44 protein-coding genes and 1 pseudogene are annotated in these 49,079 nt (G+C 68.8%); 34 read left to right on the forward strand and 11 right to left on the reverse strand.

What is annotated here, in order from left to right; translation table 11 throughout:
* Positions 1–258: 258 nt before the first annotated feature.
* Positions 259–903, reverse strand: coding sequence for a hypothetical protein (locus JHL17_RS17615; protein WP_200194954.1), 645 nt, complete (start codon positions 901–903; stop codon positions 259–261).
* Positions 904–1,038: 135 nt separating this feature from the next.
* Between JHL17_RS17615 and dnaE the strand changes: the two genes are divergently transcribed.
* Genes dnaE through JHL17_RS17630 form a run of 3 tightly spaced genes read left to right on the forward strand, consistent with a single transcriptional unit; the run spans position 1,039 to position 6,367 of the window.
* Positions 1,039–4,530, forward strand: coding sequence for a DNA polymerase III subunit alpha (gene dnaE, locus JHL17_RS17620; RefSeq protein ID WP_200194955.1), 3,492 nt, complete (start codon positions 1,039–1,041; stop codon positions 4,528–4,530).
* Entirely contained in the window at positions 4,527–5,414 is an 888-nt protein-coding gene (locus JHL17_RS17625; protein ID WP_200194956.1) for a hypothetical protein, read from the forward strand. The genes dnaE and JHL17_RS17625 overlap by 4 nt, the downstream gene beginning before the upstream one ends.
* A complete protein-coding gene (locus tag JHL17_RS17630; RefSeq protein WP_247893628.1) occupies positions 5,411–6,367 on the forward strand; it encodes an acetyltransferase domain-containing protein in 957 nt (318 codons plus the stop codon). The genes JHL17_RS17625 and JHL17_RS17630 overlap by 4 nt, the downstream gene beginning before the upstream one ends.
* A 96-nt stretch (positions 6,368–6,463) precedes the next feature.
* Here JHL17_RS17630 and JHL17_RS17635 read toward each other — a convergent pair whose 3' ends face one another.
* Positions 6,464–6,916 carry a MarR family winged helix-turn-helix transcriptional regulator gene (locus JHL17_RS17635; protein ID WP_200194958.1) on the reverse strand — a complete coding sequence of 151 codons (453 nt, stop codon included), beginning with the start codon at positions 6,914–6,916 and terminating at the stop codon, positions 6,464–6,466.
* 485 nt (positions 6,917–7,401) lie between these two features.
* Here JHL17_RS17635 and rimO point away from each other — a divergent pair, with 485 nt between their 5' ends.
* The 7 genes from rimO to JHL17_RS17670 all read left to right on the forward strand — a co-directional run bounded on the left by rimO (position 7,402) and on the right by JHL17_RS17670 (position 14,049).
* A complete protein-coding gene (rimO, locus tag JHL17_RS17640) occupies positions 7,402–8,721 on the forward strand; it encodes a 30S ribosomal protein S12 methylthiotransferase RimO (RefSeq protein WP_200195027.1) in 1,320 nt (439 codons plus the stop codon).
* A gap of 26 nt (positions 8,722–8,747) precedes the next feature.
* Positions 8,748–9,095, forward strand: coding sequence for an HNH endonuclease (locus JHL17_RS17645; RefSeq protein WP_200194959.1), 348 nt, complete (start codon positions 8,748–8,750; stop codon positions 9,093–9,095).
* Positions 9,096–9,163: 68 nt separating this feature from the next.
* Positions 9,164–9,331, forward strand: a complete 168-nt coding sequence (locus JHL17_RS17650) for a hypothetical protein (protein WP_174757095.1) — start codon at positions 9,164–9,166, stop codon at positions 9,329–9,331.
* 126 nt (positions 9,332–9,457) lie between these two features.
* Entirely contained in the window at positions 9,458–9,709 is a 252-nt protein-coding gene (locus JHL17_RS17655; protein WP_200194961.1) for a hypothetical protein, read from the forward strand.
* A gap of 126 nt (positions 9,710–9,835) precedes the next feature.
* Entirely contained in the window at positions 9,836–10,261 is a 426-nt protein-coding gene (locus tag JHL17_RS17660) for an OsmC family protein (RefSeq protein WP_200194963.1), read from the forward strand.
* Positions 10,262–10,507: 246 nt separating this feature from the next.
* The gene (locus JHL17_RS17665) at positions 10,508–11,707 is read left to right on the forward strand and encodes an ABC transporter substrate-binding protein (protein ID WP_211113459.1); all 1,200 of its coding nucleotides are present in this window, start codon (positions 10,508–10,510) and stop codon (positions 11,705–11,707) included.
* Between the two features lie 8 nt (positions 11,708–11,715).
* Positions 11,716–14,049: a hybrid sensor histidine kinase/response regulator gene (locus JHL17_RS17670; RefSeq protein ID WP_200194965.1), complete on the forward strand. Its 2,334-nt coding sequence runs from the start codon at positions 11,716–11,718 to the stop codon at positions 14,047–14,049.
* 128 nt (positions 14,050–14,177) lie between these two features.
* Here JHL17_RS17670 and JHL17_RS17675 read toward each other — a convergent pair whose 3' ends face one another.
* Positions 14,178–14,417, reverse strand: coding sequence for a hypothetical protein (locus JHL17_RS17675; protein WP_211113460.1), 240 nt, complete (start codon positions 14,415–14,417; stop codon positions 14,178–14,180).
* A 278-nt stretch (positions 14,418–14,695) separates the two neighbouring features.
* On the opposite strand from JHL17_RS17675, the gene JHL17_RS17680 reads away from it, so the two are divergent.
* The 12 genes from JHL17_RS17680 (at position 14,696) to paaK (ending at position 27,247) form a co-directional block, all read left to right on the forward strand.
* A complete protein-coding gene (locus JHL17_RS17680) occupies positions 14,696–15,520 on the forward strand; it encodes a Crp/Fnr family transcriptional regulator (RefSeq protein ID WP_200194969.1) in 825 nt (274 codons plus the stop codon).
* Positions 15,521–16,100: 580 nt separating this feature from the next.
* Positions 16,101–17,114 (forward strand): 1,2-phenylacetyl-CoA epoxidase subunit PaaA, encoded by a 1,014-nt coding sequence (gene paaA, locus JHL17_RS17685; protein WP_200194971.1) that lies wholly within the window; start codon positions 16,101–16,103, stop codon positions 17,112–17,114.
* A 27-nt stretch (positions 17,115–17,141) separates the two neighbouring features.
* Positions 17,142–17,429, forward strand: a complete 288-nt coding sequence (gene paaB / locus JHL17_RS17690) for a 1,2-phenylacetyl-CoA epoxidase subunit PaaB (RefSeq protein ID WP_109051597.1) — start codon at positions 17,142–17,144, stop codon at positions 17,427–17,429.
* Positions 17,429–18,193: a 1,2-phenylacetyl-CoA epoxidase subunit PaaC gene (gene paaC / locus JHL17_RS17695; protein ID WP_200194973.1), complete on the forward strand. Its 765-nt coding sequence runs from the start codon at positions 17,429–17,431 to the stop codon at positions 18,191–18,193. The genes paaB and paaC overlap by 1 nt, the downstream gene beginning before the upstream one ends.
* Before the next feature lie 7 nt (positions 18,194–18,200).
* A complete protein-coding gene (gene paaD, locus JHL17_RS17700; RefSeq protein ID WP_200194975.1) occupies positions 18,201–18,722 on the forward strand; it encodes a 1,2-phenylacetyl-CoA epoxidase subunit PaaD in 522 nt (173 codons plus the stop codon).
* A gap of 170 nt (positions 18,723–18,892) precedes the next feature.
* Complete coding sequence (gene paaE, locus JHL17_RS17705) at positions 18,893–19,972, forward strand: 1,2-phenylacetyl-CoA epoxidase subunit PaaE (protein WP_200194977.1); 1,080 nt, start codon at positions 18,893–18,895, stop codon at positions 19,970–19,972.
* 56 nt (positions 19,973–20,028) lie between these two features.
* A complete protein-coding gene (paaN, locus tag JHL17_RS17710; protein WP_200194979.1) occupies positions 20,029–21,708 on the forward strand; it encodes a phenylacetic acid degradation protein PaaN in 1,680 nt (559 codons plus the stop codon).
* Positions 21,705–22,514, forward strand: a complete 810-nt coding sequence (gene paaG, locus JHL17_RS17715; protein ID WP_425599631.1) for a 2-(1,2-epoxy-1,2-dihydrophenyl)acetyl-CoA isomerase PaaG — start codon at positions 21,705–21,707, stop codon at positions 22,512–22,514. Before paaN ends, paaG begins: the two co-directional genes overlap by 4 nt.
* Positions 22,514–24,193 carry a 3-hydroxyacyl-CoA dehydrogenase PaaH gene (gene paaH / locus JHL17_RS17720; protein WP_200194981.1) on the forward strand — a complete coding sequence of 560 codons (1,680 nt, stop codon included), beginning with the start codon at positions 22,514–22,516 and terminating at the stop codon, positions 24,191–24,193. Before paaG ends, paaH begins: the two co-directional genes overlap by 1 nt.
* On the forward strand, positions 24,190–24,648 hold the full coding sequence (gene paaI / locus JHL17_RS17725) for a hydroxyphenylacetyl-CoA thioesterase PaaI (RefSeq protein ID WP_200194983.1): 459 nt from the start codon (positions 24,190–24,192) through the stop codon (positions 24,646–24,648). The genes paaH and paaI overlap by 4 nt, the downstream gene beginning before the upstream one ends.
* Positions 24,641–25,849 (forward strand): 3-oxoadipyl-CoA thiolase, encoded by a 1,209-nt coding sequence (gene pcaF / locus JHL17_RS17730; protein ID WP_200194985.1) that lies wholly within the window; start codon positions 24,641–24,643, stop codon positions 25,847–25,849. Before paaI ends, pcaF begins: the two co-directional genes overlap by 8 nt.
* Positions 25,850–25,924: 75 nt before the next feature.
* Complete coding sequence (paaK, locus tag JHL17_RS17735) at positions 25,925–27,247, forward strand: phenylacetate--CoA ligase PaaK (protein WP_200194987.1); 1,323 nt, start codon at positions 25,925–25,927, stop codon at positions 27,245–27,247.
* A 2-nt stretch (positions 27,248–27,249) separates the two neighbouring features.
* On the opposite strand, the gene JHL17_RS17740 is transcribed toward paaK, so the two are convergent.
* The gene (locus JHL17_RS17740) at positions 27,250–27,912 is read right to left on the reverse strand and encodes a MarC family protein (protein ID WP_200194989.1); all 663 of its coding nucleotides are present in this window, start codon (positions 27,910–27,912) and stop codon (positions 27,250–27,252) included.
* 307 nt (positions 27,913–28,219) lie between these two features.
* Between JHL17_RS17740 and JHL17_RS37100 the strand changes: the two are divergent.
* Positions 28,220–28,363: pseudogene (locus tag JHL17_RS37100) on the forward strand (ABC transporter permease); the annotation flags it as partial.
* A 56-nt stretch (positions 28,364–28,419) separates the two neighbouring features.
* Positions 28,420–29,436 carry an ABC transporter substrate-binding protein gene (locus tag JHL17_RS17745; RefSeq protein WP_200194991.1) on the forward strand — a complete coding sequence of 339 codons (1,017 nt, stop codon included), beginning with the start codon at positions 28,420–28,422 and terminating at the stop codon, positions 29,434–29,436.
* Positions 29,437–29,490: 54 nt separating this feature from the next.
* Here the strand turns inward: JHL17_RS17745 and JHL17_RS17750 are convergent, their stop codons facing one another.
* Genes JHL17_RS17750 through JHL17_RS17765 form a run of 4 tightly spaced genes read right to left on the reverse strand, consistent with a single transcriptional unit; the run spans position 29,491 to position 36,450 of the window.
* On the reverse strand, positions 29,491–30,033 hold the full coding sequence (locus JHL17_RS17750; RefSeq protein WP_200194993.1) for a cyclic nucleotide-binding domain-containing protein: 543 nt from the start codon (positions 30,031–30,033) through the stop codon (positions 29,491–29,493).
* An 18-nt stretch (positions 30,034–30,051) separates the two neighbouring features.
* On the reverse strand, positions 30,052–32,961 hold the full coding sequence (locus JHL17_RS17755; RefSeq protein WP_200194995.1) for an NHLP bacteriocin export ABC transporter permease/ATPase subunit: 2,910 nt from the start codon (positions 32,959–32,961) through the stop codon (positions 30,052–30,054).
* Positions 32,962–32,965: 4 nt separating this feature from the next.
* Positions 32,966–35,158: an NHLP family bacteriocin export ABC transporter peptidase/permease/ATPase subunit gene (locus tag JHL17_RS17760; RefSeq protein ID WP_200194997.1), complete on the reverse strand. Its 2,193-nt coding sequence runs from the start codon at positions 35,156–35,158 to the stop codon at positions 32,966–32,968.
* 11 nt (positions 35,159–35,169) lie between these two features.
* Complete coding sequence (locus JHL17_RS17765) at positions 35,170–36,450, reverse strand: NHLP bacteriocin system secretion protein (RefSeq protein ID WP_200194999.1); 1,281 nt, start codon at positions 36,448–36,450, stop codon at positions 35,170–35,172.
* 307 nt (positions 36,451–36,757) lie between these two features.
* Here JHL17_RS17765 and JHL17_RS17770 point away from each other — a divergent pair, with 307 nt between their 5' ends.
* Positions 36,758–37,516: a GntR family transcriptional regulator gene (locus JHL17_RS17770; RefSeq protein ID WP_200195001.1), complete on the forward strand. Its 759-nt coding sequence runs from the start codon at positions 36,758–36,760 to the stop codon at positions 37,514–37,516.
* A 45-nt stretch (positions 37,517–37,561) separates the two neighbouring features.
* Here the strand turns inward: JHL17_RS17770 and JHL17_RS17775 are convergent, their stop codons facing one another.
* Positions 37,562–38,020, reverse strand: a complete 459-nt coding sequence (locus JHL17_RS17775) for a methylglyoxal synthase (RefSeq protein WP_200195003.1) — start codon at positions 38,018–38,020, stop codon at positions 37,562–37,564.
* Positions 38,021–38,253: 233 nt separating this feature from the next.
* Between JHL17_RS17775 and kduI the strand changes: the two genes are divergently transcribed.
* The 3 genes from kduI to JHL17_RS17790 all read left to right on the forward strand — a co-directional run bounded on the left by kduI (position 38,254) and on the right by JHL17_RS17790 (position 40,324).
* Positions 38,254–39,090 carry a 5-dehydro-4-deoxy-D-glucuronate isomerase gene (gene kduI / locus JHL17_RS17780; protein WP_200195005.1) on the forward strand — a complete coding sequence of 279 codons (837 nt, stop codon included), beginning with the start codon at positions 38,254–38,256 and terminating at the stop codon, positions 39,088–39,090.
* A 43-nt stretch (positions 39,091–39,133) separates the two neighbouring features.
* Entirely contained in the window at positions 39,134–39,892 is a 759-nt protein-coding gene (gene kduD, locus JHL17_RS17785; protein WP_200195007.1) for a 2-dehydro-3-deoxy-D-gluconate 5-dehydrogenase KduD, read from the forward strand.
* A gap of 63 nt (positions 39,893–39,955) precedes the next feature.
* Positions 39,956–40,324 (forward strand): cupin domain-containing protein, encoded by a 369-nt coding sequence (locus JHL17_RS17790; RefSeq protein WP_200195008.1) that lies wholly within the window; start codon positions 39,956–39,958, stop codon positions 40,322–40,324.
* A 12-nt stretch (positions 40,325–40,336) separates the two neighbouring features.
* Here JHL17_RS17790 and JHL17_RS17795 read toward each other — a convergent pair whose 3' ends face one another.
* Positions 40,337–41,119 (reverse strand): GntR family transcriptional regulator, encoded by a 783-nt coding sequence (locus JHL17_RS17795; RefSeq protein WP_200195010.1) that lies wholly within the window; start codon positions 41,117–41,119, stop codon positions 40,337–40,339.
* Positions 41,120–41,443: 324 nt separating this feature from the next.
* Between JHL17_RS17795 and uxaC the strand changes: the two genes are divergently transcribed.
* The 4 genes from uxaC to JHL17_RS17815 all read left to right on the forward strand — a co-directional run bounded on the left by uxaC (position 41,444) and on the right by JHL17_RS17815 (position 46,519).
* Complete coding sequence (gene uxaC / locus JHL17_RS17800; protein WP_200195013.1) at positions 41,444–42,844, forward strand: glucuronate isomerase; 1,401 nt, start codon at positions 41,444–41,446, stop codon at positions 42,842–42,844.
* A 159-nt stretch (positions 42,845–43,003) separates the two neighbouring features.
* Entirely contained in the window at positions 43,004–44,527 is a 1,524-nt protein-coding gene (locus tag JHL17_RS17805) for a UxaA family hydrolase (protein ID WP_200195015.1), read from the forward strand.
* Positions 44,528–44,687: 160 nt separating this feature from the next.
* Positions 44,688–45,554, forward strand: coding sequence for a DMT family transporter (locus tag JHL17_RS17810; protein ID WP_247893629.1), 867 nt, complete (start codon positions 44,688–44,690; stop codon positions 45,552–45,554).
* A 44-nt stretch (positions 45,555–45,598) separates the two neighbouring features.
* The gene (locus JHL17_RS17815; protein WP_200195019.1) at positions 45,599–46,519 is read left to right on the forward strand and encodes a sugar kinase; all 921 of its coding nucleotides are present in this window, start codon (positions 45,599–45,601) and stop codon (positions 46,517–46,519) included.
* Between the two features lie 18 nt (positions 46,520–46,537).
* On the opposite strand, the gene JHL17_RS17820 is transcribed toward JHL17_RS17815, so the two are convergent.
* Entirely contained in the window at positions 46,538–47,089 is a 552-nt protein-coding gene (locus tag JHL17_RS17820; RefSeq protein WP_200195021.1) for a TetR/AcrR family transcriptional regulator, read from the reverse strand.
* Between the two features lie 124 nt (positions 47,090–47,213).
* On the opposite strand from JHL17_RS17820, the gene bdcA reads away from it, so the two are divergent.
* Positions 47,214–47,927, forward strand: coding sequence for an SDR family oxidoreductase (bdcA, locus tag JHL17_RS17825; RefSeq protein WP_200195023.1), 714 nt, complete (start codon positions 47,214–47,216; stop codon positions 47,925–47,927).
* 713 nt (positions 47,928–48,640) lie between these two features.
* Positions 48,641–49,042, forward strand: coding sequence for a hypothetical protein (locus JHL17_RS17830; RefSeq protein WP_200195025.1), 402 nt, complete (start codon positions 48,641–48,643; stop codon positions 49,040–49,042).
* Positions 49,043–49,079: the final 37 nt, after the last annotated feature.

Below are 49,079 nucleotides of genomic sequence, written 5' to 3' on the forward strand. Positions count from 1 at the left end.
CACCGATTACCTCGACGCCATTCTCGCCGTTAAAATCCGTTAACCCGGATTCGGAGCCCTGTAAGGCGCGCAAGCCGCGTGGCTGACCTGCACCCTGCCATCAGGAGTTGGGACCGGAGTCGCCCCGTAGAGGTCTGCCTCCCCAAGAAATCGCCCCCCTGGGATCGTCCTCAAGGATCGCCCTCAGGGATCGCCCTCAGGGATCGCCCTCAGGGATCGCCCTCAGGGATCGCCCTCAGGGATCGNCAGGGATCGCCCTCAGGGATCGGCATGCAGGATCCGGCATTCGTCCGATGCGTTGATCGCCCAGGACGATCCGGACAGCAGCATCGTGCCCATCTCTCCGAGGCCGCTGCTCCGGAAGCTGACCCGGTGGGCGCGGGCGAACACCTCCATCTCTTCCAGGTAGCTCTTGGTCGGCACGGCGACATAGAGGCTGCCGTTCGGCAGCCCGCGGGCACTCAGCGACAGGCGCGGTCCGAGGTCGGGGCTGACCGACAGGTCGTAGCGTTCGCCGGCTTTCACCGTCGCCCCGCTGTCCGACGGGGTGAAACCCGACAGGATGAAGCCCGATTCGTCCGAGGCGGTGCGGAAGGTCAGGCGCGGGACGGCGCTCTGCCCGACCGAAATCCCGCGCTCGGCGAGGCAGAAGCTCTTGCCGCCGGGCGGCGTGTGGATGGTGACGGTCCAGCTCTTGCCGGCGCTGAAGGGCTTGGCCGGTCCGTCCGGCAGCCCGGCCGCCGGCGGCGGCGATGCCGACGGCGGAGGCGGCACGGTTTCGCAGGCGGCGAGCGCCAGCGCCAGCCCGGTCAGCAGGGCCAAAGGCGTCGCCGCCCGAACGGCGCGCCGGCCCATGACGGCCGGCCGCAGTCGGACGACGGGTGCAAGGTGCGGCCGATCCATCGCGGCGTCCTCCCCATCCCTGAAGGTGATGCGGCGACTTCCATACCACGTTCGCAGGGACCCGCGCGACCGTCGCGGGAACCGTCCCGGCTGTGCTAGAACCGGAGGCCCATTTGCAGCAAGCCCCCGGTTGCCATGCCCCACGCCGACTTCATCCACCTGCGCGTCCATTCCGCCTATTCGCTGTCGGAAGGTGCGATCAAGGTGAAGGAGCTGGTCAAGCTCTGCCTCAAGCAGCAGATGCCGGCCGTCGCGGTCACCGACACCGGCAACCTGTTCGGCGCGCTGGAATTCGCGCTGGCGGCGTCCGATGCCGGCGTGCAGCCGATCATCGGCACCGTGCTGGGCATCACCCGCGTCGGCCCGGCCCAGACGAAACCCGGCCTGCCCGGAAAGGCGGCGGCCACCCCCGACCAGCTCGTCCTGCTCTGCCAGAACGAGGAGGGCTACCGCAACCTCGCGGCGCTGGTGTCCAAGGCCTTCCTGGAGTCGGACCCGCTGGCCGGCCCGCAGGTGGCGCTGGACGCGCTGGAGGGCCATTCCGCCGGGCTGATCGCGCTGACCGGCGGCCCCGGCGGCTCGGTCGGCCGTCTGCTGCACGAGGGGCAGAAGGATCTGGCGCTGGAGGTGCTGGACCGGCTGAAGCGGCTGTTCCCCGGCCGCCTCTATGTCGAGCTTCAGCGGCACGAAGGCGGGCGCGGCCATTTCGCCGCGGCGGAGAACGCCATCGAACCGGCGCTGATCGACCTCGCCTATGCCCACGACCTGCCGCTGGTCGCCACCAACGACTGCTATTTCGCCACCGCCGACATGTACGAGGCGCACGACGCGCTGATGTGCATCGCCGAGGGCGCCTATCTCAGCCAGGAGGATCGCCGCCGCCTGACCCCCGACCACCGTTTCAAGTCGGCGGAGGAGATGCGGCTGCTGTTCGCCGACCTGCCGGAAGCGCTGGACAACACGGTGGCCATCGCCCGGCGCTGCTCCTTCCTGCTGAAGCCGATCAAGCCGATCCTGCCGCCGTTTGCCTGCGAGGGCGGCCGCACCGAGGACGACGAACTGCGCGCCCAGTCGCGCGCCGGCCTGGAGATGCGGCTGGAGAAGGTCGTCTTCACGCCCGAGATGACGCCGGAGCAGCGCGAGGAGACCCGCAGAACCTATTTCGAGCGGCTGGAGTTCGAACTGGACGTCATCGTCAAGATGAAGTTCCCCGGCTACTTCCTGATCGTGTCGGACTTCATCAAATGGGCGAAGACTCACGACATCCCCGTCGGTCCGGGCCGCGGCTCGGGCGCCGGCTCCGTCGTCGCCTGGGCGCTGACCATCACCGACCTCGACCCGCTGCGCTTCGGCCTGCTGTTCGAGCGCTTCCTCAACCCGGAACGCGTGTCGATGCCCGACTTCGACATCGACTTCTGCCAGGACCGCCGCGAAGAGGTCATCCGCTACGTCCAGAACAAGTACGGCTACGACCGCGTCGCCCAGATCATCACCTTCGGTAAATTGCAGGCGCGCGCCGTGCTGCGCGACGTCGGCCGCGTCCTGCAGATGCCCTATGGGCAGGTCGACAAGATCTGCAAGATGGTGCCGAACAACCCGGCCAACCCGGTGACGCTGCAGCAGGCACTCGACAGCGAGGAGATGCTGCGGCAGGCCCGCGACGGCGACGACACCGTGCGCCACCTGATCGACATCGCGCTGAAGCTGGAAGGTCTCTACCGCCACGCCTCGACCCACGCCGCCGGCGTGGTGATCTCCGACCGCCCCTTGCAGGAGCTGGTGCCGCTTTACCGCGACCCGCGCTCCGACATGCCGGTCACCCAGTTCAACATGAAATATGTCGAACAGGCCGGCCTGGTGAAGTTCGACTTCCTGGGATTGAAGACGCTGACCGTGCTGAAGACGGCGGTCGACCTGATCGCCGAAAAGCCGGACCTGACCACCGTCCCGCTGGACGACGAGAAGAGCTACCAGCTGCTCAGCCGGGCCGAGGCGACCGGCGTGTTCCAGCTGGAAAGCTCGGGCATGCGCGACGTGCTGCGCCGGCTGAAGCCGAACCGGCTGGAGGACATCATCGCGCTGGTGTCGCTCTACCGGCCCGGCCCGATGGACAACATCCCCAAATACATCCGGGTGAAGAACGGCGAGGAAAAAGCCGACTACATGCATGACAGCCTGGAAGGCATCCTGAAGGAGACCTTCGGGATCATGATCTACCAGGAACAGGTCATGCAGATCGCCCAGGTGCTGTCCGGCTATTCGCTGGGCGGCGCCGATCTTCTGCGCCGCGCCATGGGCAAGAAGATCAAGGAGGAGATGGACAACCAGCGCAAGATCTTCTGCGACGGCGCCGAGGCGCGCGGCGTGAAGGCCGAGCTGGCCAGCATGATCTTCGATCAGGTCATGAAGTTCGCCGGCTACGGCTTCAACAAGTCGCACGCCGCCGCCTATGCCCTGGTCGCCTACCACACCGCCTATCTCAAGGCGAACCACCCGGTGGAGTTCATGGCGGCGTCGATGACGCTCGACCTCGGCAACACCGACAAGCTGAACGTCTTCCGCCAGGAACTCGCCCGGCTGCGCGTCAAGCTGCTGACCCCGGACATCAACAAATCCGACTCCATCTTCGGGGTGGAGCAGCTGGCCGACGGCACCAAGGCGGTGCGCTACGCGCTGGCCGCCGTCAAGGGTGTCGGCCAGCCGGCCATGCGCGCAGTGGTGGAGGAGCGGCGGAAGAACGGCCCGTTCAGGAGCCTGTTCGACTTCGCCCGCCGGCTCGACCTGAAGACCATCAACAAGCGCCAGCTGGAAAACCTCGCCTGCGCCGGCGCCTTCGACGGGCTGAACCCCAACCGCGCCCAGGTCCATGCCGCGCTGGAGACCATCATCCGCTATGCCCAGGCGGAAGCGGCGGAGCGCGACAGCGGCATCGGCAATCTCTTCGGTGGGGGCGGCGGCGGCCTGCCCGAACCCGAGATGCCCAAGGTCAAGGACTGGGAACCGTTGGAGAAGCTGAAGCACGAGTTCGGCGCCATCGGCTTCTACCTGTCGGCCCACCCGCTGGACGCCTATTCCGGCCCGCTCGGCCGCATGAAGGTGGTGCGCTCGGCCGAGTTGCAGACCGCCATCGCGAAGGGTGGCTCGACCCGCTACAAGATGGCCGGCATCGTCGTCTCGAAGAAGGAGAAGACCGCCAAGTCGGGCAACCGCTTCGCCTTCGTCGAGCTGTCCGACGCCACCGGCGGCTATGAGGTGACGCTGTTCTCCGAGGTGCTGGCCGTCAACCGCGACCTGCTGGAGCCCGGCCGGCCGGTGCTGCTGACGGTGGACGCCCAGTTGAACGGCGAGGAGGTCCGGCTGACCTGCCAGGAGATCAAGCCGCTGGAGGAGGCCGTCGCCTCGGTCAGCGCCGGCCTGCGCGTCGTCCTGCGCGACCCCGGCCCGATCGAAACCCTGCGCGCGACGCTCGACCGGTTGTCGCGCGGCAAGAGCCGCATCAACGTCCTGGTGGAGGTCGATCCCCTCAAGGAGATCGAGATCGAGCTTCCCGGCAGCTACACCATCACCGCCCAGAGCCGTTCGGCCCTGAAGGCGGTGCCGGGCGTGGTGGAGGTGGCGGAGTTGTGAGAACGACGGCGGTCCCCAGCTTTGACCGCTTCATCGCCATCGACTGGTCGGGCGCCCGCGGCAAGCGCTACGCCGGCATCGCGGTGGCGGAGTGCACGGCCGGAAACGAAGCGCCGCGGCTGGTGGAGGGTCCCGGCGGCTGGTGGTCGCGGACCGCGGTGTTCGACTGGCTGCGGGCGGAACTGGCGCGCGAGCCGGCGCTGGTCGGCATCGACTGCGCCTACTCCCTCCCCTTCGCGGTGGCGGCGCGCGGCTTTCCCGGCCAGCAGGCCACTGTTTTCAACCTATGGGACGCGGTGGAGGCGGTCTGTGCCGGCGAGCCCGATTTCGGCGGCGGCCCCTTCGCCAGCCACCCGCTGCATGGCGCGGCCTTCTGGCATGGCGGACCGCAGCCTGAATGGTACGAGGACCCGCACCGGGCGACCGAATGGGCCTGCCGTGCCGACGGGCTCGGCCACCCGCAGAGCCCCTACAAGCTGATCGGCTCCAGACAGGTGGGCAAGGGCGCCTTGGCAGGGATGCGGGTCCTGCGTGCCCTGCGCGCCGCCCTGCCCGGCCGGATGGCGGTCTGGCCCTTCGAGGAGCCCGTGCCGGGCGCGGGCGTAATGGTGGAAATCTATCCACGCCTGTTCCTGAAACACACCGGCTTCGGCCAGCGCAAGATCCGCGACGGGATGGAGATGGACGAGGCGCTGTCCCGGCTGGGCTCGCATCCGCTCGAACGGACGGGTATGGTCAGCGACCATGACAGCGACGCGCTGGTGTCGGCCGCCGGCCTGCGCTGGCTCGCCGGGCTTCCGCGGGCCTGGACGCCGCCGGGGCTGGACGACATGGCGCGCCGGCAGGAAGGATGGATTTTCGGGGTGGGGATGACAGGATCATGACCGCGATCGGCATCATGCCGGCACCGGGCCTCGTGCAGGGCAAGCGCCGGCCGGCGATCGACGTCGCGCGTGGCTTGGCGCTGGTCGCGATGGCGGCCTATCACGGCAGCTGGGACGCGACCTATTTCGGGCTTGCCGGCTTCGACCTGCTGGGCGATCCGCTGTGGCTGGCGGCCCGGACGGCGATCCTGTCGAGCTTCCTGCTGCTGGCCGGGATCGGGCTGGTGCTGGCGACCCGCGACGGTCTCGATCCCGCACGGTTCGTGCGCCGTCTGGCGCGGGTGGCCGCCGGGGCCGGGGCGGTGTCGGCGGCGTCCTACATCCTCTTCCCCGACAGTCCGATCTTCTTCGGCGTGCTGCACCATATCGCGGTGGCGAGCGTCGTCGGCCTCGCCTTCGTCCGCCTGCCGGCCGCGCTGACGCTGGCGGCGGCGGCAGCGGCCGTGCTGATCGGGACGACCCAGTCCTTCCCGCTGTTCGACAGCCCGTGGCTGCGCTGGATCGGCCTGACCACGGTGGCGCCGGACTCCAACGATTTCGTGCCGCTTCTGCCCTGGATCGGTGGCGTTCTGGCCGGGATCGGGCTTGGCAGGCTTTGGCCGGGACTGGGCGAGGGCACGGAAATAGCCGGGCCCGCCGGGCGGCTTCTGGCCCTGGCCGGGCGGCACAGCCTTGCCGTCTATCTGCTGCACCAGCCGCTGCTGTTCGGAATCGCCTGGGCCGCGGCACAGCTGATGCCGGTGGATACGCCGGCCGTGCGCGATTTCCAGGCGTCCTGCGTGGCGAGCTGCGAACGTGCCGGGGTGGCTTCCGCGACCTGCACCGCGAATTGCCGGTGCGTGCAGTCGGAACTGGCACGAAATGGTGCGTGGGAGGGGTTCGTCGCCAACCGCCTGAGCGAACGCGAGCAGCGCGGACTGGAAGCCGCGGTTGCGGTCTGCCGCAAGCCTTGACGCCGCAAGCCCTGACGATGACCGGCAGGGGGCGGCAGGCAAGCTCGAACCGCCGATGGTGCGACGGTCGACGTCAGCCCGGCCGGCCGCGGCGCATCAGACCGACTGGCGCTTTTCCAGCAGGCCACGCAACAGGCTGGTCAGCGTCTCGGCCAGCCGGTACTGGTCGTCGCCCGGCAAGGCGGCGATGACGCCGGCGAAATCGTTCAGCGGATCGTGGCGCAACAGTTCCATCGCCTTGGGCGTCGGGTGCAGCTGGGTGACGCGACGGTCTTCCGGAACCGGCACGCGAACCAGCAGTTCCTTGCCCACAAGCACCTCGACCATCTGCGAGGCGGCCCCGCGGGTGGTGGCATGGAAATCGGCGAAGGCCGACACGGTCCGCTGGCTGCTGTTTGCACCGGCGAAATAGCGAAGCGCCGTCCATTGCGACGGCTTCAGCCCGTGGGTGTAGCCGAGGCTTTCGGCGATGTGGGCGATCTGCAGCATCACGTCGGCGATGGCCTGCGGCGAGGCGCCGCCGGTCCGGTCCGAGTCTGCAAAGTCCATTGCGGCTCCGATGGGTCCGGTCCCCGTGGCACCGATGGCCGATCCCATCGGCGTCCGATCCAGTGCCCCGTTGTTCCGCACCGACATCCGGCTCGCAGCAACGCCGCGCACTTTTGCGAAGTCCATTTCTTCCACTCTATAAAGTTTAGTGGCTATACGATGGCCGTATCAAAAGGCAGGCGGCTATCGCGGTAAGGCGGCAGCCACGTCGATCGTGACATCTTTACATATATTAGCGTGATCGAACGGAAAACGGAACCTTCAACACTTCCCCTTTTTGTTGCAAATTGTCGCATTGACTCTCGACCGGAAAAATGACGGGAAGTCGCCGAACTCCAGGCAAACACAGGCGGATTCGGCATATCGGCCATGCTCGTCCGCCCTTTGGCCATGTTTCACTGGCGTAACCTTTGATTCGGGGGTATACGCGCGCGATGACCATATCCCCCGTTCCGAAGTCCGCATCGCCGGCCGCCGCCCAGACCATGGGCGCCCCGAAGGTCGGCATCGTCAGCCTCGGCTGCCCGAAGGCTCTCGTCGATTCAGAGCGCATCCTGACGCGCCTGCGCGCGGAGGGATACGAAATCTCCCCCAGCTACGACGGTGCGGACGTCGTGCTCGTCAACACCTGCGGCTTCCTCGACAGCGCCAAGAAGGAATCGCTGGACGCCATCGGCGAGGCGATCAAGGAAAATGGGCGGGTCATCGTCACCGGCTGCATGGGCGTGGAATCGGACATGATCCGGCAGGTCCACCCCGGCGTGCTGGCCGTCACCGGCCCGCACCAGTACGAGCAGGTGGTCAGCGCGGTGCATGAGGCGGTGCCGCCGACGCACAACCCCTACACCGATCTGGTGCCGCCGGAAGGGCTGCGGCTGACCCCGCGCCACTACGCCTACCTGAAGATTTCCGAAGGCTGCAACAACCGCTGCAGCTTCTGCATCATCCCGTCCCTGCGCGGCGATCTGGTCAGCCGGCCGATCCATTCGGTCCTGCGCGAGGCGGAGAAGCTGGCGGTCGCCGGCGTCAAGGAGTTGCTGGTCATCTCCCAGGACACCAGCGCCTACGGCGTCGACGTGAAGTACAAGACGGAGAAATGGTACGACCGCGAGGTCCGTACCCGCTTCTTCGACCTGTGCAACGAGCTGGCGAACTTCGACCTGTGGGTCCGCCTGCATTACGTCTACCCCTACCCGCATGTCGACGAGGTCATTCCGCTGATGGCGGAAGGCAAGATCCTCCCCTATCTCGACATCCCGTTCCAGCATGCCTCGCCCACCGTGCTGAAGGCGATGCGCCGTCCGGCCGCCCAGGAAAAGCAGCTCGACCGCATCCGCAAATGGCGCGACGAGTGCCCGCATTTGGTGCTGCGTTCCACCTTCATCACCGGCTTTCCCGGCGAGACGGAGGAAGACTTCCAGTTCATGCTGGACTGGCTGAAGGAGGCCCAGCTCGACCGCGTCGGCTGCTTCAAGTACGAGCCGGTGGAGGGCGCGACCGCCAACGACCTGCCCGGCGCCGTCCCGGAAGAGGTCAAGCAGGAGCGCTGGGAGCGCTTCATGGAGACGCAGAAGGCGATCAGCGCCGAGCGGCTCCAGCAGAAGGTCGGTTACACGCTCGGCGTGCTGATCGACGAGGTCGACGAGGACGGCGCCATCGGCCGTTCCTACGCCGACGCGCCGGAGATCGACGGCAACGTCTTCCTGAACGGCGAGACCGGCTTGAAGCCGGGCGACATGGTCGACGTCACCATCGAGCATGCCGACGAGTACGACCTGTGGGGCAGCGTCGAACGCGATCTCTGAACCCTGCCGACAGACTGGAGAGCGCCATGCCCGTAACGCCGGACGACGCCAGACTGATGGACGTCCAGCAGGGCGGGCGCTGCTTCTTCTGCGACGGGCCGGCGGGGGCCAAGGCGACCTTCGACCACCTGATCCCCCGGGCCTATGGCGGGGTCGACGACCCTGCCAACGTCGTGCTGGCGCACCGCCGCTGCAACCAGCGCAAGGGCGACCGGCTGCCGACCCATGAGGAACTCGACCGCTTCTTCGCGTTGCGCCGCTCCAGCCGGCTCGGCGTCTGGCCTCCCCTGCGCGCGTTGCGCGACGAGGACGAGGGGGCGGACGAGGAGGAGCGCTGGATGGCGGTGGCCCAGGCGATCGCGCGGGAGCGGTAAGGAGGCTTGAAACCAATGCCCTCCGATCCCGTTAACCGGGGACACCTTATAATATGGGAGAGTCCCCGATGACCGGCCAGCAGAACAAGCAGCCCCATACCGAGCAGACCGTTCGCCACACCGACGGCGAGCAGAACACCGGCAACCACAAGAAGCCGGACGCTCCCGACGCCAAGGGCGCGGACCGCTTCGGCGGCACCCGCGCCGGCGCCGAGAATGTCGAGCCCAAGAAGTAGGCGATCGGGACAAGGTCTTTTCAGGCTGGCGTCGCATCGCCGGCTTGTGCGAGATCCGGGGACGGCGCCCCGAAGGCTTCACGCCCCGAGGACCGTCCCCACTCCGCATCCGTGACCCGACACCCGATGGCACCTTCGATCTTCAAGCGCTACAAGCTGCATTTCACCCGTCCGCTGCCGGGCCTGCGCCCCGGCCGGCCGGAACGCGACGCGATGGTGGAGCGGGTGCGCCGGCTTGCCAGCGAGAACGGCATGGCCGGCGATCTCCACACCATCGCCCCCAATGCCGGCTTCGGCATCCTGGAGGTCCGCTGCACCGAGCGGCTGGCCCACCGCCTGTCCGACCTGTCCGAAATCGAAACCGTCCAGGAGGCATGACGCCCGCCCCTGCACGAAGGTGGTATGCGGCTGGCCTCGGAGCCGCCCGGCCCTAGGTCAGGCTCGACCGGACCCGCGATGCCTGCGGGCCGGACCGACCACGACCGGAAAAAGGGAGACACCAGCATGGCGATGCGGCAATCGGACGCCGAATGGCAGGGCGACCTCAAATCGGGCAGCGGCAAGATGCGGCTGGGCAGCGGCGCCTTCGAAGGCAGCTATTCCTTCCCGTCGCGCTTCGAGAACGGCCAGGGCACCAACCCGGAAGAGCTGATCGCGGCGGCGCATGCCGGCTGCTTCTCCATGGCGTTGTCGGCCGGGCTCTCCCAAGCCGGCCACGCGCCGACCCGCGTCCACACCACTGCCAAGGTGCATCTGGAGAAGGCGGGCGCCGGTTTCGCCATCACCCGGATCGAGCTCGAGTGCGAAGCGGAGATCCCCGGCATCGACGACGCCACCTTCCAGGAACAGGCGAAGGGCGCCAAGGCCAACTGCCCGGTATCGAAGGCGCTGGCCGGCACCGAGATCAGCCTGACCGCCAAGCTGCTCTGATCGCCGGAACAGGATGCGCCGTCCACAGCCGGGCGGCGCATCGTCCCCGGCCCTGCAGCCGCAAGCGTGCCGGTGACGATAACAAGCTGCGCCGCCAATGGCGACGCCGACACACCGGCCCCCGTCTTCCGCCCCCGCTTCTCGGCCGAAGGGCAGATTGACCCCACCGCTTCCCCCCACCCATAGTGCCGCGTTGCGCGCACGGAGGCCCGTCTTCCGTCCGCCTGTTCAATCGCACGACGGTCAATGTCTTCCGCAGTCCCCCGCCTCCTCCGCCCGATCCTTCTCCTGCTTGCGCTTGCGTGGGTGGTGCCGGCGGCGGCTGCCGGCCAGGAGGGACGGGAACCGGTGGTGCTGGCGCTGGACGGGGAATTCGGGCTGGCCAACAGCACCTCGGCAGAAGCCATCGAACGCGGCATCCTGACCGCCATCGACGACGTCAACCGTCAGGGCGGCGTGCTGGGGGGCCGGCCGCTGACCCTGATCGCGCGCGAACACCGGTCGATCTCCGCCCGCGGCATCAAGAACATCCGGGAACTGGCCACCATCCCCGATCTGGTCGCCGTGTTCGGCGGCCGGTTCAGTCCGGTGGTGATCGAGGAACTGCCGGTCCTGGCCCAGACCCGCACGCTGTTCCTCGCCCCCTGGTCGTCGGCCGACGCCATCATCGACAACGGGATGGAGCCGAACTACATCTTCCGCCTGTCTCTGCGCGACAGTCTGGCGATGCCCTTCCTGCTGAAGCGGGCCGCCGACCGCGGCCTGACCCGCGTCGGGCTCCTGCTGACCAACACCGCCTGGGGCCGGTCCAACCTGGACGCGGCCAACCGCCATCTCGCCGGCCGCAGGGGTCCGGAGCTGGTCGGCACCGCCTGGTACAACTGGCGCGACCGTTCGCTGATCGACAAGTACAGGGCGCTGGCCGACGACGGCGCCCAGGCGATCCTCCTGGTCGCCAACGACGACGAGGCCGCGGTGCTGGTGCGCGAAGTCGCCGCCCTGCCCCCGGCGCAGCGGCTGCCGATCCTCAGCCACTGGGGAGTCACCGGCGGCAATTTCGTCGGTCAGGCCGGACCCGCGCTTCAGGAGGTTGATTTCAGCGTGATCCAGACGGTCAGCCCCTTCCGCATCCCGCCCGAACGGCTGGCCCCGGTGCTGGAGACCGCAGGACGCCTGTTCGGCATCCGCCGGCCGGAAGACATCGTGTCTCCGGTGGGCTTCCTGCACGCCTACGACCTGACCCGCATCCTGGCCCTGGCGATCGAGCATGCCGGCACCACCGACCGCGCCACCGTGCGCGACGCCCTGGAGCAGGTGGGCCCCTATCACGGGGTCACCCGCGATTTCGACCGCCCCTTCGCCCCCGGGCGGCACGAGGCGCTCGGACCGGACGACCTGCTGATGGCCCGCTTCCGCGCCGACGGCGTGCTGGTCCCGGTGGATTGAGAGCACGGATGACCGACCCCACCCGCAACGGCACCATGCCTCCCGCCACCCAGCGGATGCTGACCTCCGGACGGCTCGCCCGCCGATTTGCGCTGGTCTCGCTGATGCTGGGGGCGCTGATCGCCATCCTGATCGGCGCCAGCCTGTATCTGGTGTCGAGCCGCCATCTGGCGCGCCAGCACCACGCCAATGTGGAGGCGAACGCCAGCCTCGCCGCCCGCCAGACCGAAGGGCTGCTGAACACGCTGGTGACCACCGTGCGCGAACTGGCGGACAACAGCATGCTCGCCACCGCGCTGGTCGATTCCGCCGGCAAGGAAAACTACCTGATCCCCTTCCTGGGCAGCTTCAACCACATCGCCAGCGTGCCGGTCGCCCTGGTCTTCACCGACTTCGAAGGGGAACCAATCGCCGACAACGGGCGCCATGCCGACCCGCTGGCCGTCGCGCCCGCCGACATGGCCTGGCTGCGCGCCGCCATCGCCGCCGGCCGCCCCGCCGCCAGGGTGGTGCGGCAGGGCGACACGCAGTTCCTGCTGGCGGCGGAGATGCTGATCTATTCCCGCACCTCCTCGCCGGAAGGAGCGCTGCTCTACAAGGTGCCGCTCGACTTCCTGGTGCTGCACCCGGAAGCGGAGCTTCTGCACGGCAGCGAAGCGCCGCCGCCGGTCGCGCCGGACATGATGGCGGTGACGGTGCCGCTGACCGTGCCCGACCGGCTGGCGGGGTTGGGGCTGCAGCTGCGGCTGGAGGCGCCGGAAACACCGACCACCGTGCGGTTGTCCTGGATGCTGCCCGCCTACGGCCTGGTCGGCATCGCCGCCCTGCTGGCGATCTATATCGGCAGCCGCGCCGTCGGCAGCCACATGACCCGCTCCCTGCGCGAGCTGGAACGTCTGGCCGGCGCCATCGCCACCGACGGCTTCACCGGGCAGCGCGCCCGGGTGCGGGGCAACGACGAGGTGTCGGCGCTGGCGCGGGGATTCAACGCCATGCTGGACCATATCGCCGGGATCCAGCGCGAGCGCGAGATGCGCGCGGCGGAGGAGATCACCATCCAGCGCACCCTGGCCGAACGCGCCGAACAGGCCCGTGCCGAAGCCGAAAGCGCCCGCAACGAGGCAGAGCGCTCGCGCCAGGAGGCGGTGATGGCCTTGATGGTGGCGGAGCGCGCCAACGCCGCCAAGACGCATTTCCTGGCGGCGGCCAGCCACGACCTGCGCCAGCCGGTGCAGTCGCTGGTCCTGCTGACCTCGGCGCTTGCGATCCGGCTGGGCGACCATCCCGCCGCCTCCCTGGTCGGCAGCATCGAGGCGTCGATGGACGCGCTGTGCCGCCTGCTCGACGCCATCCTCGACATTTCGAAGCTGGATGCCGGTACGGTTTCCCCCAATGTCCAGGCGGTGTCGCTCGGCGCCATCTTCGCACGGCTGGAGGGCGAATACCGGCTGCGCGCCGCGGAGAAGGGCGTCGCCTTCCGCAGCGTTCCCACCCACGCGACCCTGAACGCCGATCCGGCGCTGCTGGAGCGGATCATCCGCAATCTGGTCGAAAACGCGCTGCGCTACACCGACCATGGCCGCATCCTGCTGGGTTGCCGCCATGAGCGCGGGTTCCTGCGCATCCAGATCTACGACACCGGCATCGGCATCCCGCCCGAGCATCTGGAGCGGATCTTCCACGAATTCTACCAGGTCTCCAACCCGACCCGCGACCGCGGCAAGGGGCTGGGGCTGGGACTGGCCATCGTCGACCGGCTGGCGCGGCTGCTGGGCTACCGCGTGCATGTCGCCTCCTGGCCGAACAAGGGATCCTGCTTCACGCTGGAGATCCCCACCCCCACCTCGGCGACCGTCAAGGCATTGCCCGCGCCGGCTCCGGCGGAGCAGGCGCCGGAGCCCGGACGCGGCACCGCCCTGGTGATCGACGACGATCCGCTGGTCCGCGAAGGGCTGACCTTGCTGATCGAGGATTTGGGCTGGCGGGTGACGGCGGCCGACAGTGCCGGCCATGCGCTCCGCCTGCTGCGGGACCAGACTCGCCCACCCGACCTGGTCATCGCGGATTATCGGCTGGAGGCGGGCGCCACCGGGCTGGAGGCCATCCATGCGGTCGAAAGCGCCTTGCGGGAACGGGGATTCGCAGTACCGGCCAGCGTCGTTCTGACCGGAGACACCGCGCCGCAACGCATCGCCGACGCCGAGGCCAGCGGCTATCGCATCCTGCACAAGCCGATCGCCGCCAAGGAAGTCGCACAACTTCTGAGCGATTCCCTGCTGGACGGGCCCGCCAGAAAGCGTCAGACCGGCGACCGGCGCAATTCGACCATCTTGCAGGACTGATCACGCCGGTCGGACGGCCCGTTTCCCTTGAAGGCTCCCCCTTGAAATCTCGTGCGCTTGATAGGAAGCGCACGAGCCTTCAAACCTTATGTTCTACGATCGGAATCGCGCTTCAAATCGAGTCCGATCTAACGCTTCTGGCCGGCGACATCCACCTGCAGGACGAGCCGTTCGATGAATCGTACCGCCATGTCCTGCTGCAGATTCGGCGGTTCGAGCATCCCCTGCCGCAGATGCGCCGCAGCCGCGTCCTCAAGCACGCCTCGCGCCTCCTCGACCGTCAGGAGGCCCTTTTCAACCATCGCAATCACCAGCGATTCGCAAATCGAGAGAGCGGCCATCCCTGCCGCCTCTTCCTCCGCCGTCATCACGTCCCCCGTTCGATAAGTCTTTCCGGTTTGCCCGGCCGCCCAGCCGGCAGCACCCTTGCAGAAGCCATCCTGCCGATACGTCCTATTGCATAGGAAACAACAACGGGGTCGGCTGCGCGTCACAGGCCGTTCGAGAAAAATCTCCGACCGATTAACCTATGTTGTGGCCGCCTTTGCTGAAAACCCTAAACGTTCGAGATCACGCGGAACCGGCTTATCTGCGCGTCCGTTTATGAGAGCGCCAATATTATGACAAAGAAGGCAAAGATACGATCATGACTCGCGCACCGGCGAGCCGCGCCCTCGACACCACTCCATTGTGGCTCAAATTGAGCAGCTACCTCGTCCTGTCGGAGGAGGAGAAGATGTACCTTGCCGATTTGGAAAGGACAATCGCTCGTGAGCCGCCACGGACCGATCTTCTCCAACAAGGCGAAAAATACCGGGACGTCCGGATCATCAGGGACGGGTGGGCGATCCGCCACAAGGCTTTGCCGGACGGCCGGCGTCAGGTCGTGAACTTCGTTCTTCCCGGCGACATCATCGGCATGTATTGCACGCTGTTCGAATCTGCCGACCACAGCGTCACCACCTTGACAGCGGTCGAGGTGGCGAGCTTCCCGCCCGAGCGGATCGGCGAGATGTTCCGGTCCTTTCCGCGCCTCGCCGCGGCGCTGGCCTGGTCCGGCGCACGGGAGGAGGCCATGGTCGCCGAACGGCTGCTCAGCCTGGGACGGCGCACCGCGCTGGAACGCACCGCCCACCTGATCGTCGAGCTTCTCCGCCGCCTCAGCGTCGTCAACATGGCGACCGACGGCCATTTCGTTCTGCCGGTGACGCAGGAGATCCTGGCCGATGCGCTGGGGCTGAGCATCGTGCACATCAACCGCACCCTGCGGCGACTGCGCGACAGCGGACTGATCGAGCTGAACGGCCAGCGCATCACCGTTAACGACGTGCGCCAGCTCGCCTCCGTCGGCCAGTTCGACGAGCTGTATCTTCATCTGATCCGCGTGCCCAAGCGCCTGGAACGCGCCTTCGCCGGCCCCCGCCACCAGAACAACAACAAGCGGGAAGACGACGACCGGGCGAAGGCGTAAGGCTTCCGCCACCAGGCCGGCGTGTCGGTGCCGGCTTCTGGAACTCGCGTCCGCCCCGATCCGGACTCGACCGTCATTCCCCCTCGCGACGAACTGCGGCGATCCACCCGGGATCGCACGGGGAATGACCACGGCCTCGCCGTCACCGAAGACGAGGCATGAAAACGATGCTGAAGGATGCAAGGCGGTTCGGCGGCTCCCGTTCGCCTGAACCGGCGCCTTGACGCGGCGGAATTTCGCCGCTCCCCCCACCTGACCGACAGATCAAGGCCGAGCATCGCCGTCGGCCGGGAAACGACGATTCTCCGCCGCCATCGGCCGGCCTGCGCCGCAGCGCACAAAATCCGAAAGATATGCCGATAGTGTATCGGCAAATGAACAGACGCCCGGTCATGCGGCGGCGACGATCCCGGACGTCTTGAGAAAATTTTTCCCAATAGATTGTTATAGAATGATTTTTCCAGCAATCCGCATCCTGGCCCTAAAGCGACACATAAATCATCTTTACAGTCGTTGATCTGTATCATATTTTTCCCTTAGAAAATGTTCGCTGGACGCGCAATCCATTTCGGGGGTGCCGATGTACACGCAAGGTTTGGATGCCAAGACCGAGCAGGGCGCTCAGCCGTCCCCCCGGCTGGTGACGGAGGATGAGGCCCGTCTGCAGGGCCGCTTCCAGGAGCGCGTCGACGCCGAAGAAAAGATCGAGCCGCGCGACTGGATGCCGGAGGGCTACCGCCGCACGCTGGTCCGTCAGATTTCGCAGCACGCCCATTCGGAAATCGTCGGCATGCTGCCGGAAGGGAACTGGGTCACCCGCGCGCCGACCCTGCGCCGCAAGGTGGCCCTGCTCGCCAAGGTGCAGGACGAGGGCGGGCACGGCCTCTACCTCTACAGCGCCGCCGAGACGCTGGGCGTGTCGCGCGACGAGCTGGTCGGCCAGCTGCTGGCGGGCAAGGCCAAATACTCCAGCATCTTCAACTACCCGACCCCGACCTGGGCCGACATCGGCGCCATCGGCTGGCTGGTCGACGGCGCGGCGATCATGAACCAGGTGCCGCTCTGCCGCTGCTCCTACGGCCCCTACGCCCGCGCGATGGTCCGCATCTGCCGCGAGGAGAGCTTCCACCAGCGCCAGGGCTACGAGCTGATGCTGGCGCTGGCCCAGGGCACGCCGGAGCAGAAGCGGATGGCGCAGGACGCGCTGAACCGCTGGTGGTGGCCATCGCTGATGATGTTCGGCCCGTCGGACGAGCAGTCGGCCCACTCGTCCCAGAACATGGCCTGGAAGATCAAGCGCTTCTCCAACGACGAGCTGCGCCAGCGCTTCGTCGACGCCACCGTGCCGCAGGCGGAGTTCCTGGGATTGACCATCCCCGACCCGGAGCTGCGCTTCAACGCCGGGACCGGCCATTACGAGTTCGGCGCCATCGACTGGACCGAGTTCAACGAGATCCTGAAGGGCAACGGCCCCTGTAACCGCGAGCGCATCGAGGCCCGCCGCAAGGCGTGGGACGACGGCGCCTGGGTGCGGGAAGCCGCCGTCGCCCACGCCGCCAAACGCCAGCAGTGCGCCCTGAAGAAGGCCGGCTGACCGAAGAAATCCGAGGGGGACGAGACGATGGATCGTAAGGACTGGCCGCTGTTCGAGATCTTCATCCGGCCGAAGAACGGGCTGTCGCACAAGCATGTCGGCAGCCTGCACGCCGCCGACGCCCGCATGGCGCTGGACAATGCCCGTGACGTCTACACCCGGCGCGGCGAGGGCGTCAGCATCTGGGCGGTCCCCGCCGCCAGCATCGCGGCGTCCGACCCGACGGACAAGGCCAGCCTGTTCGACCCGGCCGACGACAAGGTCTACCGCCACCCGACCTTCTACGACATCCCCGCTGACGTGAAGAACATCTGATGAGCACGGATCTCAAGGAGGCCCTGTTCGCCTTCACGCTGCGGCTGGGCGACACGTCGCTGGTGCTGGGGCACCGGCTGTCGGAATGGTGCGGGCACGCGCCGGAGCTGGAAGAGGACATCGCGCTGACCAACGTCGCGCTCGACCTCGTCGGCCATGCCCGCATGCTGCTGACCTACGCCGGCGAGCTGGAAGGCAAGGGCCGCGACGAGGACCGCCTCGCCTACCGCCGCGACGTTTTCGACTACCGCAACCACCTGCTGGTCGAGCAGCCCAACCGCGATTTCGGCCACACCATCGTCCGCCAGTTCCTGCACGATGCCTGGGCGGTGGAGCTGTACGGGCGGCTCTGCGCGTCGACGGACGAGACGCTCGCCGGCATCGCTGCCAAGGCGGTGAAGGAGGTGCGCTACCATGTCCGCCACAGCGGCGACTGGCTGGTGCGGCTCGGCGACGGCACCGAAATCAGCCATGCCAAGGTCGCCGATGCGCTGGGCCGGCTCTGGCCCTACACCGGCGAGATGTTCGAGCGCGACGAGGCCGAACAGGCGCTGGTCGCCGCCGGCATCCTCCCCGACCCGGCCGAGTTGAAGGCCGCCTGGACCGCCCGCGTCGAAGCGGTGCTGGGAGAGGCCACCCTCGACCGCCCGGCCGACGGCTGGATGCAGAAGGGCGGCCGCCGCGGCGAGCACAGCGAACATCTGGGCTATCTGCTGGCCGAGATGCAGTTCCTGCCGCGCGCCTATCCCGACGCGAACTGGTGAGGCCGTCATGCCGGATGCAGCGGGCTGCTGGGGACCGGAACCGGGTGCCGACGCGGGCGTGAAAGCCGCCTGGGACGCGCTGGCCGGGGTGATGGATCCGGAGATCCCGGTGCTGAGCATCGTCGACCTCGGCATCGTCCGCGCCGTCTCGGCCGATGCGGAAGGCCGGCTGTCGGTGGCGCTGACGCCGACCTATTCCGGCTGCCCGGCGACCGGCGTGATCGTGCTGGAGGCGGAAACCGCGCTGGCCCGCGCGCGCCTCGACGCCCGGGTGTCGGTGGTGATCGCCCCGCCCTGGACCACCGACTGGATCAGCGACACCGGCCGGGAAAAGCTGGCCGAGGTCGGCATCGTCCCGCCGCCGCACTCCGGCAAGCGCGCCCTGACCGCGCCGGACGAGGGGATCGCCTGCCCGCGCTGCGGCTCGGAAGACACCCGCCAGATCAGCCGCTTCGGCTCCACCGCCTGCAAGGCGCTGCACGCCTGCAACGCCTGCCTCGAACCGTTCGACGTGTTCAAATGCCATTGAGTGGAAGCGCCGGCCGCGATGCCCCCACCCTAACCCTCCCCCGCTTCGCAGGGGAGGGAACTCCGCCGCACTCCCGCAAAGCTCCTGGCCCCCTCCCCCGCCCAGCGGGGGAGGGTCGGGGTGGGGGCAATCGCCGCGACCACTCACCCGGCCCGACCGAGGACCACCCCATGACCAGCCCCAGCTTCCACCCGCTGACCATCCGCGAGTGCCGCCGGGAGACCGCGGACACCGTGTCGATCGCCTTCGACGTGCCGGCCGATCTCGCCGACCGCTTCCGCTTCGTCCAGGGCCAGTACCTGACCCTCAAGACCCGCATCGGCGACGAGGAGGTGCGGCGCTCCTACTCCATCTGTTCCGGCATGGACGAGGGCGAACTGCGCGTCGCGGTGAAGCGTGTCGACGGCGGCCTGTTCTCCACCCACGCCAACCAGTCGCTGGCGCCGGGCGCGGTGCTGGAGGTGATGACGCCGATGGGGCGCTTCCACACCCCGATCGACCCGGCGGCAGTCCGCACCTACGTCGCCTTCGCCGCTGGCAGCGGCATCACCCCGGTGATGTCGATCCTGAAGACCGTGCTGGCGCAGGAACCGAAGAGCCGCTTCGTCCTGGTCTACGGCAACCGCACCGTCTCCTCCATCATCTTCCGGGAAGAGCTGGAGGATCTGAAGAACCGCTACATCGGCCGGCTGGTCATCCACCATGTGCTGAGCCGCGAGCCGGAAGAGGCCGGGCTGCTGGGCGGCCGCATCGGCGCCGCCCTGGTGCGGGAACTGTGCGCCGGTCCCTTGAAGGCTGAAGACATCGACGCCGCCTTCCTCTGCGGTCCCCAGCCGATGGTGGAGGAGGTGCGCGACGCGCTGGCCGCCTGCGGCACACCGGCCGCCAACATCCATGTCGAGCTGTTCGGCACCACGACCCCGGCACGCCCGGCCGTGAAGAAGGTGGCCGTCGATACGCCGACCGATGCCGCCACCATCGCCATCCTTCAGGACGGCAAGCGCAAGGAATTCACCCTGCCCTACGACGGCGAGAGCATCCTCGAAGCCGCCCACCGGCATGGCGCCGACCTGCCCTATTCCTGCAAGTCCGGTGTCTGCTGCACCTGCCGCGCCAGGGTGCGCGAAGGCAAGGTCGAGATGGCCGAGAACTACTCCCTGGAACCGTGGGAGGTCGAGGCCGGCTATGTCCTGACCTGCCAGTCGCGCCCGCTGACCGAGCGGGTCGTCATCGACTTCGACGCCGCCTGATTGGACACCGCCCAGCCAACGCCGCCCAGCCAACGAGAACAAGGAAACGCCCCGCCATGACCACCACCCCGCAAGCGCTGTTCGAGACGCACGAGGCGACGCTGCAGAAGGCCGTCGAGGCCTGCCGCAGCCGCGCCTATTGGTCGGCCTTCCCCGAAATGCCGAGCCCGCGTGCCTATGGCGAGACGGCGGCGACCGATGGCGAAGCGGCCTTCGCGGCCTACCGCGACAAGCCCTTCGACCTGGGCCAGCCGGGCGTCAGCGGAACGGCGGGGGGCGAGCGCTCGCCCTTCGGCTTCGACCTCGGCATCACCTATCCGGTGTCGGACATCGAGACGCTGGTGACGGCGGCCAAGACGGCGATGCCGGGCTGGCGCAAGGCGGGGCCGAACGGCCGGGCCGGCGTCTGCCTGGAAATCCTGAAAAGGCTGAATGCGCGGTCCTTCGAGATCGCCAACGCGGTGATGCACACCACCGGTCAGGCCTTCATGATGGCCTTCCAGGCCGGCGCCCCGCACGCCCAGGACCGCGGGCTGGAGGCGGTGGCCTATGGCTGGAAGGCGATGACCGACCAGGCGCCGGCCGCCCGTTGGGAAAAGCCGCAGGGCAAGAACCCGCCGCTGGTGATGGACAAGCGTTTCGAAGTGGTCGGCCGCGGCGTCGGGTTGGTCATCGGCTGCGCCACCTTCCCGACCTGGAACGGCTATCCCGGCCTGTTCGCCAGCCTCGTCACCGGCAATGCGGTGATCGTCAAGCCCGGCCCGACCGCCATCCTGCCGCTCGCCATCACCGTGCGGATCGCGCGCGAGGTGGTGGCGGAGTGCGGGCTCGATCCCAACCTCGTCACGCTGGCCATCGGCGACACCATCGCCAAGGATCTGGCGCTGCGGCCCGAGGTGGCGGTGATCGACTACACCGGCTCCACCGGTTTCGGCGACTGGCTGGAGCAGAACGCCCGCCAGGCCCAGGTCTATACCGAGAAGGCCGGCGTCAACAGCGTGGTGATCGACGGCACCGACGACCCCAAGGGCATGGTGCGCAACCTCGCCTTCACCCTCAGCCTCTATTCCGGCCAGATGTGCACGACGACCCAGGTCATCTTCGTGCCCAAGGACGGCATCCAGGCCGGGCCGGAGCGCATGAGCTTCGATCAGGTCGTCTCGGCGCTGGCCGGCGGCGTCGACAAGTTCCTGTCCGACCCGGACCGCGCGGTCGAGGTGCTGGGCGCCATCCAATCCGACGCCACGCTCGCCCGCATCGACGAAGCCGCCAAGCTCGGCACCGTCGTGCTGCCGTCGCGCGCCATCGCCCATCCGAAATTCCCCAACGCCCGCATCCGCACGCCCCTCATCCTGACCATGGATGCGGCCGACGAGGACAAATACGGCCATGAGTTGTTCGGCCCGATCACCATCATCGTCAAGACCGACGGCACCGCCGACAGCCTGGAGCGCGCCGCCCGCCTGACCCGGACCAAGGGGGCGCTGACCGCCGGCCTCTACAGCACCGATGCGCAGCTGATCGAGCAGGCGACCGACCTGTTCGTCGAGGCCGGCGTCGCCCTGTCGGTCAATTTGACCGGCGGCGTCTTCATCAACCAGTCGGCGGCCTTCAGCGACTTCCACGGCACCGGCGCCAACCCGGCGGCTAACGCCGCGCTGTGCGACCTCGCCTTCGTCGCCAACCGCTTCCGCGTGGTGCAGAGCCGCGTTCCGGTGCTGGAGGCCGCGCAATGAGCGGGACCATGGAGAGTGCCGATAAGACCATCCTCCTCGACATCGCCGACGGCGTCGCCACCATCACGCTGAACCGGCCGGACCGGCTGAACAGCTTCACCGCGGCGATGCATGAGGAGCTGCGCGAGGCCATCGCCGAGGTGCGCGACGACAAATCGGTGCGCTGCCTGCTGTTGACCGGCGCCGGGCGCGGCTTCTGCGCCGGGCAGGATTTGTCCGACCGCGCCGTCGCCCCCGGTGCCCAGGGCCCCGACCTCGGCGTGTCGATCGAGAGCAACTACAACCCGCTGATCCGGTCCTTGCGCAGCCTGGCGATGCCGGTGGTCTGCGCGGTCAACGGCGTCGCCGCCGGGGCGGGCGCCAACATCGCGCTGGCCTGCGACATCGTGCTGGCGGCGCGCTCGGCCAGCTTCATCCAGGCCTTCTGCAAGATCGGGCTGATCCCCGACAGCGGCGGCACCTGGACCCTGCCGCGTCTGGTCGGCCATGCCCGCGCCATGGGCCTCGCCATGCTGGGCGACAAGGTCCCGGCCGAGCAGGCCGAAGCCTGGGGCATGATCTGGAAGGCGGTCGACGACGACAGGCTGATGGCGGAAGCCGGTGCGCTCGCCCGCCACCTCGCCACCCAGCCGACGCGTGGTCTGGCGTTGATCAAGCAGGCGCTCAACGCCTCCTCCGCCAACGACCTCGACACCCAGCTCGACCTGGAGCGCGACCTCCAGCGCGAGGCCGGCCACTCGCACGACTATCGCGAAGGCGTGTCGGCCTTCGTCGAGAAGCGCGCGCCGAAATTCGAGGGGCGGTGATGGCGGCACTCGATCCGTCCGTCACCGTCGCAGTGGTCGGGGCCGGCGCGATGGGCCAGGGCATCGCCCAAGTCGCGGCCCAGGCCGGCCACCCGGTGCTGCTGGTCGACACCCGCCCCGGAGCCGCGCAGGCCGCCGTCGACTCCATCGCCAAAGCCCTGACCGCGCTGGTCGAGAAGGGCAAGCGCACGGCGGCGGAACGCGATGCCACCGTCGGCCGGCTGCGGGCCGTGGACGGCCTGTCCGACCTCGCCCCCGCCGGTCTGGTAGTGGAGGCCATCGTCGAGGATCCCGACGTCAAGCGCCGCCTGTTCGCCGAGCTTGTGGGCATCGTCGGTCCCGACGCCATCCTCGCCACCAACACCTCGTCGCTGTCGGTCACCGCCATCGGTGCCGGGGTGCGGCGGCCGGAACGGCTGGCCGGACTGCATTTCTTCAACCCGGCGCCGCTGATGGCGCTGGTGGAGATCGTCAGCGGGCTGGCCACCGATGCGGCGGTTCTGGACACGCTGTTCGACACGGCCAAGGCCTGGGGCAAGAGCCCGGTGCGCTGCCGCTCCACTCCCGGCTTCATCGTCAACCGCGTCGCCCGCCCCTTCTACGCCGAAGGGCTGCGGCTGGTGCAGGAACAGGCAGCCGATCCCGCCACCATCGATGCGGTGGTGCGCGAGGCCGGCGGCTTCCGCATGGGGCCGTTCGAGCTGATGGACCTGATCGGCCATGACGTGAACTTCGCCGTCACCCGCTCGGTCCACGCCGCCTATTTCGGCGACCCGCGCTTCCAGCCCTCGCTGATCCAGCAGGAACTGGTCGAGGCCGGCCGTCTCGGCCGCAAGACCGGCCTCGGCTTCTACGACCATAGCCCCGGCGCCGCCAAGCCGGTGCCGCGCAACGCCGAGCCGGCCCCCCGACCGCGGCGGGTGGTCGTGCGGGGCGACCTCGGCCCCGCTGCGGCGCTGGTCGGGCTTCTGCGCGAGGCCGGCATCGCGGTGGAAGAAACCGCCGGTCCCGGCCTGCTCGTCGCCGATGGCATTACCCTGGCCCTGACCGACGGTCGCACCGCCACCGCGCGAGCGGCGGAGGACGGCATCGCCCCGCTGGTGCTGGTCGACCTCGCGCTGGACTACGCCAAGGCGACCCGCATCGCGCTGGCCCCCGCCGACGGCACGCCGTCAGAGGCGGTTGCCGTCGCCGCCGGACTGTTCCAGGCGCTGGGCAAGGCGGTGTCGGTGATCGACGACGCCCCCGGTCTGGTGGTGATGCGCACCGTCGCCATGCTCGCCAGCGAGGCGGCCGATGCGGCGATGCAGGGCGTCGCCAGCGCCGCCGACATCGACCTCGCGATGACCAAGGGCGTGAACTACCCGTTGGGTCCGCTAGCCTGGGCCGACCGCATCGGGCTGCCCCATGTGCTGGCCGTGCTCGACGCGCTGGCCCGCACCTACGGCGAGGACCGCTACCGCGCCTCGGCCCTGCTGCGCCGGAGGATCGCCGCATCCCGCATCCCCCATCTCGAAATCCCCTCTCCCCCCCGGGGAGAGGGTCAGGGTGAGGGGGTCGCGCCGCTTGGCTCCGCAAGCGGCAGAAACCCCGGCGCCACCACCGACTTCACGCCGCGCATCCCCCTCACCCCAACCCTCTCCCCGGGGGGGAGAGGGGGTAAGGAGCCGCTCCAATGAGCACCGATCTCCAAGATCCCCAATCCCTCGCCGAAGCGGTCGGCCGCGGCATGTACGAGCGCGACCATTGCGCCCAGGCCCACGGCATCGAACTGCTGGAGATCGCCCCTGGCTATGCGCGCATGGCGATGACCGTGCGCAAGGACATGGTGAACGGCCACGACATCGGCCATGGCGGCATGACTTTCACCCTGGCCGACACCGCCTTCGCCTACGCCTGCAACGCGGCGAACGAGGTGACGGTGGCGGCGGGCTGCTCCATCACCTTCCCGGCTCCGGCCAAGCTGGGCGACCTGCTGACCGCCGAATGCCGCGAGGTGCACAAGCGCGGCCGCTCCGGCGTCTACGACGTCACCGTCACCAACCAGGACGGCACGGTGGTCGGCCTGTTCCGCGGCCAGTCGGCGCGTCTCGCCGGCAGCGTGATCCCCGTTCCCGGAGCCTCCCATGCGTGAAGCCTTCCTCTGCGACGCCGTCCGCACCCCCTTCGGCCGTTACGGCGGCGGGCTGGCCCCGGTGCGCCCGGACGATCTCGCCGCGGTGCCGCTGAAGGCCCTGATGGAACGCAACCCCGGCGTCGAATGGTCCGCCGTCGACGACGTGATCCTCGGCTGCGCCAACCAGGCCGGCGAGGACAACCGCAACGTCGCCCGCATGGCGGCGCTGCTGGCCGGTCTTCCCGAAACCGTGCCGGGCACCACGGTCAACCGCCTCTGCGGCTCCGGGATGGACAGCATCGGCATGGCCGCCCGCGCCATCAAGGCGGGCGAAGCCGAGCTGATCGTCGCCGGCGGCGTCGAAAGCATGACCCGCGCGCCCTTCGTCATGGGCAAGTCCGACAGCGCCTTCTCCCGTCAGGCCGAAATCTTCGACACCACCATCGGCTGGCGCTTCGTCAATCCGTTGATGAAGGCGGCGTTCGGCATCGACAGCATGCCGGAGACGGCGGAGAACGTCGCCGCCGACTACGCCGTCTCCCGCGCCGACCAGGACGCCTTCGCCGTCCGCAGCCAGCAGCGCGCCGGCCGCGCCCAGGAATCAGGGCGTCTGGCCCGCGAGATCGTCCCGGTTTCCATCCCCCGCCGCAAGGGCGAGCCGACGGTGATCGCCGCCGACGAGCATCTGCGCCCCGACACCACGCTGGAGGCACTGGCCAAGCTCTCCACCCCGTTCCGCAAGGACGGCGGCAGCGTCACCGCCGGCAATGCGTCGGGTGTCAACGACGGCGGCGCCGCGATGATCGTGGCGTCGGAGGACGCCGTGAAGCGCTACGGCCTAACCCCGCGAGCCCGCGTCCTCGGCACCGCCGTGGCCGGCGTCCCCCCGCGCGTGATGGGCATCGGCCCGGCGCCGGCGACGCGGAAGCTGCTGGCCCGCCTCGGCCTGACCATTGCCGACGTCGACGTCATCGAGCTGAACGAAGCCTTCGCGGCGCAAGGTCTCGCCGTGCTGCGCATGCTCGGCCTGCCCGACGATGCCGAGCATGTGAACCCCAACGGCGGCGCCATCGCGCTCGGCCACCCGCTGGGCGCCAGCGGCACCCGTCTGGTCGCCAGCGCGGTGATGGAGCTGGAGGATCGCAAGGCGACCCGCGCGCTCTGCACCATGTGCATCGGCGTCGGCCAGGGCATCGCCATGATGGTGGAGCGGGTCTAAACGGATAGGGCCAACGGATAAAGGCAACACTGGCCGCCAAGCGCCGGGGATCAGCACGAAGGGGAGAAGCGCACCATGTCCATCATGACCGACACCGGCGCGAACCAGACCAAGCCCGGCATGGACCGCTACGAGTTCGCCAGCCGCGACGAGATCGTGGGCATGCAGACGGAGCGGCTGGCATGGTCGCTCCGCCATTCATACGCCAACGTCGAGTCCTTCCGTGCCAAGTGCGAGGCGAAGGGCGTCCATCCCGACGACTTCAAGGAGTTGAAGGATCTGGCGCTGTTTCCCTTCACCGTGAAGGACGATCTGCGCAAGGCATATCCCTACGGCATGTTCGCCGTGCCGATGGAGGACATCGTCCGCGTCCACGCCTCCAGCGGCACCACCGGGCGGCCAACGGTGGTCGGCTACACCAAGGGCGACATCGACGTGTGGTCGGAGGTGGTCGCCCGCTCCATCCGGGCGGCCGGCGGCACCCGCAGCGACATCGTGCACATCGCCTATGGCTACGGCCTGTTCACCGGCGGCCTCGGCGCCCATTACGGGGCGGAGCGGCTGGGCTGCGCCGTGGTGCCGATGTCGGGCGGCCAGACCGAGAAACAGGTCCAACTGATCCAGGACTTCAAGCCCACCATCATCATGGTCACGCCGTCCTACATGCTGAACATCGCCGACGAGATGCGCCGCCAGGGCATCGACCCGCGCAGCACGAGCCTGCGCGTCGGCATCTTCGGCGCCGAGCCCTGGACCGGGGCGCTGCGCGAGGAGATCGAGCGCACCTTCAACATCCACGCGGTGGACATCTACGGCCTGTCGGAGGTGATGGGGCCGGGCGTGGCGTCGGAATGCGTCGAGACCAAGGACGGCCCGGTGGTCTGGGAGGACCATTTCTATCCCGAGATCATCGACCCCGAGTCAGGCGAGGTGCTGCCCGACGGCTCCTATGGCGAACTGGTCTTCACCACCCTGACCAAGCAGGGCATGCCGGTCATCCGCTACCGCACCCGCGACCTGACCCGGCTGCTGCCGCCGACGGCGCGCGGCATGCGGCGGATGGACAAGATCACCGGCCGCTCCGACGACATGCTCATCATCCGTGGCGTCAACGTCTTCCCGACCCAGATCGAGGAGCTGATCTGCAAGATCCCCGCTCTCGCCCCGCATTACGAGCTGGTGGTGAGCCGCGACGGCCATATGGACAACCTCGCCGTCCGGGTCGAGATGCACGACGACATCCACCCGTCGGAGTGGGACGGCCATGCCCGGCACCTGCAGCACTCGATCAAGTCGCTGATCGGCATCAGCACCCGCGTCGAGGTCGCCGAGCCCGGCGGCATCGCCCGCTCCATCGGCAAGGCCAAGCGGGTGCAGGACCTGCGCCCGAAAAGCTGAGCTCAGCCCTTCTGCGACAGCAACGGGAAGGCGTCCAGCACACCGGTCAGCAGGATCTGGACGCCGACGCAGAACAGCAGGAAGGCGAACAGCCGGGTCAGCACCCGCACCCGCGTCGGCCCCAGGAAGGCGACGATGCGGTCGGCGGAGCGGTAGGACAGCCAGATCAGCGCGGCGATCGCCAGCGCCGCCCCCGACATGCCGATGAAGAACTCCATCAGCCCGCCGGCCCCGCGCGTCGGCCGGGTGGATCCCAGTGCAATGGCGACCGAGATGGTGCCCGGCCCGGTGGTGAAGGGGATCGTCATCGGGAAGAAGGCCGATTCCGCCAGCCGGTCGTTGTCGCTGGTCGGAGCGGCCTGCTCCTGCTTGCGCGCCTCGTGCCGTTCCGGTGCGGTCAGCAGCGCCCAAGCGCGCTCCGCCACCACGAAGCCGCCGGCGATCCGCAGCGCCGCCATCGACACGCCGAAGAAGTTCAGCACATAGGCGCCGGCCCACAGCGCCGTCAGCATGACGATGGCCGAATAGAGGCTGACCAGCCCGGCCAGCTTCGCCCGGTCGCGCGGACTGCTGTCCGCGGTCACCTGACTGAAGATCAACGCCATCGCCAGAGGATTGACGATGGAGAAGAGCGCCGTGAAGGCGAGCAGGAAGCTGTCGAACATGGCATCCGGTGGTCTGTCGGCGGTCCGAACAGTTAGCTGGGACGGGGCAGGACTGGCAAGGGCGGCGTGAATAGCCACTCTCGGGGCGGGAGAGGGTATGTCCCCCTGCCCGAAAAATCACCAACGGGACAGCGTCGGCCCGAAAATTGTGCGCCTGCCGGTACAGTGCCCCGCCGCCACGCTGTCCATCCCGTCAGTTCCTGTCCCGAAAGACAGGTTTTCCCTCCGCAAGACCAACCTCCTGCCCACCGAGCACCCCATCCTTGCCCCGTCTGGCTCGCTTCTTGCTCCCGTCCTCCCTAATGGACGACGACGCGAGGTTCTGCGGCTTCCCTGCGCCTTGCCCTTTTTGTTGAACGGACTGAAGATCGACTCAACCTTGGCCCTGATCGGGGCCATCGTCGCCGAGCGGCATATCACCGCCTGGCACCCGTCTTTGCGCAAACGCTGACCGCCTTCCAGTCCTTCAAGCCAAAACAAACCCCAGCCAGAAGAGGATCGAACGCGATGAAGACCCTAGCCTCCGCCGTCCTGCTCGCCGCCACCGCGCTCACCGGCCTCGCCGGCTGGGGTGCGCCGGCAGCAGCAGCCGATCCGCTGACGCTCCAGCTGAAATGGGTCACCCAGGCCCAGTTCGCCGGCTATTACGTCGCGGCGGCCAAGGGCTTCTACAAGGACGCCGGGCTGGACGTCACCATCAAGGCCGGTGGCCCCGACATCAACCCGACCCAGATCATCGCCGCCGGCGGTGCCGACGTGATCGTCGACTGGATGCCGTCGGCGCTGGCCAGCCGCGAGAAGGGCGTGCCGCTGGTCAACATCGCCCAGATGTTCCAGAAGTCGGGCATGATGCTGACCTGCCGCAAGGACGCCAACGTCAAGGATCCGAAGGACTTCAAGGGCAAGACGCTGGGCGTCTGGTTCTCCGGCAACGAATATCCCTTCCTGTCCTGGATGAGCAAGCTGGGCTATTCCACCTCCGGTTCCAGCCCGGACGTCAAGGTGCTGAAGCAGGGCTTCAACGTCGATCCGCTCCTGCAGAAACAGGCGGCCTGCATCTCCACCATGACCTACAACGAATATTGGCAGCTGATCGAGGCCGGCATGAAGGCCGACGAGCTGACCGTCTTCAAGTACCAGGACCAGGGCGTCGCCACGCTGGAGGACGGCCTCTACGCCACGGAGAAGGCTCTGTCCGATCCGAAGATCGTCGAGAAGCTGGCGAAGTTCGTGAAGGCCTCGGCTAAGGGCTGGGACTATGCCGCCAAGAATCAGGCCGAGGCGGTGAAGATCGTGCTGGAGAACGACACCACCGGCGCCCAGACCGAAGAGCACCAGACCACCATGATGCAGGAGGTCGCCAAGCTGATCGAGGGCGGTGCCAAGGGTACCGGCTATCTCGACCCGGCCGATTTCGACCGCACCGTCGGCATCCTGATGTCGGGCGCCTCGGCGCCGGTGATCTCCAAGAAGCCGGAAGGCGCCTACAGCCACGCGGTGTTCGACGCGGCGGCGAAGCTGTAAGGGCCAAGCCGTAAGGGATCGGCTTGCGGGAGGGGGCGCTTCGGCGCCCCTCTCCTACCCCCGCGCCGCCATCAACGTCCGCAGCATCCGCTCGAACCGCGCGCCGGCCAGCGAGACCTGGTCGAGCAGCCCCTCGTCCAGTTCGTCCTCCATGATCCGGCCGGCGTCCATCGCCTGGCCCTTGCCGAATTTCAGCCGATCGACCGTTCCGCGCAGGCGGTCGGCCAGGAAGATCGCCAGCGCCTTGTAGAAGCGCCCGGCGAAGCCGCCGTCGCTGCGCAGCCGTGCCTCGATCTCCCGCTTGGCCAGCGCCAGCACGATGCAGCGCCCGTCCGCCGACACGGTGGCCGAGGGCGGCGCCGAGTCGACGAAGGACACCTCGCCGATCACCTCGCCGCTGCCCAGCCGCGCGACGGTGCCGACCCCGGCGACCTCGACGGTGGCATGGCCCTCCAACACGATGTAGAGCGAATCCGAAGCCTCCCCCTGGCGCACCAGCACCTGCCCGCCGGCCAGATCGAGCCGCCGGCCGGCGCGGGCCATCCATTCGACGTCCTCGTCGCTGAGATTGCCCAGGATATACAGAACCTTGCGCATGGCTTTCCCTTCGAGACCCTAAAGCAATTGCCGGCTGGCCAGCGTGCGGAACGGGCCGTCCACCGCCATCAGCTCCTCATAGCGGCCCGCCTGCACCAGCCGTCCGCCCTCCAGCACCAGGATGCGGTCGACGTCGCGGATGGTGCTGAGCCGGTGGGCGATCACCACCCGGGTGACGCTGAGCTTGGCGAGCGAGGCCGTCACCACCGCCTGGGTGCGATTGTCGAGCGCGCTGGTCGCCTCGTCCAGCAGCAGCACGCGCGGGCGGTGGACCAGGGCGCGGGCGATCATCAGCCGCTGGCGCTGGCCGCCCGACAGGGTGCCGCCGCCGTCCATCAGCACGGTGTGCATGCCCATCGGCATCTGTTCGATGTCCTGGTCCAGCCCGACCAGCCGCGCCGCATGCCAGGCGTCGTCCAGGCCGAGCGGCGCGGTGCCGACGATGTTCTGGAACAGGCTGCCCGAGGTGATGCGGCCGTTCTGCAGCACCACGCCGATCTGCCGGCGCACCGCGGCGAGGTCGAGCCGTTCGGCGGCGCGGCCGTCGAAGAACAGCTCGCCCTGCTCCGGCCGCTCGAAGCCCAGCAGCAGGCGCATCACCGTGGATTTGCCGCTGCCCGACGCCCCGACGATGGCGACGAACTCCCCCGGCGCGATCGACAGGCTGAGGTCGTGCAGGACCGGCGGCGCGTCGGGAGCATAGCGGAAGCCGACGCGGCTCAAGGTGATGCCGCCCTGCAACGCGCCCGGCGCATCGCGGCCGGCCGGCACCTCCGGTGCGGTGTCCAGGATCGGACGGGCGCGCTCCAGCAGCGGCAGGACGGTCAGGCTCCTGGTCAGAGCATGCGCCATTTCGGTCAGCGCCGCCAGCAACTGCCCGAAGGCGGTGATGAAGGCCAGGAAGCTGCCGGTGGAGAAGGCGGCCGGCGCCTCCTGCCCCGGCGTCGCCGCCAGGGCCTGGAGCGCCTGCTGCTTGGCATCCGATTCCATCAGCAGCGCCACCGCCAGGAACACCGCGATGGTCGCCAGCGTCGGGAAGGCGGCGTGGAAGGTCTCCAGCGCGTTGCCGTAGCACTGGGCGGCCACCGCGCGGGACTTCTGTGCCGAGAAGCCGCGCGCCCATTCCGCCATCGCCCGCGGCTCCGCCCCGGCGACGCGCAGCTTGCCGATGCCGACGATCAGCTGCAGGACCAGCCCGTCCAGCCGACCCTGGCGGCGGATGTGCTCGCGCTCGTGCCGCAGCTGGCCGTAGGAGAGAGCCCCGGTCACCAGTGCCGACAGCAGCGACAGCCCCGTCGCGACCAGGGCGAGGCGCCAGTCATAGACCGCCAGCAACCCCAGGCTGACCGAACCGAACAGGGCGCCCAGCAGGCCGGTCACCGTGCTGGCGGCCAGGATCTCGCGCACGGTCTGCAATCCCAGCGCCCGGTCGGCGAGGTCGCCGGCGGTGAAGCGGCGGAAGAAGCCGACCGGCAATGCCAGCAGCCGGTCGATGAAGGCCGCCTGCATCACCCCGTCGATCCGGCTTTCCAGCCGCAGTACCGCCATCACCTTGACGAGGTCGAACATCGCCCCGCCGATGGCGGCGGCGGCCAGCCCGGCGATGATGAAGACGAGCTGCCCGGTATCAGCGCGCGGGATGGCGCTGTCGAACAGGAAGCCGGTGGCGATCGGTACCAAGAGCCCCAGCACCGCCGCCGCCAGTCCGCACGCTCCCAGCCGCAGCCCGTCGCCGCCCAGGCCGCGCAGGGGAAAGCGGATCGCCTCCGCCGTATCCAGCGCCCGGGCCGGCAGCGGCCGGTAGAGGTGAAGCGCCTCCGCCGCCATGCCGTCGGCCACGCCCTGCGTCACCCGGTGCCGCCCCGTGGCGTCCAGCAGCTCGAAGCCGGTTGCGGTGGGCAGCAACGCCACGGGCACCCGGCCTTCCTCCAGCCAGCCGAGCATCGCCGCCCCTTCGCTGCGCCACCACCCGTCGCGCAGCACCACCTTGCGCCCGCGCAGCCGGGCCGCGGCCAGCATCGGGGCCAACAGTTCCGCAGCCTGCTTTCCGGCGGCATCGATGCGGGGCGGCGGTTCTTCCAGACCCATATGCGCCATCACGGCAGCCAGGGCGGCGGAAAGCGGGTCCGCCGCGGGAGCCGCGGCGGTTGCGGCGACCGTGGATGCCCGCCCGCCGACGAGGTCGGACAGGCCGCCCAGCGCCTGGGCCAGTGAGTCCCGTGCCGAGTCCCGGCTGCGCGCGGCGCGCCTCGCCTCGCCTTCCGCCTGGGCGACGATACGGGTGCCGATGCGGTCGAGTGCCCGCGCATGAAAGCGGTCGAGAGCCGGCCACAGCGTGCCCGCGTCGGGCCAGACCTCGGTGACCGCCAAAGCGGCACCGCCGGCGGTCTCGATCCAGGCACGGTCGGCCATCGGCAGAGGCGGCTCGCCGGCCCCGGTCGCCGGACCGCCCAGCCATGCCGCCTCGCCCTCCGTCACCGCCAGCCACAGCGGGCGGCGCGGGTCGGCATGGAGCCGGTCGCCGGGGCCGAGCGACCGCTCGCCCGGTTCCGCCACCCGGTCGGGCCAGACCGCCTCGCCGCCGGTCGCGGCATCGGTCAGGCGCAGGAGCCAGGCCTCGGCATGGGGCAGGAAATCCTCCTCCCCGGCCAGCTCCTCCCGCGCCACCCCGCGCAGCCGCGAGCCGATGGACCCGACCGCCACCAGCGTCGAACCGTCGGGCCTGCCCACCCCGAACAGCAGCGCCCCGCTTTCCGCCCGGAACAGGTGGCGGCGCCGGCCGCTGCCCGCCGCGAGGTGGAACAGGTCGACATAGCCGTCCTCGACCCGCCAGCCGAGCCGCGGATCGTCCAGCGTCAGCGGCCGGTGGTTGCCGCCCTCCACCAGGAGGGGCGCCTGCCGGATCGCGGGGCCGTCCAGAACGTCCATCACCTCACCCTGCCGCGATCAGCGAGGCGTACTCGCCGCCGCGCGCCAGAAGATCCTCGTGGCTGCCGCGCTCCACCACCCGGCCCTGGCTCAGCACGATGATCTCGTCGCAGTCGCGGATCGTGCTCAGCCGGTGGGCGATGATGATGCAGGTACAGCCGCGCCGCCGCAGATTGTCGTCGATCAGTTTTTCCGTCGCGACGTCCAGCGCCGCCGTTGCCTCGTCCAGCACCAGGATCGACGGGTTGCCGGACAGAGCACGGGCGATCTCCAGCCGCTGGCGCTGGCCGCCGCTGAAATTCACCCCGCCTTCGGCGACCGGCGCATCGAGCTGGCCCCGGCGACCGGCGACCTCGCCCAGGATGGCGGCATCCTCCAGCGCCTGGGTCAGCGCCGCCTCCGGCACCGTGCGGTCCCACAGGGTCAGGTTGTCGCGCACCGACCCGTCGAACAGGAAGACATCCTGGTCGACATAGGCGATGGAGGCGGCGCGCAGCTCCACCGGAATGTCGGACGGCGCCCGGCCGTCGAAGAGGATTTGCCCCGACCAGGGCTGGACGAGACCGCAGATCAGCCGGCCGACGGTGGATTTCCCGCTGCCCGATCCGCCGACCAGCGCCACCCGCATGCCGGGCGACAGCGACAGCGACAGCCCGTCGATCAGCGGCGGGTCGAGCACGCTGTAGCCGAAGGAGACGTCCACCAGCTCCACCGCCCCGCTCAGCCGCGCCGGCTCCCCCGCGATCCCGGCGCGCGCGCCGGCAAGGCCGGATTGCGGGTCGGGCGCATGGTCCAGCGTGTCATTCAGCCTTTGCAGGTCGGCCTTCACCCGCTGCAGGGTCCCGCCCATGCCGACCAGCTTGGCGACCGGGGCGGAGAAGCTGGCAGCCAGGCTCTGGAACGCCACCAGCGCGCCGACGGTCAGCGCCCCGTCCATCACCCGCAAGGCCCCCAGCCCCAGGATCGCCGCGGTGCCCAGCGCGTTGAGGAAGGCCGGCGCCACCGCCAGCATCGCCGAATGCACCCCCAAGGTCTGGCGCACCGACAGCAGCCGCGCCTGATATCCCGCCCAGCGCTCGAAGGCCTGCCCTTCCAGCCCGGCCGACTTCAGCGTTTCGATCGCCTGGATGCTGCCGATGGTGACGGCGCCCAGCTTGGCCTGCTCCGACAGCAGGCGCCGCCCGGCATCCTCCCTCCCGCGCGAGGCACCGCGCAGGAACAGCACGTTGCCCAGCACCAGCAGGATGGTCACCGCCGCCAGCGTCGGGTCGTAGGTCAGCATCACCAGCCCGAAGAAGGCCACCGTCAGCAAACTCATCGCCGCGGTCGCCATCTCCCCCGACAGCAGACGCGCCACCCGGTCGTTGGCGGCGACCCGGCCGGCGATGTCGCCGGGATGGCGCTGGCCGAAGAAGGGCACCGGCAGTTGCAGCAGCCGCCAGACATAGCGGCTGGCCATCACCATGGCGAATTTGGTCTCCAGCTTGAGCAGGGCCGATTGCTGCAACGCCGTCAGCGCCGCCCGCAGCAGCGCCGTGGCGCCCATGCCCAGCAGCAGCGGCGCCAGCCAGCCGCGCTGTCCGCCGATCATCACCTCATCGACGAAGGCCTTGGTGAAGGCCGGCAGCGCGATGCCCGGCAGCACCAGCGCCAAGCTGGCGGCCAGCGCGAATCCCATCGCGGCGCGCGAGCGCTTCAGCTGCCGCCCCAGCATGCCGGCCAAGCCGGGCGGCCTTGCGCCGGCGACGAACTCCGGTCCCTTTTCGAAGGCCAGGGCCACGCCGGTGAAGGCCTCGGAAAATTCGGCGCGGGTGACGCGGCGCGGGCCGGTGACCGGGTCGTTCAGATAGGCGTGGCCGCCCTTGAAGCCCTCGAAGACCAGGTAATGGTTGAAGTTCCAGTGGACGATCAGCGGCCAGGGCATGGCGGCCAGCGCATCGGGTTCCTTCTTGAAGCCCTTGGCGGTCAGGCCGTAGCGCCGGGCGGCGCGCAGCAGGTTGCTGGCCTTGCTGCCGTCGCGCGACACCCCGCAGGCGACGCGCAGCTCCTCCAGCGGCACCCAGCGGCCGAAATGGGCGAGCACGATGCCGAGCGAGGCGGCGCCGCACTCCACCGCCTCCATCTGCAGCAGGGTGGGCGTGCGGACCCTCGACTGGCGGCGAGCCGGCGGCTTTGCGCTCGCAGGCCCTGCACTCATCGGCCCTGCGCTCACAGGCCGGTCGCCTTGCGCAGCGCCGGGATGACGAAGGCCAGCGGCGGCTGCTCGCGCACCGTCACCTCGCCCTCCGCCAGCGTGCCGCTGGTGATGGTCATCGCCGGACCGCTGCCGGACGACCAGCGGTAGCCGGACGGCGTGCCGGCCTCCGGCACCAGATCGACGCGCACGGCGAAGGGAGGGCCCTTGGCCGAGAACTGCGTCACCAGCCGGTCGTTCTGCAGCACCGCCTGCATGCCCTGCGGGGTGGAGGGAAAGTCCGACACTTCGGCGACCCGGCCGACCAGCGTGCCGTATTCCTCCTTGCGCACCGTCGAAGGGGCGATCCGCACATCCATGCCGGGCTTCAGCTTCTTGCCATGTTCCGGCGGGACGTAGAGCACGAGCTGCAAGCCGCGCGCCCCGCTTTCGATGCTGACCACCGGGGTGCCGGCGGCGACACGGGCGCCTTCGGCCACCTTCCATTCGGTGACCCGCCCGTCGGTCGGGCTGAGGATCCGGCTGTCCTGCTCCAGCTGCAAGGCCAGCTCGTCGACCCGTCGGCGGGCATCGGCGACGCGGTCGCGCCCTTCGGTCAGCGTCTGCTCGGCCCGGCTGGCCATGTCCAGCTCCTCCGTGTCGATCTGCAGAAGCTGGCTCCTGGCGTCGCTGACCTTCTGGCGGGCGGCGGCCAGTTCCTGGCGCGTGTCCTCCACCCGCTGACGGGTGGTGAAGCCGCGGCTGGCGATGTCCTCCTGCCCGCGCAGCATGGTGTCGAGGAACTGCACGCGCGTCTCGGCGGCGGCGGCCACCTGGCGCAGGGCGCCCCGGCGGGCGGCGAAGTTGGCGCGGCGGGCCTGGGTCTCGCGGTCGAGCTGGGCGGTGCGGCGGGACAGATCCTGTTCCCGTTCCATCACCACCGCCTTCGCGTGGCCGAGAACCTGTTCGAGCTCCGCCTTGTCGACACGGGCCAGCAGCTGGCCGACGGTCACCGTGTCGCCCGGCTTCACCAGCGGCGCGACCAGCGCGCCCGACGCGCCGGCGACCGCATCGAACACCCGGCCGCCGCTGCCGACCAGCAGGCCGGAGCCGGTCACCCGCGTCGGGATGCTGCCCACCACCGCCCAAGCCAGCGCCAGCGCCAGCAACCCCAGCAGCGCCGTCAGGGCCAGCCAGCCCCGCGGCGTGGTCAGCACGACCAGCCGGTCCAGCTCCTCCGGCGAGGACAGCCGGTCGAGGGCAGCCTTGCGGAACAGCCGCTCCGATGGCGAGGGAGTGGTCGGCGGTGCGGTCATGATGCTGCAGTCAGGATGCTGGGGTCATGAAAAGGACGGCTCCGCGTCTGCCCGGTCCCGGCGGCGGAGCCGGGCCGGGCTCGCAATGGGCGGCGTAAAGGTGGCTATACGAATGGGTAGGTTGTGGAGAGTGAAACAAGCAGCCGGGGCAATGCAACCCTGCTGTACCACTCGACCAAAGCTGTCACGGGGCAGGCATGAAATTCCGGTGGCGAAAGGCTTTCCGCCTGCGGAAGCACAGCGATATATTAGTAACCGCGGCATCATGCCGATGACATGATCCGCCGACGATACGAGCAGGACGACCATGGATTCCAATGCGGGCGATTCGAACATGGTGGCCGTGGCCGCACCGGCCCGCCGCCGCCGCCGCCGGCCCGCCAGTGCCACCGCGAGGCCTGCCCACCGCGGCGCCACCGTGTCGGGCACCATCTACCGCAATCTGCGCGACGACATCGTCTCGCTGCGGCGCAAGCCGGGCGAGCCGGTGATCGAGAAGGAGGTGGCGGATGCCTATGGCGTCAGCCGCACCCCGGTGCGCGAGGCGATGCTGAAGCTTGCCGACGAAGGCTTGGTGGAGGTCTTCCCGCAGTCCGGCACCTTCGTCGCCCGCATCCCCTTGAGCACCCTGCCGGAAGCCATCGCCATCCGCCGCGCGCTGGAAGAGGCGACGGTGCGCTATGCCGCCGAGCAGGCGACCGGCAGCCAGGTCGCGCGGCTGCGCGCCAATCTGGAATTGCAGCGCGAGATGAAGGAGTGCGGCAATTTCGACGGTTTCCACGACGCCGACGAGGCCTTCCACGCGCTGCTGGCGGAGATCTCCGGCTATCCCGGCTTCTGGGCGGTAACCCAGCAGGTGAAGCGGCAGGTCGACCGCTACCGCCACCTGACGCTGCCGGCGGCCGGCCGGATGGACAAGGCGCTGGGCGAACATAGCGCCATCGTCGAGGCCGTCGCCGCCCGCGACCCCGACCGTGCGGTGGGGGAACTGCGCCACCACCTGACCGACCTGCAGCTGGGCATCGCCGACGTACGGCGGAGCTACCCGCATTATTTCACGGAATGAGGACGGGCGGGCACAACGGGCAGGATCCGTTCGAATCTTGCCCGCTTACACCTTGCGCGTCTCGTAGTCGGTGAAGCAGGCGGCGCGCGGGGTGTAGCCGCCGGCGAAATGGGGAGAGGAGACGATCATGTCGGCGGTGGCCTCGTTGCAGGCCATCGGGATGTTGTAGAGCGTCGCCAGCCGGGTCAGCGCCTTCACGTCGACATCGTGCGGCTGGGCGGTCATCGGATCGACGAAGAAGACCAGCAGGTCGATTCGTCCCTCCGCGATCATCGCGCCGATCTGCTGGTCGCCGCCGAGTGGCCCGCTCTTCAGCGGGGTCACGTCCAGGCCGGGATGGGCGTCGCGCACCTTCTGGCCGGTTGTGCCGGTCGCCCAGTAGGCGTGGCCGTCCAGCGCCGCGATGTTGGTGCCGATCCAGGCGATGAGATCCGCCTTGCGGGCGTCGTGGGCGACGAGGGCGATGCGCTTGCGGGGCTGCGGGCTGGATTGCGGGCTGGTCATGGACGGGCACTCCGGACGAAGACCCCTCACTAATATATCACCCTGGCGCCCAGCGCAACGCGACCCGCCGTCCCGCCTGCCACCCTCTTCCCATCGGCGACTTTGTCGCACTCTCCGCCGCCTGAAATGTCCGGGACGCCATCATTAACCCTTGCCCGGCTTACTAGTATATTAGTATGATGGCGCCAGACCCGCCGGATCGCCGGCTGCACAGAGTTGAAGGACCATCCACCATGAAGATCTCCGTCCGGCACGCATCCCACCCCGACGCGGTTCGCGGCTTCGACACCGAGACCCTGCGCGACCATTTCCTGGTCCCGACCCTGTTCGAGGCGGACGAGACGGTCTTCACCTACAGCCACATCGACCGTTTCGTCGTCGGCGGCGCCATGCCGGTCGCCGGTCCGCTGAAGCTGGATTCCTCCAAGGAGATCGGCTCGCCCAACTTCCTCGACCGGCGCGAGCTGGGCGTGGTCAATGTCGGCGGCGCCGGCCGCGTCACCGTCGACGGGGCGGTGTACGAACTGGCGCCGCGCGACGCGCTCTATGTCGCGATGGGCAGCAAGGACGTCGTCTTCGAAAGCCTGGACCGCCGCGAGCCGGCCAAGTTCTACCTGAACAGCACCCCCGCCCATGCCCGCTTCGAGACGATGAAGATCTCGATCGGCCAGGCCAAGGCCGTGCATCTCGGCGACCCGGCCCAGTCGAACGAGCGCACCATCTACCAGATGATCCACCCGGACGTGGTCCGCACGGCGCAGCTGGTGCTGGGCATGACGGTGCTGAAGCCGAACAACATGTGGAACACGATGCCGTGCCACACCCATGACCGGCGCTGCGAGGTGTATTTCTACTTCGACCTGCCGGATGACGCCCGCGTCATCCACATGATGGGCGAGCCGGAGCAGACCCGCCACATCGTCGTCGCCAACGAGCAGGCGGTGATCTCGCCGCCCTGGTCGATCCATTCCGGCGTCGGCACCCGCAACTACACCTTCATCTGGGCGATGGGCGGCGACAACCAGGACTTCACGGACATGGACTTCGTCGCCATGGACCGTCTGCGCTGACGCGCCACCGGACATAACCAACTTATAAGAACGGAAACCAACCATGACCATTTCGTTCGACCTGACCGGCAAGGTGGCGCTGGTCACCGGCGCCAACACCGGCATCGGCCAGGGCATCGCCCTGGCGCTGGCCCAGGCCGGCGCCGACATCGCCGCCGTCGACGTGGTGTCGCTGGACGAGACCAAGGGTCTGGTCGAGGCGACCGGCCGCAAGTTCCTCGGCATCCACGCCGACCTGACCTCCATCGCCCCGGTCCAGGGGCTGGTGGAGGAGACGGTCGCCAAGCTCGGCGGGCTGGACATCCTGGTCAACAACGCCGGCATGATCCGCCGCGCCGATGCCGTCGACTTCTCCGAAGCCGACTGGGACGCGGTGATGAACCTCAACCTCAAGACGGTGTTCTTCCTCTGCCAGGCCTTCGGCCGCTACGCCATCGCCGAGGGCCGCAAGGGCAAGATCATCAACATCGCCTCGATGCTGTCCTTCCAGGGCGGCATCCGCGTGCCGTCCTACACCGCCTCCAAGAGCGGCGTCGCCGGCATCACCAAGCTTCTGGCCTGCGAATGGGCCGGCAAGGGCATCAACGTGAATGCCATCGCGCCGGGCTATGTCGCCACCAACAACACCGCGGCGCTCCGCGCCGACGAGAACCGCAGCGCCGAGATCCTCGGCCGCATCCCGGCCGGGCGCTGGAGCCTGCCGTCCGACATCGGCGGTCCGGCGGTGTTCCTGGCGTCGGATGCCGCCGACTACATCCATGGCACCATCCTGCCCGTCGACGGCGGCTGGCTGGCGCGCTGACATGACGCGGCCCGTCCCCGCCCCGATGCGGGGACGGCGTCCGACAGGGGAGGAATTCAAAGCATGACCACCGACGTGTTCGTGACCGCGGGCGACATCCCGTGGCAGGATCTGGGCGACGGCGTGCGCCGCAAGATCCTCGGCTACAACGACACGATGATGATGGTGCGGGTGGAGTTCGAGGCCGGCGCCATCGGCGCGCAGCATCGCCATCCCCATGTCCAGTGCGCCGTGGTGGAGAAGGGGTCCTTCGACGTCACCATCGACGGCCGGACGCAGCGCCTGAACACCGGCGACGGCTATATGGTGCCGTCCAACATCCTGCATGGCGTCGTGGCGCTGGAGCCGGGCGTGCTGCTCGACATCTTCACGCCGATCCGCGAGGACTTCCTGGGCGAGCCGGTGGCCTACGCCGCGGCGGACGCCAAGTAAGCCCTCCGGCCCTCAGACCGGATCGCCGGGCGCGGTGAAGTAGCGCGGATAGTCGCGGCGGATGTCGGCGATCGAGATCTGCAAATCGTCCAGATGGTCGTCCAGCGCCTTGATGGCCGCCGCGGGATCGTTGGCCGCCACCGCGTCGAGGATGGCCGTGTGCTCGGCGATCACCTCGGCGATGCGGCCGCGCACCGGCAGGGTCAGCAGGCGGTAGCGGTCGATCTGCACCTTGGTCTGCTGGATCAGCGTCCAGAAGCCGGGATAGCCGGCGATCTCCGCGATCAGCGCGTGGAACGCCTCGTCGGCCTGATGGAAGCCTTCGTAGTTGGCGGTTTCCTGCATCTCCCGCTGAAGTTCCAGGTTGGCGCGCAGCGCGGCGATCTGGCTGCGGCTGGCGCGGGCCGCCGCATAGCGCACCGTCGCCTCCTCCAGCGCCTTGCGGATGGCGAAGGCTTCCGGCAGGGCGTCGAGCGGGATGCGCGAGACGAAGGTGCCCGACTGCGGGAAAATCTCGATCAGCCCCTCGTCGGCCAGTTTCAGCACCGCCTCGCGCACCGGGGTGCGGCTGACGCCGTAGGCTTCGGCGATCTGCTTTTCGGCGATGGCGTCGCCGGGCTTGCGCTTCAGCGAGACGATCTCGGCCCGCAGGTCGCGGTAGATGCGCGACGCCACGGTCGCGGCGCGGCGCGGCGGGCGCACCGTCGCGGCCGGGGCCGCGGCACGGCGCACGGTCGCGGAAACCAGGCCGCCCTCATCCTCTGTCGTCGCGACCTTCTTCACCGATGGCTCCATTCCGGCAGGCGTGTAACCGGGCGGCGATCGGCCTCCCGCACGATGTTCCTCATGTCCTGCAATCTACCCGTCCCCCTTCGCCAAGGTCAAATCCATCGCCGGGAACCCAAACGGCCGGGGTGCGGCGATGGGGTGCGGCGATGGGGTGCGGCGACTGGGCGCAGCCGATCGGGGCGCCGATGCCGCGACAGGGGAACGATTGGGCTTGCAATCAGATCTGATATATTAATATTATACAGCCAGCCGGTAGGGACGGTCCCCCGCACGGACCCCGCCTTTTCCCCACCCTGCTTTTGCCCTTCTCTTGCAGCGTAGAGGCTTCCGATGCTTCACCCCGACCGTCTTTTCCCGAGCGACCCGACGCAACGTGCCATCGCGCGCCGCCTGTACGGCGAAGTCGCCGCCCTGCCGATCGTCAGCCCGCACGGCCACACCGATCCGTCCTGGTTCGCGCAGAATGAGGCGTTCCCCGATCCGGCCAGCCTGTTCGTCAAGCCCGATCATTATGCATTCCGCATGCTCTACAGCCAGGGAATTCCGCTGGAGCAGCTGGGCGTGCCGCGCAAGGACGGCGGGGAGACCTCTTCCGATTCGCGCGCCATCTGGCGCCTGCTGGCCTCCAACTGGCACCTGTTCCGCGGCACGCCGACCTCGATGTGGCTGACCCATGCCTTCGAGACGGTGTTCGGCGTCACCGAACGGCTGAGCGCCGCCAGCGCCGACCGCATCTACGACCAGATCGAAGCGTGCCTGGGCAAGCCGGAGTTCCGTCCGCGCGCCCTGTTCGAGCGCTTCAACCTCGAAGTGCTGGCGACCACCGAATCGCCGCTCGACCCGCTGGTGCACCACAAGGCGATCCGCGAGAGCGGCTGGAAGGGCCGGGTCATCACCGCCTTCCGTCCCGACCCGGTCGTCGATCCGGAATTCGAGGGCTTCCGCGAGAACCTCGCCGAGCTGGCCCGCATCACCGGCAAGGACACAGCGACCTGGGACGGCTACCTCGCCGCCCTGGCCGACCGCCGCCTCTATTTCAAGAGCTACGGCGCCACCTCGACCGACCACGGCCACCCGACGGCGGCGACCGCCGACCTGGCCCGCGCCGAGGCCGAGAAGCTGTTCGACATCGTCCGCCGCGGCGGCGCGACGGCCGAGGAAGCCGAGCTGTTCCGCGCCCAGATGCTGACCGAGATGGCGCGGATGAGCCTGGAAGACGGTCTGGTCATGCAGATCCACCCCGGCAGCTTCCGCAACCACAACGACGTGGTGTTCCAGCGCTTCGGCCGCGACAAGGGCGCCGACATCCCGAGCGGCACCGAGTATGTGCGGGCGCTGAAGCCGCTGCTCGACCGCTTCGGCAACGAGCGCGACCTGACCATCATCCTGTTCACCCTGGATGAGGACAGCTATTCCCGCGAGCTGGCGCCGCTGGCCGGCCATTACCCGGCGCTGCGCGTCGGCCCGGCCTGGTGGTTCCACGACAGCCCCGAGGGCATGCGCCGCTACCGCGAGATGGTCACGGAGACCGCCGGCTTCTACAACACGGTCGGCTTCAACGACGACACCCGCGCCTTCTGCTCGATCCCGGCCCGCCACGACGTGTCGCGCCGCGTCGATTGCAGCTTCCTCGCCCGTCTGGTCTCCGAGCACCGGATGGAAGAGGACGAGGCCGCGGATCTGGCGGTCGACCTCGCCTACCGCCTCGCCAAGAACGCCTACAAGCTGTAACGCCTGCCCTCCCTCTCCCCCCGGGGAGAGGGTCGGGGTGAGGGGGATGCACTGCAGGATTTTCCCCAAGGTCCTGCCACGCTCCCCCCTCACCCTAACCCTCTCCCCGGGGGGGAGAGGGGACATCGCGACATCGCGTCTCCTCAAGGACATCTTCCCATGGCATCGCTGACCATCCGCCTGCACCCCGCCGACAACGTCGTCGTCGCCGGCGCCGACCTGGAGCCGGGCACCAATCTGCCCGGTACCGAAGTCGCGACCACCGGACCGGTGCCGGCCGGGCACAAGGTCGCGGTGCGCGCCATCGCGCTGGGCGAACCGGTGCGCAAGTACAACCAGGTCATCGGCTTCGCCACCGCGGCGATCCAGCCGGGCGACCATGTCCACGTCCACAACATGGGCATGGGCAGCGATTTCGAGCGCGACTATGCCTATGGCGCCGACGTCCATCCGGTCGAGCCGATCCCGGAGGCCGAGCGCGCCACCTTCCAGGGCATCCTTCGCCCGGACGGCCGCGTCGCCACCCGCAACTACATCGGCGTGCTGACCTCGGTGAACTGCTCCGCCACCGCGGCGCGGATGATCGCCGACCATTTCCGCGGCCCTGCGCTCGCCGCCTACCCCAACATCGACGGCGTCGTCGCGCTGACCCACGGCTACGGCTGCGGCATGGCCGGCAGCGGCGAGGTGATGGACACGCTGCGCCGGACCATCGCCGGCTACGCCCGCCACCCGAACTTCGCCGCGGTGATCCTGCTCGGTCTCGGCTGCGAGGTGAACCAGATCGACAAGCTGATGGAGGCCACCGGCCTGGAGGAGGGCGCCCGCGTCATCCCCATCGGCATCCAGGACATGGGCGGCACCGCGGCGGCGGCCCGCGAGGGCATCCGCCGGATCGAGGCGCTGCTGCCGGAGATCGACGACGTCAAGCGCCAGACCCTGCCGGCCAGCCACCTGACGCTGGCGCTGCAATGCGGCGGCTCCGACGGCTATTCGGGCATCACCGCCAACCCGGCGCTGGGCTATGCCGTCGACCTGCTGGTGCGCAACGGCGGCACCGCCGTGCTGAGCGAGACGCCGGAGGTCTATGGCGCCGAGCATCTGCTGACCCGCCGCGCCGTCCGCCGCGAGGTCGGCGAGGCGCTGGTCGAGCGCATCGGCTGGTGGGAGGAATATACCAGCCGCACCGGCGGCGAGATGAACAACAACCCGTCGCCCGGCAACAAGAAGGGCGGCCTGACCACCATCCTGGAGAAGTCGCTGGGCGCGGTCGCCAAGGGCGGCACCACCCCGATGACCGCCGTCTACCGCTATGCCGAGCCGATCACCGACAAGGGCTTCGTCTTCATGGATACCCCCGGCTACGATCCCGTCTCGGCGACCGGCCAGGTGGCGGGCGGCGCCAACGTGCTGTGCTTCACCACCGGGCGCGGCTCGGTGTTCGGCTGCAAGCCGACGCCCAGCCTGAAGCTGGCGACCAACAGCACGCTGTTCCGCCGGATGCCGGACGACATGGACATCGATTGCGGCGCCATCGCCACCGGCGACGCCTCGATCGAGGAAATCGGCCGCGCGATCTTCCAACTGGTGCTCGACACCGCGTCGGGCCGCAAGACCAAGAGCGAGGAACTCGGCGTCGGCGCCGATGAATTCGCTCCCTGGCAAATGGGCGCGGTCATGTAAGGGGGCATCCCCCTTTTCGAAGAACCGTTGACGAGCCGGCGCCATGCCAGACAGTTCCATCCCCCGCACAGAAGCCGGCCCCTTACCGGCGCCCAACCCGGTAAACGCGCCGCAGCCCCCGATCCAGCCGGCTGGTCCGGGGTCCAGGGGCACGGAGCCGATGCGGGCGATCCTGCTGGTGGTGCTGGCGGTCGCCTGCCTGTCCTGCTCCGACGCCACGGCGAAATATCTCGGCCGCACCCTGCCGCCGGCCGAGATCGCCTGGATGCGCTACGCCGTCTTCGCCGCGCTGGTGATGCCGCTGGCGCTCCGCGGCGGAGCGCTGCGGGTGCTGAAGACGACGCGCCCGGGGCTCCAGACCGTGCGCGGCCTCGGCATGCTGGGGTCGGCCCTGTTCTTCATCATGGCGATGCAGCATCTGCCGCTGGCCGAAGCCGCGGCGATCAGCTTCGTCTCCCCCGTCTTCGTCACCGTGCTGTCGATCCTGTTCCTGAGCGAGAAGGTCGGCATCCGCCGCTGGATCGCCCTGCTCGTCGGGCTGGCCGGCGTGCTGATCGTCATCCGGCCGGGGGCCGACGGTTTCCAGCCGGCCTCGCTGCTGCCGGTCCTGACCGCCTTCAGCTGGGCCCTGGGGCTGGTGGCGACGCGCAAAATGACGGTGCGGGAGAACCCGCTGACCACCATGCTGTGGAGCGCCCTGATCGGACTGATCGTGCTGACGGCGCTGCTTCCCCTGCACGCCGTCTGGCCGACGCCGTGGGAGATGCTGCTGGGGGCCTTCATCGGGCTGGTCTACACCCTGTCGCAATGGCTGCTGATCCTGGCCTACCGCCAGGGCGAGGCGTCGGTGCTGGCGCCCTTCACCTATGTCCAGCTGATCTGGTCCACGGCGCTGGGATTCCTCGTCTTCGGCGCGGTGCCCGACCATTGGACCTTCGCCGGCACCGGCGTGATCATCGCCAGCGGCCTCTACACCGCGCACCGCGAACGGATGCGGGCACGGGAACGCCGCGCGGCGGCGCCATGACCAAGATTTCGCCGGGGCGTTCCCCCGGCTTGTGGAGAGGAAGCATGACCGACACGCCCAACCGCATCGCCGCGCTCGGCGAATGCATGATCGAGATGTTCCGGCGGCCGGACGGGTCGCTGACCATGGGCTTCGGCGGCGACACGCTGAACACCGCGGTCTATCTGGCGCGTCTGGGCACGCCGGTCGACTATGTCACCGCTCTCGGCGACGACAGCATCAGCGACGGCATGGTCGCCGCCTGGGCGGCGGAGGGCGTCGGCACCTCCCACGTCCTGCGCGTGCCCAACCGCCTGCCCGGCCTCTACCTGATCGAGACCGATGCCGGCGGCGAGCGCCGCTTCCTCTACTGGCGCGACCAGGCCCCGGCGCGCGAGCTGTTCGCCCTGCCCCAGACGCCGGAGCTGGCCGCCGCGCTGGAGGGCTACGGCATCGTCTACCTGTCCGGCATCAGCATCGCCATCCTGGGCGAGCAGGGCCGCGAACGGCTGTTCGAGGTGCTGGAGCGGGTGCGGGCGCGCGGCGGCAAGGTCGCCTTCGACACCAACTGGCGCCCGCGCCTGTGGCCGGACCTCGAGACCGCCCGCGCCGCCTTCGGCCGCATGCTGCGGCTGACCGACATCGCGCTGCCCGGCGTCACCGACCTGCGCGACCTCTATGGCGACGCCGATGCCGACGCCGTGCTGGCCCGCGTTCGCGACGCCGGGGTGACCGAGATCGTCCTGAAGCTGGAGCAGCCCGGCTGCGTGGTGATCGAGAACGGTGAAGCCGTCGAGGTGCCGGCGCAGAAGGTCGCCACGGTGGTGGACACCACGGCGGCCGGCGACAGCTTCAGCGCCGGCTATCTGGCCGCCCGCCTGCGCGGCGAGGGTCCGGCCGACGCCGCCCGTGCCGCCCACAAGCTGGCCGCCGCCGTCATCCAGCACCGCGGTGCCATCATCCCGCGCGACGCCATGCCGGCCTGAGCGCCCACGCCTCCAAAATCAACCTTCCGCCGCCAATTCGCGGCGGAAGGCGCGTCCTGCCATCTCCGCGAAGGCGGTGAGCGCCGCCTCGTCCGCACCGTCGCGCGCCGCCGCCGACATCCCCATCATCGCGATCATCACGAATTCGGCCAACGCGCCGGCCCGTTCAGGCTCCTCCCCGGCGATGAACTCCCGGAGCGCCGACACGCTGGCCGCCCGTAGCGCCGCTGTCAGCGCCCGAGCCTCCGGATCGGCGCTGTTGCGCGCGCCGTCGAGGACCAGGCAGCCGGCCACCCCGCCCCGCTCCGGGTAGAGCCGGGCCGCCAGCCGCAGCGTGCGCTCGATGACCTCGGCGACGCCGCCGCCATCCGCCTGCGCGCGGGCGAAGATGTTCGCCTCTCCCGCCGCATAGCGCCGGAGCGCCCGCTCGAACAGCCCGGCCTTGCTGCCGAAGGCGGCATAGAAGCTCGGCGGCTTGATCCCCAGCTCCGCCCCCAGCTCGGCGACGCCCACGGCGTCGTAGCCGCGCGCATGGAACAGCCTCATCGCGGTATCGATCGCCTCGTCCATGTCGAAGGACCGCCGCCGTCCCCGCGACCCGGATGATTCTGTAGCAGCCACTACATTTTTCCCTTGCTCGAACTCTTCATCCGGATTTATATAGCACTCACTACATTTCTTCAAGGAGAGCATCATGGGTGAGTTCACCGGCCGCAAAGTCCTGGTCCTCGGCGGCAGCCGCGGCATCGGCAAGGCCATCGTCCGCCGCTTCGCCAAGGCCGGCGCCGCGGTCGCCTTCACCTATGCCGGGTCGAAGGACGCCGCCGAGGATCTCGCCGCCGAAAGCGGTGCGGAAGCCGTCCGCACCGACAGCGCCGACCGCGACGCCCTGATCGCCACGGTGGCGGAACGCGGCGCGCTGGACGTGCTGGTGGTCAATGCCGGCACGCTGGTGCTGGGCGATCCGCTCACGCTCGATCCCGACGCCGTCGACCGGATGATCGACGTCAATGTCCGCGCGCCCTACCACGCGGCGGTCGAAGCGGCACGGCGCATGACCGACGGGGGCCGCATCATCGTCATCGGTTCGGTCAACGGCGACCGCATGCCCTTCGCCGGCGGGGCCGCCTATGCCCTGACCAAGGCAGCGGTGCAGGGCATGGTGCGCGGTCTCGCCCGCGACTTCGGCGACCGCGGCATCACCGTGAACGCCATCCAGCCCGGCCCGACTGACAGCGACATGAATCCGGCCGACGGGCCGATGGCCTCCACCATGCACGGCTTCATGGCGATCAAGCGCCACGTCCATGCCGACGAGGTCGCCGAGCTGACCGCCTACATCGCCGGCCCGCATGCCGCGATGATCACCGGTTCGTTCCAGACCATCGACGGCGGCTTCGGCGCCTGACGGCTCCCTTCGGACAGCCGGTCTTCGAACGGCTATGGGGGACGGCGCCCGTCCCCCATAGCCTTGTTTCTGCCGATCCTTCCGCGACGTTCCCATGCCGCCGGTCGGCGTCCGGCAGCGGCGTGTGCCTGGGGACATGGCGCCGACAGTCCGGACCTTGGCCTGCTCGACCCCGTCCCTCATGCGCTCGTCGTCACGCCCGCCAGCGCCTTGGGCCTGGCCCTGCCTGCCGGTCAAGTCATTCCGGCTGCTCATCGACGCTCCTTTCGTTCAGCCTGCGGCGGGCTCGGCGATCCAAGCGACCGCCGTCCCGCGATGCCCCATCCCCCTCGACCGGAAGCGGACCTTGCGCTGCGCAAAGGGGAACCCCGCCGACGATGCCGGGCGACCATGATCAGCATCCGGGCGGATGATCGAGGGCGCAACTGGCGCGCACATCCCTGAATTAAATACATGTGACTGAATTTAACTCTGTCACAATACCTTCCAAATTCATCGGAAATTTACATATTCATTGAATACATAGATAATAATCGCGGAAGTAATTCTGAAAAATACCATGATATGCATTAAATTATGCTTTCCGCATTTGAATTATTCGGTTTCCTGTGCATCATCAATTCACGAAATGCACTTCGCCAAAGCAATAGAACTATGAGCACAAGTGTATTTCATTGGCACCCAATCTTCCCATTGAAAACGGAGCGTGAATTATGCCGACCACCTACAGCGTCTCTGTCACCATGGACCAGAACACTCTCTCCACCCTGAAAAGCAACGGGTTTATTCTGTACGGATTCAAAGGCGTCAACACGCCGAACAGTGCGAACGCACAGCCCACCGTCTGGTTTCAAACCAATCAATATCTGACGAGCACCACCATCTCGTGGACCGAGAGCTACAAGGCCTATGTCAGCACCCAGGAAATCCAGCAGAACACCACGATTGACGCCAGCAACAGCATTGCCACCGATCTCGATTATCTGGTGACCGTGGACGGCAACGGGTCGCTGAGCGCCAGCACCACAGGCGGCACGGCAGGCGCGATCAGCATCTATGACAATTCCAGCACTCCCTATACGACGGGTCTCAGAGTCCGACTCAGAATCGGTTAGGTTGTTGATGCTCGCGCGATTCGTCGCGAGAGTAGTT

The organism is Azospirillum endophyticum (assembly GCF_016595245.1).
GTDB lineage: Bacteria > Pseudomonadota > Alphaproteobacteria > Azospirillales > Azospirillaceae > Azospirillum > Azospirillum endophyticum.

Coding starts and splice junctions, on each gene's coding strand:
- JHL17_RS17615 (WP_200194954.1), bottom strand. CDS start 903: ATGGATCGGCCGCACCTTGCACCCGTCGTCCGACTGCGGCCGGCCGTC.
- dnaE (WP_200194955.1), top strand. CDS start 1,039: ATGCCCCACGCCGACTTCATCCACCTGCGCGTCCATTCCGCCTATTCG.
- JHL17_RS17630 (WP_247893628.1), top strand. CDS start 5,411: ATGACCGCGATCGGCATCATGCCGGCACCGGGCCTCGTGCAGGGCAAG.
- JHL17_RS17635 (WP_200194958.1), bottom strand. CDS start 6,916: ATGGACTTTGCAGACTCGGACCGGACCGGCGGCGCCTCGCCGCAGGCC.
- rimO (WP_200195027.1), top strand. CDS start 7,402: ATGGGCGCCCCGAAGGTCGGCATCGTCAGCCTCGGCTGCCCGAAGGCT.
- JHL17_RS17645 (WP_200194959.1), top strand. CDS start 8,748: ATGCCCGTAACGCCGGACGACGCCAGACTGATGGACGTCCAGCAGGGC.
- JHL17_RS17650 (WP_174757095.1), top strand. CDS start 9,164: ATGACCGGCCAGCAGAACAAGCAGCCCCATACCGAGCAGACCGTTCGC.
- JHL17_RS17655 (WP_200194961.1), top strand. CDS start 9,458: ATGGCACCTTCGATCTTCAAGCGCTACAAGCTGCATTTCACCCGTCCG.
- JHL17_RS17660 (WP_200194963.1), top strand. CDS start 9,836: ATGGCGATGCGGCAATCGGACGCCGAATGGCAGGGCGACCTCAAATCG.
- JHL17_RS17665 (WP_211113459.1), top strand. CDS start 10,508: ATGTCTTCCGCAGTCCCCCGCCTCCTCCGCCCGATCCTTCTCCTGCTT.
- JHL17_RS17670 (WP_200194965.1), top strand. CDS start 11,716: ATGACCGACCCCACCCGCAACGGCACCATGCCTCCCGCCACCCAGCGG.
- JHL17_RS17675 (WP_211113460.1), bottom strand. CDS start 14,417: ATGACGGCGGAGGAAGAGGCGGCAGGGATGGCCGCTCTCTCGATTTGC.
- JHL17_RS17680 (WP_200194969.1), top strand. CDS start 14,696: ATGACTCGCGCACCGGCGAGCCGCGCCCTCGACACCACTCCATTGTGG.
- paaA (WP_200194971.1), top strand. CDS start 16,101: ATGTACACGCAAGGTTTGGATGCCAAGACCGAGCAGGGCGCTCAGCCG.
- paaB (WP_109051597.1), top strand. CDS start 17,142: ATGGATCGTAAGGACTGGCCGCTGTTCGAGATCTTCATCCGGCCGAAG.
- paaC (WP_200194973.1), top strand. CDS start 17,429: ATGAGCACGGATCTCAAGGAGGCCCTGTTCGCCTTCACGCTGCGGCTG.
- paaD (WP_200194975.1), top strand. CDS start 18,201: ATGCCGGATGCAGCGGGCTGCTGGGGACCGGAACCGGGTGCCGACGCG.
- paaE (WP_200194977.1), top strand. CDS start 18,893: ATGACCAGCCCCAGCTTCCACCCGCTGACCATCCGCGAGTGCCGCCGG.
- paaN (WP_200194979.1), top strand. CDS start 20,029: ATGACCACCACCCCGCAAGCGCTGTTCGAGACGCACGAGGCGACGCTG.
- paaG (WP_425599631.1), top strand. CDS start 21,705: ATGAGCGGGACCATGGAGAGTGCCGATAAGACCATCCTCCTCGACATC.
- paaH (WP_200194981.1), top strand. CDS start 22,514: ATGGCGGCACTCGATCCGTCCGTCACCGTCGCAGTGGTCGGGGCCGGC.
- paaI (WP_200194983.1), top strand. CDS start 24,190: ATGAGCACCGATCTCCAAGATCCCCAATCCCTCGCCGAAGCGGTCGGC.
- pcaF (WP_200194985.1), top strand. CDS start 24,641: ATGCGTGAAGCCTTCCTCTGCGACGCCGTCCGCACCCCCTTCGGCCGT.
- paaK (WP_200194987.1), top strand. CDS start 25,925: ATGTCCATCATGACCGACACCGGCGCGAACCAGACCAAGCCCGGCATG.
- JHL17_RS17740 (WP_200194989.1), bottom strand. CDS start 27,912: ATGTTCGACAGCTTCCTGCTCGCCTTCACGGCGCTCTTCTCCATCGTC.
- JHL17_RS17745 (WP_200194991.1), top strand. CDS start 28,420: ATGAAGACCCTAGCCTCCGCCGTCCTGCTCGCCGCCACCGCGCTCACC.
- JHL17_RS17750 (WP_200194993.1), bottom strand. CDS start 30,033: ATGCGCAAGGTTCTGTATATCCTGGGCAATCTCAGCGACGAGGACGTC.
- JHL17_RS17755 (WP_200194995.1), bottom strand. CDS start 32,961: ATGGACGTTCTGGACGGCCCCGCGATCCGGCAGGCGCCCCTCCTGGTG.
- JHL17_RS17760 (WP_200194997.1), bottom strand. CDS start 35,158: ATGAGTGCAGGGCCTGCGAGCGCAAAGCCGCCGGCTCGCCGCCAGTCG.
- JHL17_RS17765 (WP_200194999.1), bottom strand. CDS start 36,450: ATGACCGCACCGCCGACCACTCCCTCGCCATCGGAGCGGCTGTTCCGC.
- JHL17_RS17770 (WP_200195001.1), top strand. CDS start 36,758: ATGGATTCCAATGCGGGCGATTCGAACATGGTGGCCGTGGCCGCACCG.
- JHL17_RS17775 (WP_200195003.1), bottom strand. CDS start 38,020: ATGACCAGCCCGCAATCCAGCCCGCAGCCCCGCAAGCGCATCGCCCTC.
- kduI (WP_200195005.1), top strand. CDS start 38,254: ATGAAGATCTCCGTCCGGCACGCATCCCACCCCGACGCGGTTCGCGGC.
- kduD (WP_200195007.1), top strand. CDS start 39,134: ATGACCATTTCGTTCGACCTGACCGGCAAGGTGGCGCTGGTCACCGGC.
- JHL17_RS17790 (WP_200195008.1), top strand. CDS start 39,956: ATGACCACCGACGTGTTCGTGACCGCGGGCGACATCCCGTGGCAGGAT.
- JHL17_RS17795 (WP_200195010.1), bottom strand. CDS start 41,119: ATGGAGCCATCGGTGAAGAAGGTCGCGACGACAGAGGATGAGGGCGGC.
- uxaC (WP_200195013.1), top strand. CDS start 41,444: ATGCTTCACCCCGACCGTCTTTTCCCGAGCGACCCGACGCAACGTGCC.
- JHL17_RS17805 (WP_200195015.1), top strand. CDS start 43,004: ATGGCATCGCTGACCATCCGCCTGCACCCCGCCGACAACGTCGTCGTC.
- JHL17_RS17810 (WP_247893629.1), top strand. CDS start 44,688: ATGCGGGCGATCCTGCTGGTGGTGCTGGCGGTCGCCTGCCTGTCCTGC.
- JHL17_RS17815 (WP_200195019.1), top strand. CDS start 45,599: ATGACCGACACGCCCAACCGCATCGCCGCGCTCGGCGAATGCATGATC.
- JHL17_RS17820 (WP_200195021.1), bottom strand. CDS start 47,089: ATGGACGAGGCGATCGATACCGCGATGAGGCTGTTCCATGCGCGCGGC.
- bdcA (WP_200195023.1), top strand. CDS start 47,214: ATGGGTGAGTTCACCGGCCGCAAAGTCCTGGTCCTCGGCGGCAGCCGC.
- JHL17_RS17830 (WP_200195025.1), top strand. CDS start 48,641: ATGCCGACCACCTACAGCGTCTCTGTCACCATGGACCAGAACACTCTC.